This is a genomic window from Streptomyces sp. NPDC020958 (genome assembly GCF_055562175.1).
This window is the reverse complement of the sequence record NZ_JBVHFU010000003.1, coordinates 677,792-735,462: the sequence shown is the minus strand read 5'-3', so window position 1 is coordinate 735,462 and position 57,671 is coordinate 677,792. Positions and strand designations below refer to the sequence as shown.

The following is a 57,671-nucleotide window of genomic DNA, read 5'->3' as shown; positions in this document are numbered from 1 at the left end:
GGACCGCTGCGGCCCTGGGGGTCCTCGAACCGCGCCGTGCACAGGTCCTCGACGTCATCGGGATCGACCTCGATGACCAGGCGTCCCGCCGGGGCCATGAGTCCACCGCAACGGCGCAGCAGGCTGTGAGGGTCGCCTCCGATGCCGATGTTGCCGTCGATGAGCAGAACCGTCTGCCAGCCGGTCTCGGCCGGCAGACGGTCGAAGACCGACCGGCACAGTGCGAGCCCGCCCTGGACGGTGGTGAGTGCCACCGCGTGAGGTGCGATGTCGACCCCGAGAGCGAAGACTCCCCGGCTCAGCAGCTCTCTGCACATCCGACCCGGTCCGCAGCCGACATCCAGGACTGGGCCGACGCAGCGTTCCAGCACGGTCGTGTCGGCTGCTGTGGGCTGCTCGTGCCAGCGGTGCACGGGCATCCGGATCCGGCGCCCGTCGACCAGCCGCAGATATACAGGTCCGCGGCCGGGTCGCAGGGCCAGTGCGTAGGGGTCCTGTTCGGTGCCGTACGGCTTGTCCTCGTCGGCGGTCACGGTGCGGCGCCATGGCCGGTGGCGGGCAGGTCCTCGTCGCCGCGGTCGGCTCGCCGGGCGCGGCGAAGTCTGATCGCGAAGGCCACTGCGGAGGCGGCGAAGAGCACCCCGGTGATCGCCAGCCATCGGCCGAGGTAGACGCGGTCGGAGAGCCCGGTGTCACCGGGGTAGGGGACGGCGAGCCGCAAGACGAGAGGGAACCAGACCAGCAGGAGCAGGCCGGACAGGAAGGCGGGGACGCGCAGGTGGTTGATCCACGGCACTGCCGGTCCGTCGGCGGTGCGATGACGCAGTACCGAGAGGGCAGACAGATCGGCCAGCGAGTACAGGGGCAGCAGGATGAGGTCATGGAGGACTGCCGCGCCGACGAACCAGATCACCACCTCCAGCGGCCGGACCGCGAAGAGGCGCACCATCGCGTAGGCGGTGAGGGCGAACGAGGCGATGAGGACGAGCAGATGCAGGGGGCCTGAGCCGTACCATCGGACGAATCGTGTCATGGTCACGCCCTGAAGGTGAGCCGGTGGACCCACTTGGTGTTGTTCACGCCGGGGTTGGCCGGGACGATGACGCGGGCCGGGTAGCCGTGATCGAGCGAGAGGTCCGCGCCGTTGACGCGGAGCGCGAGCAGCGCTCTGGAATCGCGGATCTGGTTGCCCCGTAGCACCACCTTCGTGAACGGGCCGGGCGGTTGGACGGATTCGACCAGGACGCCTGCGGCGTCGGGCAGGCCGGCCAGGGCGGCGAGGTCGGCCAGCCGGAGGCCGCTCCAGTGCTGGTCGTCGGTGGACCAGCCCTCCACGCAGGCGATCGGCAGTGCGGCGGCGTGCTGGGGCATCGCCAGGAGCTGCTCGCGTGTGAAGACCTGCGGCGCTCCGCGTCCGTGGACCTCCAGCCGCCAGTTGGGGCCGACGAGGGCGGGGGTGACGCCGACTTTCGCCGCCGTCTTGTTGATCTGGAAGCTGCTCGGGCCGCTGCCCGGATCCCGGTTGTGCGGTGCGAGCAGTGCTGTGCCGCGCAGCCACCCGCCGATGCTCTGTCCGGCGGTCACGATGAGAAGGAGCAGCGACCCCGCGCCCACCATGCCGAGTGCGCCGCGGCGGGTCGTCGTCGGCGGGGCGGGGGCGACCGCCACCAGGCCGTCGGGGTCGGGGGGTTCGGGCACGGTGTGGGCCAGGCCGGTGCGCAGTTCGGTCCTCAGGCTGCGCGAGCGCAGAGCCCGGGTCATCCGCCCGAGTCTCAGACACACGTGGACGAGGAAGGCGGCGATGAACACCCAGGCGCCGTAGAAGTGCAGGCGGTAGAACGAGCCCGGGAAGACGTAGTAGAGCTGGATGTTCAGGATTCCGGTGACGAATTCGAAGATGACGCCGCCGACCAGCATCAGCAGGGACAGCCGCTCCAGGCCGTGGGCGACGGAGCGTACCGGCAGCCACTCGAACAGCTTCGGGATCACCGACCACAGCTTGGCCAGCAGCACCGGGACGAGGACCACTCCCAGCGTCACGTGCACGCCTTGGAGCAGCCGGTAGAGCCAGTAGGGATGGGTGGGCCAGCTGAAGAGGTAGAAGCCCAGGACGCCCTTGTCGGGGGTCTCGTCGTTGAGGGGGCTCAAGTCGGGGTTGTAGGCGGCGTAGGAGAGCAGCCCGGTAATGAACAGCAGCGGAATGCCGATCAGGAGGACCAGGCCGAATGCCGAGGTCAGCCAGGGCCCGCGGATCGGACTGCGCCAGAAGCCGGGGCGGAACGGCCCCGGGGGCGGCGGCATCTGGCTGACGCGCCGCGCCGCCGTACGGGCACGGGCGGCCGCCGACGCCACCGCTGCCGCCCCACCGGCCCGCGCACGCCTCAGCCGCTCCCGTGCGTGCCTCTCCTTTGGTCCCCGGCGCGCCGGCCCACCGCGAGGGGCCGGACCCGACGGCTGTCCGCCACTGTCCGTCGGCATCCCGCTACCGGTGCTCGGGGTTCTCGTAGTCGCGGCGGCAGCCGGCGTCCCAGGCGGTGCGCTGGTTGCCGTAGGCGGGGATGCCGCCGAGGTCCTTCAGCGCCCGGGCCAGGTGCAGCAGGTTCCAGGTCATGAAGGTGGTGTTGCGGTTGGTGAAGTCGTTCTCCGGACCGCCCGAGCCGGGGTCGAGGTACGACGGTCCGGGACCGGCCTCGCCGATCCAGCCGGCGTCCGCCTGGGGCGGGATGGTGTAGCCCAGGTGCTGGAGGCTGTAGAGGACGTTCATGGCGCAGTGCTTGACGCCGTCCTCGTTGCCGGTGATCAGGCAGCCGCCGACCCGGCCGTAGTAGGCGTACTGGCCTGCTTCGTTGAGCAGGCTGGAACAGGCGTAAAGGCGTTCGATCACCCGCTTCATCACCGAACTGTTGTCGCCCAGCCAGATGGGGCCCGCCAGCACGAGGATGTCGGCCGCCAGGACCTGCCGGTACAGATCGGGCCAGGCGTCCGTCTCCCAGCCGTGCTCGCGCATGTCGGGCCACACGCCGGTGGCGATGTCATGGTCCACCGCCCGTACGACGTCGACGTGCACGCCCTGCGCGTCCAGGATGGCGGTGCTCCGGTCGATCAGCCCCTCGGTGTTGCTCGTCTCCGGCGAGCGCTTCAAGGTGCAGTTGAACACCAGAGCACGCAGGTCGTCGTACCGGGCCGGCGGTGCGTCGGTAGCGGGCGACGAAACGGTCACGCAGTCCTCCCGGAGCCCTGCCGCCCCGCGGTGCGCGGCGACTCGTCCACTGCGCCCAGCCTGCGTGTCGACCGCGGCAGCCGCCACCGCAACGCCTCCGAACGGTTCCGGCGTTCCGCGCCCCTCGGCCGGCTGCCGGCGGGTGGCCGGGTCCGGTGGCCGTGCCTACGTTCGCGCGCGGAGATCCCGTCAGAACGGACCTTGGTACGCCATCCGCTTTCCGATCAACGGGGTTGTTGGTCGAACAAGGTCGAAGGCAGGGCCCCGGCTGCGGAGCCCCCGGGCTGCGGTGGCCCGGAGTCGCGGAGCGCGGAGTCGCAAAGTCCCGGTAGTCGGGCCGTCGACTGCCCGCTGAGGCCGACCCGGTTCTCCAGGACAGCGGGCAGTCAGTGCCGCAGCTTCTGGGCGGACCGGGACGCGTCCGGCACCTCCGGGTTGCTCCCCATCCACGACACGGTCGCCGACGCGCCGGCCGACGCGGTCACTCCACCGGGACGCTCAAGGCAGGTTCATCGTCGGGAGTGAGGGCTTCCCGGGTCTTCCGGGCCCTGCGTCAGCGTGATGGGCGCCCATGGCGGGCAACGGGATCACGCGGGATCGGAGGGCAATCTGATGCACGCCGTAGGCGGATCGCACGACGGCGAGGCCGCAGCGGACCGGCATGTCGCGGTGGAGTACTGCACCGACGAGGAATGGGCCTCTCACCGCGTGCCCTTCGTCCGCGGGGCTTCGACAGGGGCGAGCAGGTGCAGTACTTCGCGGATGCCACCGCCCCCCGCCTCGTGCTGCGCACACTCGCCGAGCCTGGTATCGATGCCGACTCCGCGGTCCGGCGCGGACAGCTCGTGGTGACCACCACCGACGAGACCTACCTGAGTGGGGACCGGTTCGACCCGGACGCCGTGATCGGTCTGTGGGGCCGCGCAGTCGAGGCCGCCCTCGGTCAGGGGTACGGCAACCTGCGGGTCATCGGCGAGATGTCCTGGGGTGCCCGGCGGATAACCGGCGCGGAGCGCCTGCTGGAATTCGAGCTGCGGATCCACCACGAGGTCTTCGAGCAGTTGCCGCTGACGGCCTGGTGTTTCTACGACCGTCGCCTGCTGGCACCTGATGCCCTGGACGTGCTGACGGGCTCTCACCTGACGCGGGCGGGCACCGTGTCTCGCTCCCACGGCCGGTCCGGGCTCTCGGTCGTGCCTCTGGCCGGTCGGCCCGGCTTCCGTCTGTCCGGATCGGCGGGCTACGAGAGCCGCCACGTGGCCGCCTCGGCGTCAGCCGCTCTCGCGGCCTCGCCGGCGCAGGACATCACCCTGGACCTGTCCTGTATCGACCACCTCGACGGCGCCGCACTGGCCGACATCGCCCACGCCGCGCGGCGACGCCTCTCCGGAGCACCGCTGCGGCTCGTCGGGGCGCCGCCCGCGCTTCGCCGCATGCTGGAGCTCTTCCCTGAGCTGGGGGACGGCCTGCAGGAGGTCGGCCGGTGACGACGTACACACCGCCGTCGGCGGCGACCGGCGGACGCCCCAGGGCCTCATCCGGCGGGCCGCCTCACTCGTCGGGCGGTCTCATGGCCTGCGCGCCGACTGACCGGAGCACGCCGCACGGTGGGCGGTTGGTCCCCTGGACAGGGCCCTATCGGCCCATAGGGGCGTAAGCGGCGAAGGGGGAAGGTGGGAGCGTGAGGCTACTGCCAGATGATCCGTGCACGCGCCCGTCCTCCCGTCCGCTCGGCATCGCCCGGCGTTCGTTCGGTTGTGTGCCGACGCGTTCCCCTCGGTCGGAAGCCGGCAGGCCGGGCGGTGGTCGCTGATGGTGACCGCTGTCGGTGCGAGGCCGGTGGCCGGGGGGCGTGCCGTCTCGGCGGCCGCCCTGCCCACTGCGCAGGTGCTCCGTGATCTCGAGGTGACCGCCGACGGTCTCTCGGCGGAGGACGCGGCACGACGGCTGAAGCGCTGGGGACCGAACGCCGTCCACTCCCACCGGGCCCGCGCGTGGCTGGTGCTCTGGCACCAGCTGCGGTCCCCGCTGCTCGGCCTGCTGCTGGCCGCGGCCGTGGTGTCGTACTTCGCCGGGGAGCGCAGCGACGCTGTGATCATCGGGGTGATCGTGGCGCTCTCCGTCGGTCTGGGCTTCGTCAACGAGTTCCGGGCGGAGAAGAGCGCCCAGTCGCTGCACGCGAAGATCCGGCACCGGGCGGTCGTACTGCGTGACGGGCGACCACAGGAGGTGGAGGTCACCGCCCTGGTCCCGGGGGATGTGGTCGAGTTGCGGCTCGGCGACATCGTGCCCGCAGATCTGCGGTTGCTCGCGACCGCGGGGCTGGAGTGCAGCGAGTCGGTGCTGACCGGTGAGTCGCTGCCGGTCGCGAAGGACACCGCTGCCGTGCCGGCAGGCACACCGCTGGCGGACCTGACCGGCTGCGCCCTGATGGGCACCGTGGTGCACGGTGGAAGCGGCCGCGGTGTCGTGGTGGCCACCGGTGCCGAGGCCGAGTTCGGGAAGATCGCTGCCGGTCTGAGCGGACACCAGCTGGAGACCGAGTTCCAGGTGGGGCTGCGCCGCTTCTCCATGCTCCTCGTCTACGTCGCCGGGGCACTGACCACGTCGATCTTCATCATCAACGTCGCCCTGCACAAGCCGTTGATCGACGCCCTGTTGTTCTCCCTGGCCATCGCGGTCGGCATCACCCCGCAACTGCTGCCCGCAGTCGTCTCCACCAGCCTCGCCGCGGGTTCCCGGCGCATGAGCCGACGCAAGGTGCTGGTCAAGCGACTGGTGTGTATCGAGGACCTCGGCGACGTCGACGTGCTGTTCACCGACAAGACCGGGACCCTCACCCAGGGACGCATCGACTTCATGCAGGCCATACCCGTCGCCGGCACCTCCGCGGAAGAAGTGCTGCGCCTCGGCCTGCTGTGCACCGAGGCGGACGTGGACGACCGGGGCCGGCCCGTGGGGGGAAACCCGCTCGACGACGCTCTGTGGGACTCCTCGGCCGCGGCCGCCCAGCGCTCGTCACTGAGCGGGTGGACGCGGACCGGCGTCCTGCCCTTCGACCACGAGCGGCGGATGGTGTCCGTCACCGTCACCGATACCGCCGGTGCCGCCGTGCTGATCACCAAAGGCGCCCCGGAAGCGGTGCTGGAACGCTGCGTGCAGGTGCCCGGGCCGACCCGTCACGCCCTGGAAGCCGAGTTCGCCGCCGGCAACCGCGTCGTCGCGGTGGCGAGCCGTCCCGCCGAGACCGGTGCCGGACCTGCTGCTGCCGATGAGCACAACCTGCGCCTGGCCGGACTGCTGGTCCTCCTCGATCCGCCCAAACCCGACGCGGCCGAGGCACTGAAGCGGCTGGACGCGCTCGGCATCACGGTGAAGATCGTCACGGGGGACAACCCCGCGGTCGCCGCCAAGGTCTGCCACGACCTGGGTCTGGCCGACGCCGCCGTGCTGACCGGGACCGACCTGGACGCCATGGACGACGAGCGGCTCGCCGCCGCCATCGGCCGCACGACCGTGTTCGCCCGGGTCAGCCCCGAGCACAAAGCCCGCATCGTGCGGATCCAGCGGAGGACCGGCGGCGACGTCGCCTTCCTCGGCGACGGAGTCAACGACGCCCTCGCGCTGCACGCCGCCGACGTGGGGATCTCGGTGGACTCGGCCACCGACGTGGCCAAGGACGCGGCCGACGTGATCCTGCTGGAGAAGGACCTCGGAGTCCTGGCCGACGGAGTCGCCGAGGGACGGCGCATCTTCGCCAACACCATCAAGTACGTCCTGATGGGCACCTCGAGCAACTTCGGCAACATGTTCAGCGCGGCCGGAGCCTCACTCTTCCTGCCCTTCCTGCCGATGCTGCCCTCTCAGATCCTGCTCAACAACCTGCTGTACGACACCAGCCAGCTCGCCATCCCCACCGACGAGGTCGACGAGGAGCAGGTGCGGCGGCCCGCGCACTGGGACATCGCCTTCATCCGGCGCTTCATGATCTGCTTCGGACCGATCAGCTCCCTGTTCGACTTCGTGACCTTCGCCGTGATGCTGGGCGTCTTCCATGCCGACGCCGCCCAGTTCCACACCGGCTGGTTCGTGGAGTCCCTCGCCACACAAACCCTGGTCATCTTCGCCATCCGCACCCGTCGCGTCCCCTTCTGGCGCAGCCGCCCGAGCCTGCCCCTCACACTCACGGCGCTGGGTGTCGTCGCCATCGGTGCCGCCCTGCCGGCCACCCCACTGGCCCGTGTCCTCGGCTTCCAACTGCTCCCGGCCGGCTTCTTCGCCGCCGTGGCCGCCATGGTCGTCGTCTACCTGGTCCTCGTCGAGTTCGCCAAGCGGATCTTCTACCGGACCGCGCGTGCACCGGCACGTCCGCAACCGGCCCCCGGTCACCGGCACCTACGCCGCCGCGCAGCACGGTTCAGCACCATCACCCGGCTGCCGCACCCGCGAGCCTCCGCCGCGGACGACGGCGGCCTCGGGGGACGCGGCCCCTCCTGGTCGACGTCCTCGCCGACGACTCGTGGGGCCGGGCCGGTATCGGCCAGGCCCCACGAAGGGGTGAGTACGAGTCAGCTCACCATCGGTACCAGCGACCGCGGCCGCCGCCGGCGCTGGTGAAGCGCATGACGAAGCCGAGCAGCCACAACACCAGGACGGCGACAGTCGCGCAGATCGAGCAGCCCGAACCGACGTGGCCGAACAGCCGAATCCATGCGCCGGCACCGCCGTCCGGCCCCCGCCGATCGCCGGTGACGGTCACGTTGTTCCTGCGAGTCCGATCCGCTCCCCTTTCCGCATGCGCGGTTCGCTGTCAGTTCCCGCTCGGCTCCCCGTGGCTGCGGACGACTTCCTTCATCTTGGCCACCGCGAACCCCCAGCCCTGTTCGACGGTCGGCTTGGCCGGGACGGCGATCTCGTCGGGGTTGGTGAGGACGTCGAGCAGTACCGGGCCGGGAGTGCGGAAGGCGCGTCGTACGGCGTCTTCCACAGCGGCCGGTTCCGTCACGCGGATGCCGGTGATGCCCATGGACTCGGCCACGGCGGCGAAGTCGGGATTGTCGAGCACGGTGCCGAACTCGGGCAGGCCTGCCTGTTCCTGTTCGAGTTTCACCATGCCCAGCCGCCGGTTGTCGAAGACGACGAGCTTGACGGGCAGGCGGTACGTCTTGAGAGTCATGAGGTCGCCGAGCAGCATGCTCAGTCCGCCGTCGCCGCAGAAGGCGACGACCTGCCGTTCGCGGTCCAGGCACTGGGCGCCCAGCGCCTGGGGCATGGCGTTGGCCATCGAGCCCAAGTTGTAGGAGCCGACGAGGCGGCGTTCGCCACGCATCTCGACGAAGCGCGACAGCCACACCGTGGCCATGCCCGTGTCGGAGGTGAAGACGGCGTCGTCAGCCGCGATCCGGTCGACAGCCGCGGCCAGGGCCTCCGGACGGATGTCGTGGCTGCGGTTGTCCAGCGCGGAGCGGACACGGCCCAGGAGGCCCTTGTCGTGTGCCGGGTCGGCGAGCCGCGCCTGACCGGTGCGCCACTGGTCGAAGCGTTCGCGTGCCTTCTCCAGGTGCGAACGGTCGCGCGCGCCCTCGGACCCGGCGGGCGCGCCGGTGACATGCTCGAGGAGGTCGCGCACGGTGACGGCGGTGTCCCCCACCAGCCCGAGCTCGACCGGTACTCGGCGTCCGATGTGGGTGGCCTCGGTGTCCACCTGGATCACGGTCCGGCCCTCGGGATACCAGTCCCGGTAGGGGAAGTCCGTACCGAGCATCAGCAGGGTGTCCGCGTCCTGGAGGGCCGCCGCCGCGGCCGGGTTGCCGATCAGGCCGGTCTGGCCGACCTGGAACGGGTTGGTCTCGCCCTCGAAACCGGCCTTGGCCTTCAGTGTGAGCACCATGGGCGCCGCCAAGCGGTCGGCGAGGGTGAGGACGTCCTCGCGGGCGGCTCGGGCTCCCTCTCCGACGAGGAGGGTGACGCGTTCGGAGCGGTCGAGGATGTCCGCGGCGCGGCGGACGGCCGCCTCGTCGGGCCGGCTCACGGGGGCGTTCAGGGAGAACCGGGCGGGGCGGTCGGTGGTCACCTCCCGCTCGCCCAGGTCGCCCGGGACGGTGAGCACGGCGACGCCCTTGCGGCCCCGTGCGTGGCGCACCGCCGTCTCCAGCATCTGCGGCAGCTGGTCCGGGGAGGTGACGGTGGCGCGGAAGACGGCCACGTCGGCGAAGAGGGCGTCGTTGTCGACCTCCTGGAAGTAGTCGCTGCCGATTTCGGCGAGCGGTACCTGGCCGGCGATCGCGAGGACCGGCGCGTGGCTCTTGGCCGCGTCGTACAGGCCGTTCAGGAGGTGGACGGAACCAGGACCGACGGTGCCCATGCACACCCCGAGCGTTCCGGTGAGCTGCGACTGGGCGCTGGCGGCGAACGCGGCCGCCTCCTCGTGCCGGCAGCCCACCCATTCAAGGTTCTCGGTGGTGCGGATGGCGTCGGTCAGGGGATTGAGCGCGTCTCCCACGACGCCGAACACCTGGCGCACGCCGAGTTCGCTCAGCGCGTCGACGATGACACGGGCAACAGTACGGGCCACGTGGGTCCTCCGGTTCAGACGGTGAAGTGGTCGGGGTCGGCGGCGTTCCAGTCGGCCGCCCAAGAGGCCGGCGGCTCGGCGAGCAACTGCCCGGGCTGGAGCCACTCGTACAGCTCCTCGTAGGAGCGCTCGGTGAAGGGGTCGACGCGCCGGCGGAGCATGTGCGGACGCAGCTGCGCGGGGTCGGTGACGCCCATGGACGCCATGATCTGCAATGCGCTGGCCACGGTCGCCTCCTGGAAGCGCTGGACGCGCGCCGTCTTGTCCGGGACGTGGAGTGCGCGGGCGCGGCGGGGGTCCTGGGTGGTGACGCCGGTGGGGCAGGTGTTCGTGTGGCACCGCTGTGCCTGGATACAGCCGACGGCGAACATCATCGCCCGCGCGGCGTTGCCGTAGTCGGCCCCCTGCACCATGCGCTTGACCAGGTCGGTCCCGGTGGCGATCTTGCCGCTCGCGCCGATCCTGATCCGGTCGCGCAGGCCGGTTCCCACGAGGGCGTTGTGCACGGTGAGAAGACCCTCGGTGAGCGGGGTGCCCACGTGGTCCGCGAACTCCAGCGGCGCCGCACCGGTCCCGCCCTCGGCGCCGTCCACGACGATGAAGTCGGGCGCCGTGCCCTCCTCCAGCATGGCCTTGCACACGGCCAGGAACTGCCGCCGCGAACCCACGCACAGCTTGAACCCGGCGGGCTTGCCCCCGGACAACTCACGCATGCGGGCGATGAAGCGAACGAGTTCCCGCGGGGTGGAGAAGACCCGGTGGTACGGCGGCGAGACGACGGTCTGCCCCTCGGGCACGTCGCGGACCCGGGCGATCTCGGCGTTCACCTTGGCACCTGGCAGGACACCTCCGATGCCGGGCTTGGCGCCCTGCGACAGCTTCAGGGACACGCACTTGACGTGGTCGTGTGCGGCCTTGTCGGAGAACTCGGCGGGGTCGAAGTCGCCTTCGGGCGTGCGGCAGCCGAAGTACCCGGTGCCGATCTCCCAGACGAGGTCACCACCCGGGCGGAGGTGATACTCGGACAGTCCGCCCTCGCCGGTGTCCTGGGCGAACCCTCCTGCCGCCGCGCCCCCGTTGAGGGCGAGGACGGCGTTGGCGGAGAGCGATCCGAAGCTCATCGCGGAGACGTTCAGCAGTGCCATGTCGTAGGGCCGGGCACAGTCGCGACCGCCGATCCGCACGCGCGGCTGTTCTTTCGGCACCGCTCGCGGCGCCATCGAGGGGACCAGGAACTCGTAGCCGGGCTGGTACACGTCCCGTTCGGTGCCGTAGGGCTCCTCCGCGTCCGTGCCCTTGGCGCGTTCGTAGACGATGCTGCGCACGTCCCGGTCGAAGGGACGTCCGTCGTAGTTCCGCTCGATGAAGTACTGCTGCAACTCCGGACGTATGCGCTCCATGAGGAAGCGGGCATGGCCGAGGACGGGATAGTTGCGCAGGACCGAATGCCGGTTCTGCAACAGGTCCCACGTGCCCAGCAGAGCCAGCAGCAGCGCCGGTACGGCGACGAGCAGCCACCATGGGGAGATCCAGGCCGCCGCCAGGGACGCCAGCACGCCTGCGACGAGAGTCAGGACGACGATTACGATGCGGGTCACGCCTTGCTCATTGCCGGGGAATCGCTCTCCAGTCCTGCGAGACGTCCTCGGGTCACCGGCACCGGCGCGGGAGTGTCCGCTGGTGAGAGAGGCTCACGCTGCGGGCGGGCGTCCCCCGGTCGCGCAGGCCGCGGCGCCGCGCGGGAGCCTCGCCCACCCCGCGGGCGGCTCCGGTGCGACGGCAGTCCGTCCCTGCCGGGGTGAGGCATCAGGGGCGGCGACGGTCAGGGCGGCCGCCTGTCCCACCGGCGGTTCGTGCTCAGGACGTCTTCCGCGTCGGTGAGGCGGTCCAGGCCCTGGACGGCACGGGAGGTGCGCTGATTGGCGGCGAGCCGCGTGCGGTGGCGGTGCACGAACGACCAGTACCCGGTGGTGTAGGGGCAGGCCCGCTGCCCGGTGCGGTCGCCGGGCCGGTAGGCGCAGCCGTCGCACAGGTCGCTCATGCGGTGAATGTACGCACCGCCCGAGGTGTACGGCTTGGTGGTCATCCGGCCGCCGTCTGCGTACTGGGACATGCCGGTGACGTTCGGCAGCATCACCCAGTCGTATCCGTCGACGAAGCAGCGGTGGAACCAGTCGGTGACCGCTCGCGGGTCCCAGCCGCGCTGCAGGGCGAAGCTCCCGAGGACCATCAGCCTGGGGATGTGGTGGGTCCAGCCGGTGTCGCGGACCTGGGCGAGCACGGTGGCCATGCAGCGCGCGGTGACGGCGTCGGCGTCCAGGTCGAGGAACCACGCGGGCGGACGGGTGTGGTGGTGCAGGGCGTTGTGGTGCCGGTACTCCTCGCCGAAGTACCAGTAGAGCTGCCAGACGTACTCGCGCCAGCCCGCGATCTGCCGGACGAATCCCTCGACGCTGTTGACGGGCGCCTGTCCGGCGTGCCAGGCCTCCTCGGCGGCGGTGACCACCTCGAGCGGGTCGAGCAGTCCGAGGTTCAGGGACGAGGACAGCAGGCTGTGGCTCAGCACCGGGTCGGCGGCGAGCATCGCGTCCTCATGCGCGCCGAAGCCGGCCAGCCGGTGCTCGATGAAGCGGCGCAGCGCGCTCAGGGCCTCGCGGCGGGTGGCGGGGAAGCGGCGGGGGCCGTCCCGGCCGACGAAGCGGATGCCGTCGTCCCGTTCCCAGCGGTCCAGGTCGGCGCGGACCTCGGCGTCGATGTCGTCCTCGTGGGGGCGGTAGGGCTTCGGCGCACCGAGCGTACGCGTCCCTCTGGGTGGGGGTTCGCGGTTGGCGTGGTCGTGGTTCCAGCGTCCGCCGACCGGAGTGTCGCCGTCCATGAGGAGGTCCAGTTCGCGGCGCACCCAGCGGTAGAAGTCCTCCTGGCGCAGCCGTCCGGTGTCGTGTCCCTCGGCCCAGGCGCGGAAGGTGTCGTGGGGCAGCAGGAATCCGCGTGCGGGCAGGACCCGCACCTGGTCCATCGAGCGCACCAGCCGCAGCGCGGCCCTGGACGTGGGGTGGTGGACGGTCACGGCCGCGTCACCGATCGCCTCGCCCAGACCCTCCCGGTACGTCTCGGCGCGCACGTAGCGGACGCGGCCGCCGAGCTCGGCGGCCCGGTGACGCATCGCGGAGAGCACCAGGTGGGCCTTGGCCCGGTGAAAGCGGCGCCGCCGGAACACCGAGCGGGCCTCGATCATCACCACGGACGGGTCGCGGGCGGGTCCGCCGTCCTCGCCCGGGGTGAGGAAGTGCGGGCCCAGCTGGTCGCCGAACAGCCAGTGCGGGTCGGTCATGGTCCCTCCCGACGGTATCGGGGCCGCCGGACCCGGCAGGGCGTGCGCACCAGGCAGCGCACCCGGTACCGGGCGTCCAGCGGCTCCGGCAGCTCCGGCACCAGCCGTGGCGATGTAACCGCCGGTGCCTCCCGGTACTCCTACGGTGCCGCACGCCTGTCCGGATGCGCCGGGTGCGCGCGGCAGACGAGTGAGGCCAGTTCGTTCGGCAGGTCCCAGGAGGCGACCTGAGTGGGCTGCTCGGCTGCTCGGTGACGGGCTTCACAGAAAATCCTCGTCCAGGCAGTCGTGGCCGCAAGCGAATCTGTGTGACGGTGGGGAAGACAACGAGACCGGCCGGCATCTCTCGGTGCCGGTCCTTGGGGAGTTCGGGCGTTGCCCCCATCCCGGGCACCCGCCCCCCGCCATCGTCGTACACCCCTCAAGGGGGGTGCTTCGTCCTTGGGCTCACCAACCCCCGGAAGGGGGGCACGCCCTTATGAACATCACCACCACGATCGACGACACCTCCGCGCGCCTCTCCCTCTGCGGAGAGATCGACTTCGACACCCTGCCCCCGCTACGCGCCGCCGTCGACGCGCTGCCGCCGCAGGTGACCGACGTGCAGTGGGACCTGACTGACACGCCCTTCATGGACGTCGCCGGTCTCCACCTCTTCTTCACCCCCACCACGAGCAGCGGCCCCACGCGCCGGGCGACCGTGACCGGACTGGGCACACAGCCGCTGTCGCTGCTGCTCATGGCGGCCGACCTGAATCCCACCCTCTTCGACCTCTCTCGTCTTCTGCCCGACGTACCCCCAGCCGACCTCACGCCCGTAGTCCGGTGAGCGTCCCGGCCCGGATCCGGCTGCGCCGCCCTGCACGGCTTCAACCGGAGGCATGCCGTCCTCGGCACCTCCCGCTCCTGCGTGGCCACGTGCCTCTCCGACGTCGCCGGTGCGCCCCACGCAGGAGTGAGTGCGGGATCACGGGGTAGGCGCAGCGTCGTCGAGCCGTTTCGGCAGGCGGTAGTGGTGAGATCGATCGTGGGAGGGGAATCAGCATGGCGACCAGCACGCTGGCAGCGGGGACCCGGACAGTCGAGTTGCCGGAGGTCGCCGATCCCTCCCGGATGGCACCCAAGGACGCTCGCGACTTGTCGAAGCTGTTCTTCCGGCAGCTGGCGGTTCTGGAGGAGGGCACGCCGGAGTACAGCTACGCTCGCAACACGCTGATCGAGATGAACATGTCCCTGGTCCGCTACGCCGCGGGCCGGTTCCGCAGCCGTGGGCCGGAGGAGATGGAGGACATCGTCCAGGTCGGCATGATCGGCCTGATCAAGGCGATCGACCGGTTCGAGCTGTCCCGGGAGGCGGAGTTCACCTCCTTCGCCATCCCCTACATCGTCGGTGAGATCAAGCGGTTCTTCCGTGACACCACCTGGGCCGTGCACGTGCCGCGCCGCCTCCAGGAGGCCCGTGTCCAGCTCGCCAAGGCGACGGACGAGCTGCGTACCCGGCTCGACCGCGATCCGACGGTCAAGGAACTGTCGGAGCTGATGAGCCTGTCCGAGGAAGAGGTCGTCGAGGCCCGATTGGCCTCCAACGGTTACAACTCCTCCTCTCTGGACGCCGCGATCAACGGCAGCGAGGACGGCGAGAGCGCCCTGCAGGATTTCATCGGCACCGAGGACGCGGCGCTGGAGCTGGTGGAGGACTTCCACGCCCTCGCCCCCATGATCGCCGAACTCGACGAGCGCGACCGGAAGCTCATCCACATGCGGTTCGTGGAGGAGCTGACCCAGGCTCAGATCGGCGAGCACCTGGGTGTGTCGCAGATGCACGTCTCGCGGCTGCTGTCCCGGTGCCTGGCCCGACTCCGTGAAGGCATGCTCACGACCAGCTGATTCTCTTCGAGGTGCCCTGCTGATGCCCGCCGCGGTGGTGGCGGGCATCAGCCACGTCCGGTTCCTCCGGCTGCCGGGTGCAGGCGGCGAGGGCTTCGCGAAGGGTGGGGTGGCAGGGAATGACCTCGGTGAGGCCCACGATCCCGAAGGTGTCGGAGAGGGCGGGGCTCGGGGCTGCGAGTCGCAGTCGGCCGCCGTGGTCCTGCGCGGCGTGATGAGCGGCGATGAGGGCGTTGATGCCGCTGGAGTCCATGAAGGTGACGCCGCTGAGATCCACCACCGTCACCTGAGCGGCGGCGCCTTCGGCGGTCAGGGCGTCCAGGAGCTGTGGAGCGCTGTCGAGATCGATCTCGCCGCACGCCGTGAGCACCCTGACGCCATCGCCATCGCCATCGCTATGGCCACAGGTGATCGAAAGGCGCCCCTTGTAGTCGTCCGTCACAGCCCCTCAGCATCTGTCGGTGCCGCCCAGAACCGCTTCCTCGATGAGGATCTGCTCACGCATGGTACTGGTAAGGCACCCGGATGGCCCTGCCGCAGACACACGGTGCGCGGGCGGGATACCCGCCGGGAAGGACAGCGTAAGCGACTGAGTCCGGAGTGGCAGGACGGATGGCCGAGGACCCGGAGCGCCAGTGTTGCCAGGGATCGGATGCGACGGCGGTCGAGGAGACCGTCCCACTGGCGGGAGACGCTTCCTGCATCGCCGAGGCCCGTCGCCGAACTGCTGTCTTCCTCACCCGGGTCGCAGCCGCCGACAGTGCCGCGACGGTGTCGGAGCGCATCCTGGGCCTGGCACAGCTCGTGGTGAGCGAGTTGGTCACCAACGCCTGCAAGTACGCACCCGGCCCCATTCTGTTGCGGCTGCGCCGGGCGGAAGCCGCGGTGGAGGTGGAGGTGTGGGACGGCCATCCGGACGTTCCGGCGGCCGAGCGGGCGGACCCGTACCGGGTGGGCCGGCACGGCCTGGAGATCGTGAAAGCCGTCGCGGCCGACCTCACGGTTGTGCCTGAGGCGGCAGGCAAGCGAATCACCGCCCGGATCGATCTTTGGTGACCGGTTCACTGACGACGAGCCGGGCGTCCTGGCCGGGCCGCTTGCCTGGCTGGGCCGCTCACGCGGAGGGTGCCCCTCCTGCGGAGGCTTACCGGACGGCTGGGGTGGCCGTCAGGACGAGGGCGGCCTGGTCGTCGTCCATGCCCGTGGTGCCGGTGAACGCGTGCACGGCCCGGGTGAGAGCGTCGATGATCGCTTCTGGGCGGGTGTCGCGCCGGCCGGCCAGCGTGAGCGTGAGGCGGTCTTCGCCGAACTGCTCCCCCTGCTGGTTGCGGGCCTCGGTGAGGCCGTCGGTGTAGAGCAGCAGACTCTCGGACTGCTCGAGGTGAAGACGGTGGGTCTCCAGATCCGGGTGTGGGGTGACCCCGAGGAGCGGCCCCTCGCACTGGACGGGGCGAGGGGCGCGGCTGCCACGGATGTGGAGGGGCAGGGTGTGGCCGGCGCGTACGAGGGTGATGTCGAGGCCCCCGTCGGCGGCGGGCGTGAGGTGGCCGTACACGAGGGTGACGAACCCGGTTCCGTGGCTGTCCGGGCGGTCGAGGAGGGCTTTGTTGATCGCCTGGACGACGGCGTCCGGCCCCGGCAGGAGGGGGGCGACGGCGCGTGCGGTGTGGCGGACCAGCGCGGTGGTGGTGGCGGCGGTGGCACCGCGTCCGCAGACGTCGCCGAGCATGAACGCCCAGGTCAGGTCGGTGAGGGGAAAGACGTCGTAGAAGTCGCCGCCGATGTCGAGTCCCTCACCGGCCGGGTGGTAGTACGTGGCCACCCGCGCTCCCGGCAGATCGGGGACCTCGGGCAGCAGCAGTCCCGCTTGCAGGTCACGGGAGAGGGCGGCGCGCTGCGTGTACTGGCGGGCGTTGAGGGCGGCCGAGGCGGCGCGGCGTGCGAGCTCTTCGGCCAGGGCGACGGTGTGGCCGCCGAACGCGCTCTCCTCGGTGGTCAGCAGGGTCAGGGTGCCGAAGGCGCGGCCGCGGTCGAGCAGGGGGACGCACAGGTAGCCGGTGACCTTGAGGTCCAGCCAGGGGCCGGGGCCGGTGGGGGCGCGACGGGCCACCTCGCTCAGTCCGGAGGCCAGGACGCGGGCGACGGCGTCGTCGGCGGCGTCGTAGACCGGGATGTGCGAGGACAGCAGCGCGTCCTCGTCCGGGGTGGGGGCGGCGGTGGCGATGCGGCGCACCCGGCCGGCATCGACGACGTCGATCGCGCACAGCGGTGCCAGCTTGGGGGTACACAGCAGGGCCAGGCGCTGGAGGGTCTGGGTCTGGTCGAGGCCGGCGGTCAGCCGGGTGCTGGCCTCCAGCAGGAAGGCGAGGTCGTCGCGGGCGGCCTTCTCCTTGGCCTCGGCGGCCCTGCGGGCCTCCTCGGCCTGGTGACGTTCGATGGCCAGGGCGGCGGTGTCGGCGAACACCCTGGCCAGAGCCAGGTCGGCGGCCTGCGGCGCGCGGGGGGTGCGGTGGTACATCGCGAAGGTGCCGAGCAGGGAGCCGTCCCGGGCCAGGATCGGAGTGGACCAGCAGGCCGCCAGCCGTGCTCGGTCGGCCAGGTCACGGAAGTCGTCCCAGAACGGGTCGGTGGCGATGTCCGAGACGATGACCGGTGCTCGGCGGTGGGCGGCGGTGCCGCAGGAGCCGACTCCCTCGCCGGTGGCGATGCCGTCGATGGCCTGGTTGTAGAAGTCGGGCAGGCTGGGCGCGGCGCCGTGGCGCAAGTGCCGGCCGTCGGCGTCCGCGAGGAGGACGGAGACGAGGACCTCCTGGGGTGTCAGCTCCTCGATGGCGCGGGCCATGCCGTCCAGCACCTGCTCCAGCGGTGCCTGGCGGGCGATCTGCTCCAGCAGGACGCGGTGCTCGGCCGTCAACCGCTGGGCCTGCATGAGCTGGGTCGTCTCCACACCGATGACGCGTACGCCGATGACGTTGCCCCCGACGTCGAGACGGGGCTCGTAGGTGAAGTCGAAGAACGCCTCACGCGCGTCCGGGCCGGTACCCAGCACGACACGGGCGTTGCGGCCGACATACCGCTCGCCGGTCCGGTACACCCGGTCAAGCAGGTCCAGAAACCCCTGGTCGGCGAGTTCCGGCAGCAGCTGCCCCAGCGGCACGCCGGTTCGCGCCCGCGCCTCGCCACCGATCGCGGTGAAGAACGCGACATTGGCCGCCTCCACCATGTGCGCCGGACCGGCCAGGGACGCGAACACGGCGGTGGACTGACCGAACAAGGCCCGTAGATCGCGTTCGGTGTCCCCCGTGCCGGTCTGGTCGTAGCCTGCGGAGGAGGAAGGTACGGGTTCCTGTTCCGAGACGTGGCTCATCGCCCGCTACCTTCCACTAGCCGAACGCAACGACGGACCGTCCTCGCTGCCGGACTCTCGAACCGCGCTGCTTGCGCTCACGGCCTGGTGCAGGGTGGCGTGTACCCCGATCACCCGGTCAAGCCCGGTCAGGGCGTCGCTCGCTCCGACGACCCGCGTCGATGACAGAGACCGCCCGACGACGGCTTGGACAGGGCCTCATCGACATGGGGTTCCGCGTACCGGAAAAGGGCCCCTCACAGGGGCCCTTTTCCGGTACGCGGAGGTCAGTGCTTGAAGGCGTCCTCGGCCTTTTCCCTGGCCTGCTCGGTCTTCGCCTGCGCTTTCTCGTCGGCAGTCACAGAACAACGCCTCCTCGTAGCTTGGGGACCGCAGTCGCGGTAACCCGCTCGTGCCCCTGCTTCCCCTTCATAAACAAGGTGCCGATTCATGCGCTCCACGAGCGCCGATGTCCCGCGAGGCGAAACGATCGCGACCGCGTAGGATGAGCCCCGCCGGGCGGGGAACCTGTGCGAGTGCTGCGGAATCCACCGCCCCGCACGCAGTCGGCCGATCGCACAGGAGACCTGGTGAACGACGCAGAGGGCGCTCTCGAAATCAGAACGCATCCCAGTCCGACGGGGCCCGTCGTCGTGCACCTGGCCGGGGAGCTGGACCACTACACAGGCCCCCGGCTCCGTGTGGCCGTGGAGGAGGTGCTGCGCGATCCAGGCGCGGGCATGATCGCCGACCTGTCGGACCTGCACTACTGCGACTCCACGGGAATGACCGTGATCATAACGGCCTATCGTCGCGCCCTGGCCGTGGGCTCCTCCTTCGCGGTCGCGGGTCTGAGCCCGGCCATGGACCAGCTCTTCCGGGTGGCGGGACTCGATCAGCTGTTCCCGTTGCACGCCAGCGTCCAAGCGGCCGCGGAAGCGCTGCGCGGCGATTGAGCGCTGGGCGGCGATGGAGCACGAGGGCGGCCCGGCGTCCTGAGGTGCCTCCCGTGCGGGTGCCGTGGTGGGCCCGCACTATTCTGGGGCCCGCGAACGGTGGGCCGTGGATCGGCGCGTTCCCGCGAAGGGCGCCGGGGCACCGCCTGGGGGAGCACAGACGTGGCCAGGAACCTTGGCCGGCTTGAGGGGAAGGGGATCGCGTGGAGCGTTCAGGCCGGCCGGTGGACAGGCCCCGGGCCGTGGTCGCCGACGATGTGTTCGCCGCCGACCGGGAGGTGGGCGGGCACCTTGCCGAGGTCGACTGGACGGCCACGCCGCTCGGTCCGCCACAGGAGTGGCCGCAGAGTCTCCAGACCGCTGTCAGCATCCTGCTGTCCTCCCGGTTCCCGATGTGGATGGCGTGGGGCGAGGAGCTGACCTTCTTCTGCAACGCCGCGTACCGGCGCGACACGCTCGGCCGCAAGTACCCGTGGGCGCTCGGCCGGCCCGCGAGTGAGGTGTGGGCGGAGATCTGGGGGGACATCGGCCCGCGCATCGAGGCCGTGCTCAGCACGGGCGAGGCCACCTGGGACGAGGGGCTGCTCCTCTTCCTGGAGCGCTCCGGCTACACCGAGGAGACGTACCACACGTTCTCCTACAGCCCGCTGAGGGACGACGCCGGTGAGGTCGTCGGCATGCTGTGCGTGGTCAGCGAGGACACCGAGCGGGTGATCGGCGAGCGGCGCATGGCCACCCTTCGGGACCTGGGCTCCGACCCGAGTGTGCTCCGTACCGAGCAGGAGGCGCTGGCCTTCACCGACCAGCAGCTGGACCGCAACCGCAAGGACCTGCCCTTCACCCTGACCTACCTGTTCGACGGCGACTCCGCCTGGTTGGCCGGGGCGACCGGGGCGACCCCCGGTCTGCCCGTCGCACCGCGGACCCTGTCCCTCGCGGATCCGGAGGGCGTCTGGCCCGCGGCGGCGCTGGCCGAGGGCGAGGCTCGGGTGGCACCGCTGACCGGCGACGCGTTCGCCGACCTGCCCGGCGGTGACTGGCCCGAGCCCCCGGTGGAGGCGCTCGTGGTGCCCTTGCTCCAGCAAGGCAGCGTGCCGTACGGCTTCTTCGTGGCCGCCCTGAACCGCTACCGCGACCTGGACGACGGCTACCGGGGGTTCATCGAGCTGACCGCCGGACACATCGCCTCCGGGATCGGCAGTGCCCGCAACTACGAGGCGCAGCAGCGGCGGGCGGAGGAACTGGCCGAACTGGACCGGGCCAAGACCACCTTCTTCTCGAACATCAGCCACGAGCTCCGCACTCCCCTGACCCTGATCATGGGACCGGTCGAGGAGCTGCGCACCCGGCTCACCGACGCGGACGAGGAGACACGTCAGGAACTCGACGTCATCCATCGCAACGGGCTGCGGCTGGGCAAGCTGGTCAACACGCTGCTGGACTTCTCCCGTATCGAGGCCGGACGCATGCAGGCCCGCTACGAGCCGGTCGACCTGGCCACGGTGACGGCGGAGCTGGCCAGTGTCTTCCGTTCGGCCATGGAGAGGGCCGGGCTCGCCTTCGACGTGGACTGTCCCTCCCTGGACGAACCGGTGTACGTGGACCGCGGCATGTGGGAGAAGGTGGTCCTGAACCTGCTGAGCAACGCGCTGAAGTTCACCTTCGACGGAGCGGTTCGCGTGGCCGTGCGCCGGTGCGGCCCGCACGCCGTGGTCACCGTGGCCGACACCGGGACCGGCGTGCCGGAGGCGGAGATGCCGCGGCTGTTCGAGCGCTTTCACCGCATCGAGAACGCCCGCTCCCGGTCCAACGAGGGAAGCGGTATCGGACTGGCCCTGGTGCGGGAGCTCGTCGGTCTGCACGGCGGCACGATCCGCGCGGAGAGCACCGAGGGGAAAGGCACCACCTTCACCATCCGGGTGCCCTTCGGCAGCGCGCATCTGTCCAGCGGCTCCGTGGTGCCGGAACCAGGCGGCAGCGCGGCCTCGGCCACCGCCGACCCCTATGTCGAGGAGGCCCTGCGCTGGCTTCCGGCGGCTGACGTCGGCGCCGCGGCCGAGGACCGCCCGGAAGGGGTGGGAGCTGTCGCGTTCGGGTCCGGCGCCGGTTCCTCCCGCAGCGCCCGGGTGCTGGTGGCCGACGACAACGCCGACATGCGTGAGTACCTCACCCGCATCCTGGCTGCCGCGGGGTACGAGGTCGAAGCGGTCACGGACGGCATCGAAGCACTCGACGGCGCCCGCCGTCGCACTCCCGACCTCGTGGTCAGCGACGTGATGATGCCCCGGCTGGACGGCCTGGAGCTGGTGGCGCGACTGCGCGGGGACCCGCGTACGGCCTCGGTGCCCGTACTGCTGCTGTCGGCCAAGGCGGGGCAGGAGGCATCGATCGAGGGATTGCAGGCAGGCGCCGACGACTACCTGGTGAAGCCCTTCGCCGCGGCCGAGCTGCTGGCCCGGGTGCGCGCGAACGTCGAGCTGGCCCGGCTGCGCGGCCATCACCTGCGCTGGCGGACGGCGCTCATCGACTCCCTCCAGGAGGCGTTCTTCGTCTGCGACGAGTCCGGGGCCGTCGTGGAGATCAACACGGCCTTCACCGACATCCTCGGCTACGGTCCCGAAGATCTCCCGTACACCCCGATCCACCCGTGGTGGCCGGACGAGACCACCGATCCGAGCGCATATCAGCAGTTCGGCGATGCCTTCGCCGAACTGCTGGAGAACTCCCAGGGCTCGTACACCGCCCCGGTCACGCATCGTGACGGTCGTCGCCTGTGGATCGCCGTGACCTTCAACAAGGCCGAGGATCCGGACACCGGGCGCCGGGTCACCGTCGGCACCTTCCGTGACGTCACGGCCGAACACTACGCCGTCCAGCGCGAGACGGCGCTGGCGGCGATGAGCACCTCGTTGTCCCGTGCCGTCAGCCTGCCCGAGGCGCTGTCCGGTGCCCTGGACGAGCTGCGGTCGTTGTGGCGGGCACGCGTCGTGGGGGCCGCCGTCTTCGCCGGCGGCGACGTACCTGCGCTCACGGCCACCGACGCGAACCTGCGGTGGGAAGACCTGCCGACCGAGCGTCAGGAGCTGCTTGCGGCGCTGCGCCGGCGGCCCATGCTCACCGCCGAGGCGGACGACAGCGGTGCCGGTGTCCTGCTGGGGCACCCCGAGGGCCCGATGGTCCTGTGGGTCGATCTGGGCGGACACCGGCCGTTCACCTCCGAGGACCAGCTGCTGCTGTCGCTCCTGGCCGGGCACCTCGCGCAGGGACTGGTCCGCGCGCACCAGATCGACCAGCAGCGGGAGACCGCCATCGCGCTCCAGCGCGCCATCCTGGGCCCGGCCCGGCTGCCCGAGGGCTTCGCCGTGCGGTACGAACCCGCCACGCGTCCGCTGGAGGTGGGCGGCGACTGGTACGACACCGTCACTCTGACCGACGGACGGATCGGCATCGTCGTCGGCGACTGCGTCGGCCGGGGCCTGGAGGCGGCCAGCGTCATGGGGCAGCTGCGCAGCGCCTGCCGCGCACTGCTGCTCCAGGATTCCAGTCCCTCCCGGGCGCTGATGGCCCTCGACCAGTTCGCGGCCAGTGTTCCCGGCGCCCTGTGCACGACCGTCTTCTGCGGTGCACTCGACCCCGGCACCGGAGAGCTCACCTATTCCAGCGCCGGGCATCCGCCGGGCATCCTCGTGCACGCCGACGGCACCACTCGGCTTCTGGAGGAGGGGCGTTCGCTGCCGCTGGCCGTACGGCCGGGCCGACCGCGACCGGAGGCCGCGTGCTCCCTTCCCGCGCGGGCCACGCTGCTGCTGTACACCGACGGTCTCGTCGAACGCCGGCGGCGTCCGCTCACCACGGGGATCGAGCAGGCGGGCGAGGCCGTGCAGGAGGGCCGCGCCCTGCCCGTCGAGGATCTCGCCAGCTCGGTGATGGCGAAGCTCGCGCCGGCCGGCGGGTACGACGACGACGTGGCACTCCTGCTCTACCGCCACCCGGCGCCGCTGGAGATGTCCTTCCCGGCCGAGTCCTCTCAGCTGGCGCCGGTCCGCAGGGCGTTGCGCTCCTGGCTCGACCGGTGCGACCTGCCGCCGAACGCGGTGCAGAACGTTCTCGTCGCCGCCGGGGAGGCCTGCGCGAACGCGATCGAGCACGGCCACCGGCACACCCCGGGGGAAGCCGTGCGGCTGCGCGCCGAAGCGCTGGTCGACACGCTGCGTGTGACGGTCGTCGACAGTGGCCGGTGGAAGGTTCCGCAGCCCGAGAAGAATACTCACCGTGGCCGGGGCATGTCCCTGATGCACGCCCTGATGCAGCAGGTCACCGTCGCCCCCGGCCCCACCGGTACCACCGTCGACATGCAGATGAGGATCGCCTGATGACCACCCCGCTCACGCTGACACCGGGCCGGAGCCCGGACGGCACCGTCCGTCTGGTCGTCAGCGGCGAGATCGACATGAGCAACGTCGGTCATCTGGCCGAAGCCCTGGACAGCGGCTCCGGTCCCCTGGTCGTGGACCTGACCGGGGTGGAGTACCTCGACAGCGCGGGGCTGAGCGTGCTGTTCGCCCACGCCGAGAGGCTGGAACTCGTCGTGCCCCCGTTGCTCGGACCCGTCCTGTCCGTCTCGGGCCTCGCCGATCTGGTCACCGTCCACGGTCTCGAGACCCACGACGGGCCGCAGTGCTGACCCGACCCGTCGGCCGAAGCCGCACCGTCCCGCCCGGCCAGGAGTGATGTCTCACGTGAACGACACCCTCGACACGACCGTCCGATACCCCGGTGACCGCACAGCCGTCGTCGTCGTCACCGGCGACGTCGATCTGCACACCGCGCCCGTGCTGCGCGCGCAGGCGCTGACCGTGGTGGAGCAGGGTTCCCCGCACGTCGTCCTGGACCTGGCCCAGGTGGACTACGTCGACTCGACCGGCCTCAGCACCCTCATCGTCCTGCTGCACGCCGCTCAGGAGGCAGGCGGCTCGCTCCGGGTCGCGAGCGTCCCCGACCGTCTCGTGCGCATGGTGACCCTGACCGGCATCTCCCAGATGCTCCCCATCCACGAGACGGTCGCCGACGCGCTGGCCGCCCTCGGCGCGGACGGTGCCGAGGGCAGCGCCGGCCCGTCGGCCTGACACCCACGGCGGGCCGAAAGAGCCGAAGACGGCCGCCGGGCGTGATCAGTGGGGGCGCGCGAGGGGCTGTTCGGACCAGATGGTCTTGTGGTTCTGGCCGTGGCGGCAGCCCCAGCGCTCGGCGAGTCGGGCAACGAGGAACAGTCCGCGGCCGCCCTCGTCGGTGGTGCGCGCGCGGCGCAGGCGGGGTTGGGCGGTGTTGGAGTCGGTGACCTCGCAGACCAGCACGTGGTGCCGGATCAGGCGCAGCTCCGCCGGCGGACGACCGTAGCGGATCGCGTTGGTGACCAGTTCACTGACGATGAGCTCGGTGGGGAACAGGAGGTCGTCCAACCCCCATGCGGTGAGCTGGCGGGTCGCCCATGCCCGAGCGTCCGAGACGGCAGCCGGATCAGCCGGTATCCACCAGCGGGCGGTGTCGTGGGCGGGTACGGCGCGGGTGCGTGCCAGCAGCAGGGTCGCGTCGTCACGTGGTGCTTCGTCCACCAGACGGTCGAGGAGTGTCCTGCCGGTCTCCTCCAGCGGGCGGTCCGGGCGGCAGGAGATGGCGAGAGCACGGGTCAGCCGCTGGAGCCCGGCGCAGACATCGTGTGTGGTTCGCTGGACCAGGCCGTCGGTGTACAGCGCGAGGACGCTGCCCGGCTCGACGTCGATCGTGGTCGTCTCGTACGGCATGCCGCAGACGGCGAGGGGCGGCCCCGGGACGATGTCGACGGCTTCGGCACTCCCGTCGGGCCGCACGAGCACCGGCGGCGGGTGCCCGGCACTGGCCATGGCGCAGCGTCGGGTGACCGGGTCGTACACCGCGTACAGGCAGGTGGCGCCCATGGCGTCATGGTCGCCGGAGGGTGCTTCCGCCGCGAGGCGCTGGACGAGGTCAGCGAGACGCGTGAGCAACTCGTCCGGCTCCAGTTCGAGGTCGGCGAGGGTCTGGATGGCAGCGCGCAGCCGGCCCATGGTGGCACTGGCGGGTATGCCGTGGCCGATCACGTCTCCGGCGACGAGGGCCAGCCGGAGCGCGGGCAGGGGTATGGCGTCGTACCAGTCGCCACTGGTGCCGCCCCCACGCTCGGTGGGCAGGTAGACGCCGGCGGTCTCGGCTGCCGGAGTGTCGGTCGTGGCCGGGGGAAGGAGCCTTTGCTGCAGGGCCATGGCCGCTCTGTGCTCGCGCGTGCAGCGGCGGGCGTTGTCGATGGCGAGTGCTCCCCGTGAGGCGATCTGCCTCATGAGATCCACCTCGTCCTCGGTGAACGGTTCGGAGGGGCCGGTGCGCCAGACCACGATCGCTCCGAGGGTGAGGCTGCGGGCGTGCAGTGGTGCCACCATCACCGCCTGGACGTCGTGCGGGAGGAACTGCTCGGCCGCATGGGGGCCGCCGATCAGGGCGATGTAGTCGTCCCGGTCGTAGACGACCGTCTCGCCGTGCTGGAAGCGGCGCAGGAGGGGGTGGTCGGACAGGGACGGGACGAGGTTGCCGCGCCGGATGCCGGGCGGCCAGTCCGCGGTGACCGGCGCCAGGGCGGCGTTGCGCAGATGCGGATCTCCGCCGCCCAGTCGCTCTGCGGGTTCGTCACCGTCGAAGACGGCGTCCGCCAGGTCGACTGCTGCGAGATCGCCGAAGGTGGGTACGAGGGCGTCCGCGAGATCCTGGGCGGTCCGCACGGCATCCAGGGAGCCCCCCACCCGCTCGGCGACCGCGTGGGCAAGATCCAGCTGCCGACGGGCACGCAGTTGGCCAGTGTCGTCTATGTACAGGGCTGCGACTCCGGTGGGGTGTCCTCGCGCGTCCTCCAGCCGGAAGGCGGACAGCGACAGCGCGTGTCGCCGCGCCGGATGGTGTCGCCACCTCACTCGCTGCTCCCTGTGGATCACCGGGACGCCCGTCTCGAGCACGTGCCGCAGTACCGCCTCGAGGGTCTCGGCGTCCTCGGCGCACAGCAGGTCGCTCAGTCGGGCGCCGGGCTCTACGGGACGGCCGTCGGGAGTGTCCGGCGTGGCGTTCGTCTGCACGGTGGTGAGATCCGTGTCGTGCAGGGCGATCGTGATCCGGTTCTGTGCGGACAGTGCGCGCAGGAGGGCCGCGCCGTGCCGATGGTCGGCGACGTGCGGAGTGGGGGCCGCGAGCACGAGGAAGTCCGCCGAGCCGCTCACCCGTGTGGTCCGGAATGTGACGTCGATCGTGGTGCCGCACCGGTGACGCAGTCGTACCCGGCCGGTCGCCGGTACGTGTACGGCCCTGGGCGGGTCGTGCGGGAGGCCGGCCACGAGCTCCCGCACGGGGCGGCCGTGGACCTCGTCGGCGCAGAACCCGGTCAGGTCCTGTGCTGTGCCGGTCCACCCCACCACCGTGCCCCGATCGTCGAGCACGGCCGCGGCCAGACCGTCGAAGGCGGGCGGCCGGTCGACGGGGCCGACGCCGAAGACGCCCGTCGTACCTCGAAAGGCGCCGGCCGGGTCGGCGTTCTCAACATCCGATGCGTCCATGTCTCAGGCTTTCCTCACGAGGTTCGTCGGGGACGGCAGGTCCTGTTCGGCCCAGACGACCTTGCCGTCTGTCAGGGAGCGGGCACCGCACCTGCGCGACAGCCGGCCGACGAGGTAGAGGCCGCGGCCGTGCTCGTCGAGATCGCCGGGATGGCGGGGGCGTGGCTGACCGGTGTTGGTGTCGGAGACTTCGCAGGTGAGCACCCGGTGCTGGATGAGTCGTAGGCGGATCGGGCCGTCGCCGTGGCGGACCGCGTTGGTGACCAGTTCACTGACGAGCCACTCCACGGACGTCGCCATCGACTCCAGACCCCATGCACGGAGTTGACGGACGACCAGACGCCGGGCCATCGGGACGGTGACGGGTTCGTTCGGCAGGTCCCAGAACGCGACCTGGGCGGGTGGCAGGGCGCGCGTCCGCGCAAGGAGCAGGGTGACGTCGTCGGCCGGTGCCTGCGCCGACAAGGTCTCCATCGCCCGCGAGCACAGGTCCTCCAGGGCGGCACCGGGCTGTGCCAGGGCGGCGCCCAGACGCCGCAGCCCGACGTCGATGTCCTCGCCGCGGGCCTCCACCAGGCCGTCGGAGTAGAGGGCGAGCACGCTGCCTTCGGGCAGTTCCAGTTCCACTGACTCGAAGGGCACCAGGCCGAGACCGAGACCCAGCGGGGCTCCGGCCGGCAGGTCGGGGACGGTGACCCCGCCCTGTGCGTCGACGATCAGGGGCGGCGGATGCCCGGCCCGTGCCAGCGTGCACCGTCGGGAGACCGGGTCGTAGACGGCGTACAGACAGGTGGCACCGACTACCGCGGGCACCCGGTCGGTGTCGTCGGCGTCCTCGTCGTTCAGTCGCCGGACCGTGTCGTCGAGGTGCGTCAGCAGTTCGTCCGGGGGCAGGTCGAGGTCCGCGAGCGTGCGTACGGCGGTGCGCAGCCTGCCCATGGTCGCCGCGGCGTTGATGCCGTGGCCCACCACATCACCGACGACCAGGGCCACCCGGGCACCGGACAGCTCGATCACGTCGAACCAGTCGCCCCCCACTCCGTGGTCCATGTCGGCGGGGACATAGCGCGAGGCGACCTCGACGGCAGCGCCGCCCCCCACACGGTGAGGGAGCAGATCGCGTTGCAGTGTGAAGGCGGCGGTGCGCTCGCGCGCGTACTGGAGCGCGTTGTCCAGACAGAGCGCGGCCCTGGTGACCAGCTCCTCGGCGAGGAGCAGGTCGTCCTCCTGGAACGGCGTCTGTTCCGTGGACCGGCCGAACAGGGCCAGTCCCAGCACGCAGTGCCGGGCACGGATGGGTACGACCATCAAGGAGTGGACGCCGCTGTCGCGTACTTTCCGCGCCCGCACCGCGTCATGGTCGACCCATGGGCCGGAACGGGTGTCCAGCACCGGCTCCAGGTACGACCGTCCCGTGCGCATGGCGGCGAAGAACGACGAGTCCGGGTGGGGGTGGACCACTTCTTCACGCACCCACGGCAACTCGAGGAGCCCCAGGTCGACGGAGGCCACACCGGCACGGCGCAGCAGCGGCGGTCGCCCATTCGTCGTGCCGGTCCGTGCCGGCGGCTGGACGCCGAACGGAACGGACTCCACGAGATCGACCAGGGCGTGGTCGGCCAGCAGGGGCACGGTGAGCTCTGCCAGTTCCTGGGCGGTCCGCATCACGTCGAGGGTGCTGCCGATGTGCGTGCTGGCCTCGCTGAGGATGGCGAGGCGCTCGCGCGCCCGCTTGTTTCCGGTGACGTCCACGGTCATGGAACACACGCCCAACGGGGTGCCGTCCGCGCCCTGGAGACAGAAGAAGGAGGCGGAGAACGCATGCTCACGGGGCCGGTCCGCGGGCGGCCACGCGCGGTACTCGTGCACCGTCGTCCTGCCGCTCTCCAGCACCTGTCGCATCACGACCTTGAGCGCTTCGGCCTCGACGGCGGGCAGTGAATCCTGCAGACCGCGCCCGAAGCGTCGGTGACGAGGCACGCCGTCGTGCCGCTCCATGGCGTCGTTCACCCAGACACAGCGCAGCTGCGCGTCATAGACGACGATGCCGATCGGGGCTCGGGCAAGGAGCGACTCCCGCACTGGTCCCCCGGTCGCCCCCGAGGACAGGGAGCCTATGTCCGTCACGGACGCCAGCCACCGAGTGTCGTCGTCCTGGCCCCGGAGCAGCGAGACCCGCAGCGTCATCCTGAGCGTGTGGCCGTCGCGGTGGCGTATCGCGACGGTGCCGGACCAGCCGCCCCGCGCACGGCACTGCTCGGCGAACGCCAACGCCCTCCGGGCGTCCTCGGGAGGCGGCAGCACCTGTGCGGCGGACCGGCCCACCACTTCGCCGGCCGCATGACCGACGAGCTGCTGAGCGGCGTGCGTCCACCCCACGACGATGCCCTCGGCATCGATCACCGCTATCGCGGCATCGGGCACCTCGGGAAGGCTCAGCGGCTCGGCGAGGAGGGTGTGGTCAGTGTCGGTCATTCGCGGTCCATCCCATCAGTGCGGAAGTAGGAGCGTCGGCCTGTGGCCCGGCGACCCTGTGTGCGGCGGTGGTGAACAGCGAGGTCCCGGTGAGCGGCACACCGCGTGACATGGGTCAGGTGAGAGCAATTCGCCCACTAGTGATGAAATAATCAGATCTAATGACTTATACGTCAAGACCCTCATGGGCGGACCCGCGCCGACCGATCAACGGTTGCCTTCGTCACTTCGACATTTCCATACGACGTATGGTAACAATGGAAGCGCGCTTCCATACAACGTATGGAACTGCCTGTCACCCCCCTCTGGAAGGAAAGATCATGAACAAGCTCGCGAAGCGCATCGCCCTCGCTGTCTCCTCCGTCGCGGTGGCCGGTTCCGCCGTTCTCGGTGCCGGTGGCACCGCTTCCGCCGCACCCCTTGCCACCGCGCACACCCAGCACCTGACCGACGGGGCGGTGGCCGCTGATTACAGCTGGGACCACGGTGTCGGCTACCTGCTCGAGCGGGGCTACTCCTGCGACGAGACCCGCGGCTGGCACCAGGACCGCCACGGCAGCGATTCGATTCGGCACGACTGCGACGGGCTCTACTACCGCGATGGGCACTTCTACCGCTGGGATGACGAGGGACACGGCTGGACGTCCGACAGCTCCTACCGCCACGACGGGAACCGCTTCGAGCGCGACGGCGCGGACAGGCGCCACGATGACCTGAGCCGCGACGACCGGTGAGACGCGCTCCTGCGGGCGGTCGGGGGGCCGCGTCCCCGACCGCCTCCGCCCGCGCTGCCCATGCTCAGACGTAAAGGAACCAGTGTCATGTCCCAGTACCAGCTTCGCGTCTACACTCTGCGCGACTCCGACGCGCTCACCGCCTACGAGAAGATCTGGGCCCAGCACATCGCCGGTATGGCGAAGCACCGGATCACCACCCACGGCGTCTGGACGGCGCCCGCAGCGGCCGGAAGCGAGACTCCCCGGCTGTACGCCCTCGTTTCCTACCAGGACGCCGACGACGTGCAGGAGCGGTTGGCGGCGTACCTGTCGAGTCCTGAATTCCGCGCGGACATGGAGGGCTTCGACATTGCCCAGATCGTCGGCCTCGACGAGACCCTGCTGACGCCCACCGTGGACTCTCCGCTGCGCTGAAGGTCGCCCTACGACGAGGGTGGTGGCCTCGCCTGCTCCCGTCGGCCATGAGTCGAAGCACCAGGAGTAAAACCTGATGAAGTCATCGAGAACTGTGATCCAGGGGCTGCCTGCGAAGCTTGTCGGCGTGCATGCGACGACCTTGCCCGTGATCATGAATTTGCGGTACGAACAGAGTGATCCCTATGTGGTCCATGCCACCTTCACCACCGATACCGACAACGACAAGCCGGTGGAATGGATCATCGGGCGCGATGTGCTGATCGACGGCCTGGAGGGCCCCGCCGGCGAGGGAGACGTTCGCATCTGGCCCACTGGCGAGAAGGGCTGTCGCGACTTGTACATCCTTCTCAACCCGCCCTCCGGTACGGCCCTGCTCAAGGCCCCGGCGCAGGAATTCAAGGCGTTCCTGAAGGAAACGGAGGCAGTGGTGCCCCGGGGGGCAGAGCTCGGCCACAGCGACTTCGACCGCTTGCTGGCGCACTTCCTCGCCGAAGGGTGAGTCCTGTCGGGGTGCGTCCTGAGGCAGGCATCCGGACGTCTGCCCCTCGCCGAGGTTCGCACGCACTTTCTCACGACCGTTCCTCCAGGCCGGACGGTCACCGTGCGCCGGTGTCGAACAAGCGGCGGGCATTGCCGGTGGTGAGGTCCCGCCAGGTGGCGGTGGCGGACGGCTGCACCGCGGAGTCGATGGAGGCGACCTGAGCGAGCACCGCGTCGATGGGCGTCCAGCAGTAGTCGCTGCCGTAGAGGAGGCGCTCGGTGCCGAAGGCCGCGTCGAGGGCCGGGACCTGGCGCGGGAATGGCGTGCCGGCCATGTCGTACCAGAGTCGGCCGAGCTGCTCGACGGCGCTCGGCCCGTCGACGGCGCCGCCGAGGTGGGTGCGGAAGAGTTCCATCCGGTCGGCGAGCAGCGGCAGCACACCTCCTCCGTGGGTCAGGATCCAGCGGATCCGCGGACGGCGGGCGAGGACACCGCGCAAGAGCAGGTCGCTCGCGGTGCGGGCGCTGTCGAAGAGGAACTCCAGCATCGGCCGCGGCCGGCCCAGAGCAAGCGCGTCGGCGTGGGGCGCTGACGTGGGGTGAACGAAGACGACGGCGCTGCGGCGGTCGAGCTCCTCCCAGAGCGGCTCGAACCGAGGGTCACCGAGGTAGCGGCCCTGGTGGTTGGTTTCAACCACCACCCCGTCCGCACCGAGGACGTCGAGCGCGTGGGCGGCCTCGACGATCGAGCCCTCGACGTCCGGCAGGGGCAGGGAGGCGAAGAGACCGAACCGCTGCGGGTCCTCGGTGCGGACCCGGGCGCCGAACTCGTTGACCTCACGTGCGAGAGCGCGGGCCTCGACGTCGTCCCCGAAGTGCACCCCGGGTGAGGAGATCGACAGGTAGGACTTGTCGATCCCTGAGCGCCTCATCATGTCGAGATGCTCTTCGACGCTCCACGCGGGCCAGCCGGGCATCCCGTCGGGATGTTCGACACCTGCGGCTCGAGCCGCCGCCACATACCTGTCGGTGACGAAGTGGGCGTGCACATCGACGAACCCGCTCGCGGCCATACAACTCTCCCTTTCTGTGTGGCCACCCGTCCCGCTACATGTGCACGACAGGTGTCGCGTTCTGGTCCTGCTGGGGCACATCCTTGCGGTAGAGCAGAGCAGTGACGACGAGGCCGAGGACGAAGACGGCCGCCGACCACCAGTAGGCCGTGGAGTAGCCCGCGAGGCCGGCCTGGGCCAGCACGCCGGGGTCCTTGGGGTTACGGCCGGAGAGGTAGCCGGTGGCTGCGTCGGACGCCATCGTGCTGAGCAGGGCGATGCCGATGGAACCGCCAACCTGCTGCAGGGTGTTGACAGCGGCCGAGGCGACGCCGGCATCGGCAGCCGCCACGCCGGTGGTCGCCAGGCTCATGGCGGGCGCGATGACCGTGCCCAGCCCGATGCCGACGAGTACCAGCTGGGGCAGTACCTGCGTCACGTATCCGCTGTTCAGGTCCAGCCTGGTCATCCATATCAGCCCAGCGGCCGCAAGGGTCATGCCCAACGGGACCACCGGCTTCGGTCCTATGCGTGCCATCAGGACATTGTTGGCCACGGCGGAGGCGGACGACGAGGCCACGATCAGGGGCAGGAAGGCGAAGCCGGTGTCCAGAGCGCTGTATCCGAGGCTCTGCTGCAGGTAGTAGGTCAGGAACAGGAACACGCCGAACATGCCCGCGCCGGTGACGAAGAGGGCGGCGAAGGAGGCGCCGCGGTTGCGGTCCAGCAGGACTCGCAGGGGCAGCAGCGGATACGCCGCCCTGCTCTGCCACCACACGAAGGCGGCCACCAGTACGGCACCGGCCGCCAGCACGCCCCACGTCGCCGACGAACCCCAGCCATGTGTCTCGGCGTTCGAGAATCCGTAGACCAGGCAGAACAGGCCGATGGAGGCCAGCAGGGTGCCGGGTACGTCGAGCCTGGCGGACGTGTCGCGCGGAGTGCGGTGCAGCAGGGCTGCCCCACCGACGAACGCCACCACCGCGAAGATCACGTTGACGTACATCGTCCAGCGCCAGTCCAGGTATTGGGTCAGCACGCCGCCGAGGATCAGGCCGATGGCGCCACCGGCGCCCGCGACCGAGCCCGCGACGGTGAAGGCCCTGGCCCGTTCCCGCGGATCGGTGAAGGTGGTCATCAGGACCGAGAGGGCGGACGGGGCCAGCAGCGCGGCGAACAGCCCCTGCACGGCACGCGCGATGACGAGCGCGGCGAAACCGTTGGCCGCGCCCGCGACCATGGAAGCGGCCGCGAAGCCGGCCAGACCCACCAGGAAGGTCACCTTCCGACCGACCAGGTCGGCGACGCGGCCGCCGAGCAGCAGCAGGCTGCCGAAGGCCAGCGCGTAGGCGGTGACCACCCATTGCCGGTCGGCGTCGGAGAAGCCGAGGTCGTGCTGGGCGGACGGCAGGGCGATGTTCACGATGGTGCCGTCGAGGACACCCATCAGCATGGACAGCGAAACGACCAGCAGAATCCCCCAGCGCCGCCGGTACGACAGCTCGGGCACGTTCTCGGGTGCGGTCTCGACGCCGCGAGCAGCGGCCGTGGCCTTCTGGGACATGGGAGTGGCCCTCCGGATGGGGGGTGGGGGTAGGCGGACGGCGGCAGAGAGAAAGGAACCGATCGGGATCAGGTACGGCTCGTCCCGCGCGGGGCGCCGCCTCGCGCCTGAGGGTGATCGGAAACAGGCCGACGACCGTGGTCATGGCACGGGTCGGCGTCATACGCCTGCCGCGCAGAGGCTGCGGGACCACCCCGCCGGGTGGTGTTCCCCGATGTGACGGGGTGGTCCGACTGCGGGCGCGGCGCAGGGGCCGGTGACTGGGCCGCGGAGCCTCAGCTGGTGCTGCTCAAAGGCCGGCGTCCCGGCCGTCACGAGCGCCGGTGAGCCGGCTTTCCAGACCCGTGATCAGCGTGTCCATCACGAGGCGGAACATGTGGTCCTGGTCAGGGCCTTCAGGAGCTACCTCCATGGAGTCACGGTCCGTGTTCCCGTCACCGTCTTCCCCGTCGTCGAAGCCGGGGGGCTTGAGGGTCGACCACTGGCGGAGCGAGCCGTTGAGTTCGGCGGCGAGGACACCGATGACGACGGCGACCATCAGCGCCGCGATCTCCGGGACCGCTGGCCGCGGAACCCCGGCGGCCTCCACGATCGCGGTGAGCGTGGTCCAGAACGGGTCGTCGGGCTGGATGAAGTCGGGCTGGTGGCTGAACGAGTAGGCCATCAGCTCGGGGTGACGGTGCGCCAGGGTCCGGAAATCCGTGGCGAGCAGGCGGATGCGCTCCTGCCAGGGAGCGTCCTCGAGCGTCACGGTGCGGAACTGGGCGCCGACCATTCTCGTCACGCCGCGCAGTACCGCTTCCTTGTTCGGCACGTGGTGGTACAGCGACATCGGGTTCGCGTCGAGCTCGGTGGCGAGTTTGCGCATGGTGAGCGCCTCGACACCGTCCGCGTCGATCAGCCGCAGGGCGGCTGCGTAGATCCCGGCCTCGGTCAGAGGCACGTCCCTCTTCCTCGTTCCCCGCGGGGGACGCCTCACCTTGTTTTCCATACCCCGTACGGTACCAGTTTCATACGTCGTACGGAAATGACCCGAATCACAGCACCCACCGGGACGACCGGACTTGCCTCGCGTTTCCATACGTCGTACGGTACTAATTCCATACGGCGTATGTTTCCGTACGGCGCCACGGCATCGACCTGTGCAGCGCGCCCTTGCCCACCCCTCCGCAGAGGAGCAAGACATGACCACGCACCCCGCGAACGACCTTCGCCCCATCCGGTCCCCGCGCGGGATCCCCCTGCTCGGCAACACGCCGCAGATCCCCGACACCAATCCGGTCGAGTACTTCGCCGAACTGTCCAAGCAGTTCCCCGAGGGCATCTACGGCTTGGACATCGCCGGTATCGAGCAGATCTTCGTCTACGACCCGGACCTGGTGGCCGAGGTCTCCGACGAGACGCGGTTCTTCAAGCAGATCGAGAAGACGCCGCTGCAGCATGTCCGGGACTTCGCGGGCGCGGGCCTGTTCACGGCCCACCAGCACGAGGAGGAATGGGGCATGGCCCACCGGATCCTCCTGCCGGCGTTCAGCCAGCGGGCCATGAGGTCCTACTTCGGGCAGATGCTGGAGATCGCCCAGAACCTGGCGGGCAAGTGGGAGCGCAAGGAGGGGCAGTCGGTCAACATCACCGACGACTACACCCGGCTGACGCTGGACACGATCGCCCTGTCGGGGTTCGGCTACCGTTTCGACTCCTTCGGGAAGGAGGAGCTGCACCCCTTCCTCAACGCCCTGCTGGGCGCGCTGGTGGAGTCGCTGCGGCGCTCGCAGGAGCTGCCGATGATGACCAAGCTCCGCAAGGCCGATGCCAGGAGGTACGCCGAGAACGTCCAGCTGATGCAGGAGCTGGTCGAGAGCGTGATCAAGGAGCGCCGCGAGGGGAAGGGCGGCGGTGAGGAGGACCTGCTCGGCCTGATGCTGGAGGCCACCGACCCGGAGACCGGCAAGCGGCTGTACGACGACAACGTCCGCGACCAGGTGCTGACGTTCCTGATCGCCGGGCACGAGACCACCAGTGGTCTGCTGTCGTTCGCCACGTACTCGCTGATGCGCAACCCGCACGTGCTGGCCCAGGCGTACGCCGAGGTGGACCGCCTGCTGCCCGGCGACACCGTCCCGGACTACGACACGATCATGCAGCTGGACGTCATCCCGCGGATCCTGGACGAGACCCTGCGCCTGTGGGCTCCCATCCCGTCGTTCGGCAAGACGGCGCGGGAGGACACCGTCATCGGCGGCCACTACGAGCTGAAGAAGGGTGCGAAGGTCCTCATCCTGGAAGGCCCGCTGCACACCCACCCCAAGGCGTGGGAGCGGCCGGACGAGTTCGACATCGACCGCTGGCTGCCGGAGAACCGGGTCAAGCAGCACCCGCACGCCTACAAGCCGTTCGGCAACGGCATACGCGCCTGCATCGGCCGCCAGTTCGCGCTCACCGAGGCCCGCCTGGCCCTCGCGCTGGTGCTGCAGAAGTTCAAGTTCTCCGACACCACCGACTACAAGATGGACCCCCGGGAGGCGCTGACCCGCAAGCCCGGCAACTTCGAACTCATCGTCCGCCGCCGCCAGGAACACGAGCGGACCGTCTTCGGCGCCGCCGACGTGCAGACGAGCGACACGCAGGCGCAGGCAGCGGTCAGCGGTGTCGGGGTGAACCTGACCGTCGCCTACGGCTCCAGCCTCGGCTCCTGCGAGGACCTGGCCCGCACCATCGCCGACCGCAGTGAGCGCTCCGGCTTCGGCACCACCCTCGTCAGCCTGGACGAACTGGGTGACAACCTGCCCTCCGAGGGCCTGCTCGCCGTCGTCGCCGCCAGCTACAACGGCAAGGCCCCCGACAACGCCCAGCGCTTCGACGACCTGCTCGCCGCCGGACTGCCCGAGGGCTCGCTGTCCAACGTGCGGTACGCGCTGCTGGGCGCCGGCAACACCCAGTGGGTGGCCACCTACCAGGCGTTCCCCAAGCGGATCGAGGAAGGTCTGCTGGCCGCCGGCGCCACCCCCGTCGTCGAACGCGGCATCGCGGACGCCGCCGGTGACTTCGACGGCATGGCCACACGGTGGATGGACAACCTCTGGGCCACCCTGGCCGAGGAGTACGCCGCCGACACCTCCCAGGCGAGCGGCCCCCGCTACCAGGTGCAGCTGCTCACCGAGTCCGACGTGCGTCCCGCGATCGTCTCCGAGCAGGCGTACCCGCTCACGGTGGTGGCCAACGAGGAGCTGGTGGCCGACGCGACCGGCCTGTGGGACTTCGCCATCGAGCCGCCGCGCCCGTCCGCGAAGTCCATCACCTTCGAGCTGCCCGACGGCGTCACCTACGACACCGGCAACCACCTGGCCGTCTTCGCCAAGAACGAACTCGCCCTGGTGGAGCGCGCGCTGAGGCGGCTCGGCGTCGACTACGACCAGGTGCTCCGGCTCGACCAGCCGGACGGCGGCCGCACCCACCTGCCGGTGGGCACCCCGGTCACCGCCGGCATCCTGCTCACCGAGTTCCTGGAGCTCCAGGACGTGGCCACCCGCTCCCAGATCCAGACGCTCGCCGAGCACACCGAGTGCCCGTGGACCCGGCCGCAGCTCCAGGCGTACACCGCCGACACCCAGGAGGCCGAGGAGCGCTACCAGAAGGAGATCCTCGGCAAGCGCATCTCGGTGCTGGGCCTGCTGGAGCGCTTCCCCGCCGTCGAGCTGCCGCTGGCGGTGTTCCTGGAGATGACGGGCCCCATCCGCCCGCGTTTCTACTCGATCTCCTCCGCCCCGTCCGCCAACCCGCGTCAGGTGCGCCTGACCGTCGGCCTCTTGGAGGGACCGGCCCTGTCCGGCGACGGCCAGTACCGCGGCACCTGCTCCGCCTACATCGCGGGCCTGGAGCCCGGGGACGTCGTCTACGGCTACGTCCGCGTGCCCTCCCCCACCTTCGCCCCGCCCGCCGACCCCGCCACGCCGCTGATCCTGATCGGCCCCGGCACCGGCATCGCGCCGCTGCGCGGGTTCCTGGAGGAGCGGGCGACACAGCACGCGAACGGCACCCAGGTGGGCCTGTCCCAGGTGTTCGTCGGCTGCCGCCACCCGGAGCACGACTACTTCTACCGCCAGGAGATGCAGTACTGGGAGCAGGCCGGCATCGCGCAGATCCACACCGCGTTCTCCGCGGTGACCGGCCACCCGGCCCGGTTCGTGCAGAACGCCATCGCCAACGCCGCCGACACGGTGTGGCAGGCCATCCAGGACGGCGCGTACATCTACGTCTGCGGTGACGGCCGCCGCATGGCCCCCGCCGTCCGCGAGGCACTCGCCGCCATCCACCGCCAGAAGACCGGCAGCGACGACGAGACCGCCCAGCGGTGGCTCGCCCAGCTCGAAGCGGACGAGCGCTACCAGCAGGACGTCTTCGCCTGACCGTCGCACGCCGCCAAGGCGCGCGCTGCCCCCAGCCGCCGGGAGGCGGGCGGCCCCCCTCCTGCCACTCCGCCCGCCTCCCGGCCACCACCAGCCACACAGACACCCCAGGGCACCCGTGGCCCGAACCACCGGGCCGTGCCGCTCACAGAAAGCAGACCACCATGGACACCATGCTCGCCGGACGCTTCCACCTGGACAGCAAGAAGTTCACCGTGGAGGAGGTCCCCATCCCCGTGCCGGGGCCGGGCGAGGTCCTCATCGAGGTCAAGGCCGCCGGCGTCTGTCTCTCCGACGTCCACCTCCTCGACGGCTCCCTCGTGCCGCTGTTCGCCACCTCCGACACCATCACCGTCGGCCACGAGGTCTCCGGAGTCATCCACACCCTCGGCCCCGACCTCAAGCGCGGCCTGCCCGTCGGCACCCGCGTCACCCTGGAAGCCGGCAAGACCTGCGGCACGTGCGCCGGATGCGTGCGCCACCGCCCCTGCACCCGGATGCTCACCGCCGGCATCGACTACGACGGAGGCTGGGCCGAGTACGTCATCGCCCGCGAGGACACCCTCATCCCCATCCCCGACAGCCTCCCCTTCGACCAGGCCGCGATCATCCCCGACGCGGTCTCCACCCCCTACGCCGCCGTCGTCGCCACCGCGGGCGTCCGTGCCGCCCAGTCCGTCGGCGTCTGGGGCGTGGGCGGAGTCGGCGCGCACAACGTACGCCTCGCCCGCCTGGTCGGCGCCGCCCCGATCATCGCCGTCGACCCGCTGCCCAGCGCCCGTGAGCGCGCCCTGGCCTTCGGCGCGGACCTCGCGCTCGACCCGGCAGCCCCCGACTTCGCCGACCAGGTCCGTGCGGCCACCGGCGGACGCGGCCTCGACTTCGCCTTCGACTGCGCCGGCGTCCCCGCCGTCCGCGACCAGGCCGCCTCCGTGCTCGGCCTGGGCGGCTCCCTGATCCTGGTGGGCATCACACCCCGGCCGCTGACCATCACCGAGGGCCTGACCTTCAACTACCTGCAGAAGCAGGTGCGCGGCCACTACGGCGGCTTCCCCGAGTCCGTGTCCGAGCTGGTGCAGCTGACCGCGGCCGGCCGGCTCGACCTGGCCCCCTCCATCACCGACCACATCCCGCTCATCGAGGCCGCCGACGCCGTCCACCGCCTGGAGAACAAGATCGGCGACCCGATCCGCCTCATCCTCGTCCCCTGACGCCCGTCAGCAGGACGACAAGCCACCCTGGGCAGGGGTGAGTGGGCGCCGGTGTCCGAGGGTGCACCGGCGCCCGCGGCTTTCCCGCGGCCAGAAGCCGTGGAGACGGAGCGATGCACACGGCCAGCGTCCCCTGTGTCGTCGCTCCACTTCTGTCCCGAGATTCACCCCCTGTAGGAGTTCCTTCATGCCTGCCATCCTGATCCACGGCGTACCCGACACCCACCATGTGTGGGACGGCGTGCGCGAGCACCTGACCCGCGGCGACGTGGAAGCCTGGGACCTGCCCGGTTTCGGTTCGCCGCGGCCCGAGGGCTTCACCTGCACCAAGGAGGAATACGTCTCCTGGCTCATCGAGCGGTTGGAAGGAATCGGTGAGCCGGTCGACCTGGTCGGCCACGACTGGGGCTGCCTCCTCACCGCGCGCGTGGCTTCCGTACGGCCGGATCTGATCCGCACATGGGCCGGCAGCAACGGTCCGGTCAGCGCCGAGTACGACTGGCATCCGCTGGCCAAGCTGTGGCAGGACCCCGTCGCGGGCGACCGCTGGGCCGAGGAGTACGACGCCGCCGCGTTCGCCAGGGACCTGACCGACAACCTCCAGGTCCCCGCTGAGCCGGCCGAACAGACAGCCGGCCGCGTGGACGAGACCATGCGTGACAGCATTCTCAAGCTGTACCGTTCCGCCTTGACGGTCGGTGCGGAGTGGGAACCGGATCTTGCGAACCTGGCCGGACCGTCCCTGGTGTTCTGGGGAGCGTTCGACCCGGTCTGCCCCGTCGAGTTCGGCGAGAAGATGGCCGCTTCCGTGCGCGCCGACCGTTTCCTGAGGCTCGACAGCAGCCACTGGACGCCGATCCAGAAACCGGCCGAGGTCGCCGCGGCCCTCGAGGAGCAGTGGACCGGCTCACGGGGGTGACTCACGCCCCGACAAGCACACCCCACCGGATCCTCAGTCGAGGCCAGGCAGCGGGCGCCGGGTGACCTCGTGGGCGTCGTCCGCAGCGAGGCCGAACATGCGCAGGACCATCTCGGCGAGGTCGGAGGCGGCCTCGTCGCCGTCGAGGTCCGGGCGGTCCAGCCGCAGAGCCACCAGGGACAGCAGGGTGCCGCCCAGGGCGGACAGGGCGGTGGTGGCGTTGCCGCAGGTGAAGCGGCCCGAGGCGATGCCGATCTCCAGGTCGCGCAGGGCGCGTGGGGAGAGGCCGCGGTCGGAGTGGATGTGGGACAGGCCGCGGTCGCGCAGGATGCGCACGAGTTCCGGGTGCGAGTCGGCCATCCGGGCGGTGAGCCGGAAGCCGGCCGCGACCAGCTCGGCCGGGTCGTCGACGCCTTCCACACGGGCGTCGATGACCTGCCCGAACTCCTCCAGGGCATCGGTCACCGCCGCGTCGAACAGCTCCGTCTTCGACTCGAAGTGGTTGTAGAAGGACCCGAAGCCGACATCGGCGCGCTCGGCGATGGCCTGGATGCTCGCGCTCGTGTCGCCGGTCTCCGCGAGGATCTGCCGGGCCGCGCGGACGAGCGCCTGGCGGGTCTCGGCGCGGCGTCGCTCGAAGCGGTTCTTGGGCGGGGCTGACGTCGGCATGCGGCCCAGTCTAACCGCTGCGACGATGACACCGGCATTACTGATGAGATCGTCAAATATTTCAGCTGCCCCTATTGACGACGAGAAACACCAGAGTTGATGATTTCCTCATTACGGCAGTGTTGCTTGGAGGACACCATGTCCCACATCCCCGTTGACAAGGGCGGTCCTCTGACGCCCCACCAAGACCTCCACAGTGAGCAGGGCGCCCTACGCGGCGAACACCCCGGACGAGCCCGGAATCCCGTGATCAAAGTGGCGGACCTGGCCTGGCTGGAGTTCGAGAAGCCGGACCTGGACCGGGCCGAGGTGTTCGCCCGTGACTTCGGCTTCGCGATCGCCGCCCGCACCGATCACGAGCTGTGGCTGCGCGGCACGTTCGCGGGCTCGCCCTGCATGGTCATCCGGCGCGGCCGCGCCTCCCGCTTCCTCGGGCCCGCGTTCCGCGCGGCCGAACGAACCGATGTGGACCGGCTGGCCGCCGCCGTCGGAAACACCGTCCGGGACATCGACGTCCCCGGCGGCGGCCGGTCGGTCGCCCTGTTCGATCCCTCGGGACTCCCGGTCCGGGTGGTGCACTGCGCCGAACCGCTTCCCGCGCTGCCCGGGCAGCAGCCGCGGATCCTCAACACCGGCGTCGAAGCCCGTCGTACGAACACCCCCCAGCGCCCGCCCCGTGAGCCGTCCCGCATCCAGCGCCTCGGCCATGTGGTGCTGGAGACGCGGACGTTCACCCGCACGCTGGACTGGTACCTGGACACACTCGGCATGATCGTGTCCGACTTCCTGTTCCTCGACGGGCAGCGCGGGCGCGGGCCGACCATGGCGTTCATCCGCTGCGACCAGGGCAGCCTGCCCGTGGACCACCACACCCTCGCCCTGCACCTCGGGCCGGGCACCGGATACGTCCACTCCGCCTACCAGGTCACCGACCTCGACTCGATCGCCGCCGGCGGGGAGTACCTGGCCGAGCGCGGCTACCAGCGCAGCTGGGGCATCGGCCGGCACATCCAGGGCAGCCAGCTCTTCGACTACTGGCGCGACCCCGACCGCTTCATGCTGGAACACTTCGCCGACGGCGACCTGTTCTCCTGCGACCTCGAACCCGGCTGGGCGCCGATGTCGGCGAGCGGACTGGCCCAGTGGGGGCCACCCGTCACCCGCGACTTCCTGGGCACCAGCCCCTCCCCCGCCAAGCTCCGCGAGGTCATGACGGCCCTGCGTGACGACAACGAACTCGACCCCGCACGCCTGCTGGGCCTGATGAAAGCGATGAGCTCATGAGCACCAACGTCCTGCGCACCCCCGACGGCTGGTGGGCCGTCCGGGACGAACGCGCCGTCCGCATCGAGACCAAAGCCGTCACCACCGCCGAACTGCTCGCCGACCGGACCGCCGTGCGAGAGGCCGCCGCCTCCGGCGAGAGCGGCACGCCCGTCGCCGACCTGGTGGCGCTGCCCCCGGTCACCACCCCCTGCCGAGTGGTCGCCCAGATGGTCAACTACCGCAGCCACGCCAAGGACTCGGGCTTCACCGGTGACATCCCGCCCACCTTCTTCCGCAAGGCGTCCGGCTCGGTCAGCGGCCCGCACGACACGATCGTCCGCCCGGCGCACGTGAAGTTCCTCGACTACGAAGTCGAACTCGGCCTCGTCATGGGTGCGCCGCTCCCGGTGGGCACCGTCGTGGCGGAGCAGGACCTTCCGTCGTACGTCGCCGGGCTCGTCCTCACCGACGACGTCAGCGCCCGCGACGTCCAGCTGACCAAGACCCAGTTCTACGAGAGCAAGTCCTACCCCACTTTCACGCCGACGGGTCCCTACCTGGCCCTGCTGGAGCCGGCGGACTTCGACCATCTGATCGACCTGCGACTGCGGCTGTCGGTGAACGGCGTGACGCGTCAGGACCGCACCCTGGCCGACATGATCGTGCGGCCCGCGCAGGCGCTCACCCTGCTCGCCCGTTTCCAGACCCTCGACCCGGGCGACCTGCTGCTGACCGGTACGCCCGGCGGCACCGCCCTGAAGGCCCCGCCCAAGCCGGTCGAGAAGATCGCCGCGCTGCTGCCGCCCGCGCTGAAGTGGAAGGCGTTCTTCAACGGCCAGGCCAAGAACCCCCTGTACCTGCGCGACGGTGACCTCGTCACCGCCACGATCGCCACCCCCGACGGGCGGATCGACCTGGGCGAGCAGCGGACCGCCGTGGGAGCCGCGACGTGAGCGCCACCACCCGGAGACCGGTGGTGATCATCGGGGCGGGGCCCGTGGGAGTCACGGCCGCGCTCCTGCTGGCCCGCCACGGAGTGCCCAGCCTGCTCCTCGAACGCCACCCCGATGTCTACCCCCTGCCGCGCGCCGTCGTCGTGGACGACGAGATCCGCAGGATCCTGCAGAGCGTCGGCGTCCACGAGGAGTTCGCCGCCATCGCCCGGCCGGCGCCCGGGCTACGGCTGCTGGACGCGCGACGCCGCGTGATCAGCGAGTTCCCGCGGTCCATGCACGGACTCCACGGCTTCCCGCAGCTGAGCATGTTCAACCAGCCCGAGCTGGAACGTCTGCTGCGGGGCGCCCTGGCGCGCCGCCCGGAGTGCGAGCTGTGGAGCGGGGTGGAGGTCGTGTCCGTCACCGGGTCCGGCACGCCGGACACCGGCACACCCGACGATCCGACGGGCCCCGTCCGGGTCACCTTCCGGCGCGGCGGCAGTGACGAGGAGGAACACCTGTGGGCCGATGCCGTCCTCGGCTGCGACGGGGCGGGCAGCCTCACCCGTGACGCCATCGGAGGCGCCTGGGAGGACCTGCACTTCCAGGAGAGCTGGCGGGTCATCGACGTGCGCACCAGCCGCCCGGTGCGGACCTGGGAAGGCGCCGAGCAGATCTGCTGCCCCACCCGGCCGGCCACCTTCATGCGCATCAGCGAGGACCGCTACCGCTGGGAGTTCCGGCTGGCCGACGACCAGAACCTGGAGGGCCCGGACGGATGGCAGCGCCTGCGCGAGCTGGTCGCCCCCTGGGTCGACCTGCCGGCCTCGCAGTGCGACGACTTCGAGGTGGTACGGCAGGCGCAGTACACCTTCCGGGCCCGCCTCGCCGACCGGTGGCGCAGGGGGCGTGTGTTCCTGCTGGGCGACGCCGCCCACCTGACCCCGCCCTTCGTCGGGCAGGGCCTGTGCTCCGGCCTGCGCGACGCCAACAACCTCACCTGGAAACTCGCCCGGGTCCTGCGACAGGGCGCGCCCGAGGAACTGCTGGACACCTACGAACGCGAACGCAAGCCGCACGCCCGCCATGTGATCCGCGTGGCGGTGGCCGTCGGCTGGGCGATGACCGGGGGACAGGACCGCGGTGCGGCCTTTCGCCGGGCCGTCGTGGGCACGGCCTGCCGCATCCCCGGCGTGGCCGGAGCGGTGAGCCGTGACCTCAGCCCCGCCCTGACCGCCGGCCCGCTGGTACGGCGCCGCCCCCGGCTGACCGGCCGCGCGCTGGCCGGTACCTTCTGCCCGCAGCCCTGGATACGGCACGACGGCAGGCGCGTGCGCCTCGACGACGTCCTCGGGAACTCCTTCGCCGTACTGACCGCCGTGCCGCCCACCGCGCAGATGACGGCCGTGTCCACGGCACTGGGCGCACCCACGGTCCACGTCGACGACCTCGGCCCCGACGGCACGCTCGCCGCCTGGCTGGCACGCGGCCGGGCGGACGCCGTCCTGCTGCGTCCCGACCGCGTCGTGATGGACACCGTCCCCGCCGGATCGGGCCGTTTCCCGGACCCCACGGCCTGGGCCTCCCTGCTCCACACGGCCCGCCGTACCACCGATGCCCGATCCGTCTCCCCGCCGAGGAGCACCGCACCGTGACCGTCCCGCACCCCACGCCGCATCCGGAACCGTTCCTGCCGCCCGACCCGAGGACGGCCGCCGGCAGCCGCATCGCCGACTTCGCCCGCTGGGCCGCCCGGCAGCAGGGCGCCGAAGGGATCCCGGACCCGACCGACTACCAGGCCCTGCACCACTGGTCCGTCACCGACCTGGAAAGGTTCTGGGCCGCGGTGTGGCAGTACTTCGACGTCGACGCGACGACCGGGTACGAGCGCGTGCTGGACGAGGAGACCATGCCCGGCGCCCGCTGGTTCCCCGGCGCCACCCTCAACTACGCCCACCACGCACTGCGCAACCTGCACCCGGACGCCCCCGCGATCACCGCACTGGACGAGACCGGAGCCGCCTACGAGATCTCGGGCCGGCAGCTCCGCGCCCAGGTCGCCTCCGTCGCGGCCACCCTGCGCGACCTCGGCGTCGGAGCGGGCGACCGGGTGGTCGGCTACCTGCCCAACACCCCCCACGCCGTCATCGCCTTCCTCGCGACCGCCGGCCTGGGCGCGGTGTGGTCGGTGTGCGGCCAGGACTACGCACCCAAGGCCGCAGCCGACCGCTTCGCCCAGCTCGAACCCACGGTGCTCATCACCGCGGACGGCTACCTCTTCAACGGCACCCGCCACGACCGCCGCGCCGCCTCCCTCGACCTCGCCGCCGCCCTTCCCACGCTCAGGGCCACGGTCCTCGTGGATCACCTGGGCCTTGCGTGGCCCCCGGCCGGGGCCGCGAGGCCGGCGGTTCCCTGGGAGGACGCGGCCGGCCGCACCGAGTACCTCACCATCACTCCGGTGCCGTTCGACCACCCGCTGTGGATCGTCTTCTCCTCCGGCACCACCGGGCTGCCCAAGGGCATCGTCCACGGTCACGGAGGCGTCCTGCTGGAGCACCTCAAGACCCTCGGCCTGCACTGCGACCTGGGCGCCGGGGACCGCTTGCTGTGGTACACCACCACCCACTGGATGATGTGGAACCTGGTCGTCTCCACCCTGCTGACCGGCGCCGCCACCTGCACCTACGACGGCAGCCCCGCGCCGGTGGCACGTCCGGACGTCCTGTGGGAGCTGGCGGCCCGCCACAAGGTCACCGTGTTCGGCACCAGTCCCCAGTACCTGCTGGCCATGGCCAAGCTCGGCGTCGACCCCGCCGTGCACGACCTGTCGGCGATCCGCGTCATCGGCTGCACCGGCTCCGCCCTGCCCGCCTCCGCCTACCCCTGGGTCCGCGACCACGTCGGCGCAGGCGTCCAGCTGGCCTCCACCAGCGGCGGCACGGACGTCGTCTCCGGCTTCGCCGGCAGCGCCCCCACCACCCCGGTGTGGGCGGGTGAACTGTCCGCCCCCAACCTCGGCGTGGCACTCGCGGCGTACGACGACGCGGGACGACCGGTCGTCGACCAGGTCGGCGAACTGGTCGTCACCCGGCCCATGCCGTCGATGCCGCTGTACTTCTGGAACGACCCGGACGGCAGCCGCTACCGCGACGCCTACTTCAGCGCCTACCCGGGCGTGTGGCGGCACGGCGACTGGATCACCCTCACCTCCCACGGCTCGGTGATCGTGCACGGCCGCTCCGACGCCACCCTCAACCGCAAGGGCGTACGGCTGGGCAGCGCCGACATCCACGACATCGTCGAACGCCTCCCTGAGATCGCCGAGGCCCTCGTCATCGGTGCGGAGGAACCCGACGGCGGTTACTGGATGCCGCTCTTCGTGGTCCTCGCCGACGGGACCGAGCTGGACGATTCCCTGCGCGACCGGATCCGCGACGCGATCCGCACCGGCGCCTCGCCCCGCCATGTCCCCGACGAGATCCTCGCCGTACCGGCCATCCCGCACACCAAGACCGGCAAGAAACTCGAGGTCCCGGTCAAGCGCCTCCTCCAGGGCGCGCCCGCCGAGCAGGTCCTCAGTCCCTCGGCGGTCGACAACCCCGACCTGATCGCCCACTTCGCCGGCCTGGGAGCCGAACGCCGCCGGGCCCGGCGCCCGCACACCCCCGAGGGCCTCTCGTGATCCTCTCCGCCTCGCTGACCTGTCTCATCGCGTCGATCTTCACCCTGCTGGGCGCGGCCAAGATCCTGGCCCTGGGTCCGATGCCCGAGCTGGCCGCCCACGCCGGCTTCACCACCGCGGCCTACCGGGTCGTCGGCGGCCTGGAGCTGGCGGGCGCCCTCGGCGTGGCCGTCGGCCCGGTCGTACCGCTGTGCGGCGACCTGGCCGGCGTCGGACTGCTGATGCTGCTCGCCGGTGCCGTGACCACGCACGTACGCAAGGGCGACGGGCTGCCCAAGCTCCTCCCCGCGGTGGCGTGCGCGGCCCTGGTCGCCTGGTATCTCGTACTCCTCGCCGGCCCCTGACCCGTTCCGGGGGACTGTCGGCGGCCACTCGTCCTGTGAGCGAGCCCGCGGCGGGGCTGGCAGACTGACTCTGTGGTTCCGCTGACGGTCGCGGCGAACCAGCTCGCGTCCTCATCGCTCACCGGCGCCGGTGTGGTGTCGGTCTGCGCACTGCTCTTCACCGTCGCGTCGTTCTGGTGGCTCAACGCCCGGCAGGGTCGCCTGCAGGCGTGGGAACCTCATTCCTTCGCGGCCATCGTCCACGGGTCCACGGCACGCCTACGACTGCCGCTCATCCTGCACAACACCGGTCCCAAACCGATCGTCGTGCAGGACATCATCCTGACGTTCCCCGATGAGCCCGCCTCCCATCTGCCCCTCCTGTGGGTGTCCTCCCCGTCCCGGCTCCAACCGGGGCCGGACGAGGAGGCGAAGCTGCCCGCCGGATTCGTCGTCCCCGGCAGAGCAGCGCAACAGCTCTTCATCGAGTTCGAGGCACCGTTTTCCGGCTTCCTCCCGGAGGCCCGTGACTACAAGGCCCAGATACAGGTGCGGGTCGGCCACCGCAAGGGGTGGCGCCCCCTGCTGACGTTCAGCTTGAGGGCCGCCAACATCATCGACCCGGACCGCTACACCGTTTACAACAACGCACCGCTCGAGCTGACGAAGGAAGACCAGAGAAGAGCGGACGCCGCGCTCCTCGAACTACTGGAAGAGCACGGGGAGGGCTCCCCTCCGCGCGACAGGAGCCAGGGAGACCCTCCGCACGACGAAGGTGACGCCGACACCAGCCGCTGACATCGCCGTCCGGCTGCGTACGCGAGGAGTGGCTCTGGCCCAACTGGCCGCCGTACCGACCGGCGCGTGGCCCTCATCAGGGTGTCGTCTCCGTCCGGGTCGCGCGGGCCGCGGGCGCGTCGGGCTCGGCCCGTTCCTCGGGTGCCCCGGCGATGCGGCCTGTGGCAGGGGACTGGAGGGCAGCGCGCACCGAAGAGAAGACGGGGAACACCTCACGGAGCCCGAGCAGGTCCCACACCTGCTCGTAGTGGTCGCTGAGAGCGGCCACACGCAGGGTGCCGGCGCGCCGGCCGACGGTGCGCGACAGTGTGATGAGCATACTGATGCCGGAGGAGTCCATGTATTGCACCTGCGACGCGTCCAGCACCAGGGTGGTGCAGCCGCGGTTGACCAAGTCCTCGCACTGGGCGCCGACAACGGGCGCGTTGTCGTAGTCGACCGTCTCCGGGAGCTGTGCGATCGCCGCGTCCTCGTGCAGCGTCCGGACGGTGAGCATGGAGAAGGGACTCCCTTCCAGGTAGTTCTCGTCGGGCCGGGTCACAGGCGTGCAGCGAGCCCTGCCTCTGTTCCACCGTCTGCCCCGGTTGTCCTGCGGCAGACTCACACATTTGCGGGTGTGATGCCTGCCGCGCTCGGTGTGGGACGCCGTGGGTCTATTCCGGCAGCTCGGTGTGGAGCCTGACCCTGGTCCCCTCGTCCGGTGCGGAGCGGATCTCCACGAGGTCGCAGAGCTGGTGAACCAGCCACAGGCCGCGACCGCCGACCTGCCTGGCCTCCGGTCTTCTCCGTCCGGCCAGGGGGTCCTCGATGTAGCCCGCGTCGCGGAACTCGCACACGAGTCGGCGCTCTTCGCTCCAGGTGCGCAGCACACCCTGACCGCCGCCGTGCCGGATGCTGTTGGTGGCCACCTCCGTCGCGGCCAGATGCAGTTCGTTCAGGCGGCGGCCGGTCAGGCCGTGCCGTTCGGCGCACGCGGCGATCTTCTCGCGCAGGGCGGGCAGGTCACCCCTGCTGTAGGCGAACTCCTCGTACGGGTCGCACGGATCGGTGAGCGGTGCGAAGCGGTACGGTGCCTGCGCGTCGTAGTCCTCACACGGCATGGTGCGACCGTCCTGGCGCAGCTCGGGGTGGCACCGGGCCATTTCCGCCAGTGACGCCTTGTCGTGGGCGATGTCGTAGGGGCACAGCAGCCACCAGGCCGGGCCCCGGGCGAAGGCTTTGTTCAGGAGCCATTCGTGGTAGCGCAGCTCCTCGGCTTCGGCCGGGCTGCGGACCTTGTCCCAGGGTGATTCGCCGATCCCGCGGACCGGCCGTCCTTGGGAGGCGTACTCCTGGAGCCATTCCTGCCAGGCGCCGATGAGCCGACCGGGATGGTGCGCGACCCCCTCGGTGTCGACGTAGCGGACGGCGTCCTCGTCGCGGATCTCGGCGCGCAGCAGGGACGCCTTGTCCTGCGGGACGGCCACGACGACGGCCTCGCCCCCGGCGAGGGCGTCATGGATGAAACTGAGGGCCCCCTCGACGAACGCGTCCCTGCCGGAGTACGGGTACAGCTCGTGCCGGTATCCGGTGCCCGGAGCGGTCGAGGCGGGAGGAGACGGGGTCACGGCGTCATCACCACCGGAATCTCGGGCATCGCGAAGCCGGACAGCTGCCAGGTGAGGCGAACGGTGTCGTTGGTTCCCTCCAGGACGACCTTGCGGTCCGGAAGGTGCCTGGCCGCGTCGACCAGGGCGCTCATCCCGGCAGCGTCGAAGAACTCCAGGGCCTGGCAGCTCAGCCGCACCGTGGCTGTCTGGGCGAGGAGGGCGCACAGGATGGAGCCGAAGGCCACCGCGCCCTCGCTGTCGACGATCCCGTTCACCGTCCACCCTTCCTTCCCCGTGCGGTACACCTGGAACGAGGGCACCCTCGGACGGCTGCCCAGACTGTGGGGGTGCACGCAACCGATCTGCTCCAGGAGCGGGGAGTTCCAGTCGGTGACGCTGTAGGCGCAGACCACCAGGGCCCCGGTGTCGGCGGCGAACTCCTCGAGATCGAGTTCACTGCGCAGCAGTTCCTTCGTCCGCTCCGGACGGTGGTCGTTCCCGACGTGGTGCAGCACCCGGAGCGAGCGGAACCCCTCGCGGTCGGCGTTGGCCGCCTCCCGGCGCACCGCGGCCAGCAGAGAGCCGTCCAGCCGGGCCGGGTCCAGTACGAGCTGCGCGAACTCGCTCCCCGCTTCGAGAGGCGGCCCGACGATCACCACCTTGTCGCCGTACAGGGCCCCGTCCGCGACGAAGGACAGACTGCGTTCGATGACGTGGTCGGCTCGGTCCAACACCTGGCAGACGTGATCACCGGTGTCGATCTCGTCCAGACTGACCAGAGTGCGGGGCGCTCTCACTGCTCCTCGATCCTCACGCCTCTCACTCTACTGACAAGCGAAGGGAAGCGGCCGAGGACGGGTACGGCCTCATCCGGCGCAGGGCGCCCCCCCGCGCGCAACGTGCCGGACGCCGCTTGACTCCCCCTTCAGGAGCGCTCTGGTGACGCGGTGCCATCGCGCCCACCCCGCTCGGCAGACCCCGCCCGCTATTCGTCAACCCGCCAGACGAAATCCTGTGCGGGCCATTGACGATTGCTACGGGATTCCTATCATTCCAGAGTGTCCGAAACTCCGGGTAATGTTCGGAATTTCGGACACACATGTGTTCCGCACAGCGCACCCCCCGTATACGCCCCGTATGCACCCGCCCCGTCCACACCGGCACGGCCCGAGCCCCACGCCGACCAGCCCGACCAGCAGCCCGGCGCGAAGGCAAGGTCGCTGAATCCTCCGGAGTTCACCATGTCCCTAGCCCTGTCATGCCCATGTCCAAGGCGGCGAAGGCTCGTCTGCGGACACGCCCGAAGGGGCCTCTTACGTGCGGCGACCAGAGCGGCGGCCTGTGTGGCAGCGCTGTCCGCCGCCCTACTGGCCACATTGATCTCACCGGTCCCGGCCGCCGCAGCCGGCGCGGGCCCCTGTGACCTCTACGCCTCGGGCGGCACCCCGTGCATCGCGGCGCACAGCACCGTGCGCGCCCTGTACGGCGCGTACAGCGGCCCCCTGTACCAGGTCAGGCGCGCGTCCGACAGCGCCACCAGGAACATCGGCGTCACCGTCGCCGGCGGACCGGCCGACGCCGCGGCCCAGGACTCGTTCTGCGCGGGCACGACCTGCGTCGTCACCTGGGTCTACGACCAGTCGGGGCACGGCAACAACCTGGGCTATCAGGGACCGGGCGGCGTCGGCGGGTCCGACACGGCGGCGAAGGCCACCAGCGAGTCACTCACCGTGGGCGGCAACAAGGCCTACTCGCTGTACATCAACGCCGGCAACAGCTACTGGCGCGACGGCCACCTGACGGGCGTTCCCACCGGCAGCGCTCCGGAAGGGATGTACATGGTCACCAGCGGCACGCACGTCAACAGCGGCTGCTGCTTCGACTACGGCAACAGCGAGACCACCCGCAAGGCGGACGGCCCGGGTGCGATGGATGCCATCAACTTCAGCAAGTCGTGCTGGTTCGGCGGGTGTTCCGGATCCGGCCCGTGGGTGCAGGCGGATCTCGAGTGGGGCCTGTTCCCGGGTGGCAGCACCTCCTGGAACGCCAACCAGCGTGCCTTCACCAGCAAGTTCGTCACCGCGATGCTGAAGAACAACGGCACCTCCCGGTTCGCGATCAAGGGCGGCAACGCGCAGTCCGGCGGTCTGAACACGCTGTACGCGGGCTCGCTGCCCAGTGGTTACAGCCCCATGAAGAAGCAGGGCGCCATCATCCTCGGCAGCGGCGGGGACTGCTGCAACGGCAACACCAACCTCAGCGTCGGCACCTTCTACGAGGGCGCCATCACCGCCGGCTACCCCTCCGACGCGACGGACGACGCCGTACAGGCCGACATCACCGCGGCCGGGTACCGCTGAGCGCCCGGCAGTCGCCCGCCTTCCCTCCAGTCGATCGAGCGATAGCGATGTGAAGGAGTGATGTGATGCAGAAAGCCACGTTATGGCCCACCGTGATCGCGACCCTTCTCGCCCTGGTCGCCACCACCGCGGCCACGGCCCCGGGCAACGGCGGCGGGCAGCGTCCCACCCCGACGGCCGCCCGCACCGCCGCGACGACAGCCGGGTGCGGCAAGGCCCCCGGACTGGCGAGCGGCACCCACACCCTGCAGGTCAACGGCAAGAGCCGCAGCTACATCCTCAAGGTGCCGGACGCCTACGACCGCAACCACGCCTACCGGCTGGTCCTCGGCTTCCACTGGCTCGGCGGCAGCGCCACCGACGTGGCGACGGGCCGCACCGTGGAGAACGGCACCTGGGCGTACTACGGGCTGCAACGGCTGGCGAACGACAGCGCCGTCTTCGTCGCGCCCCAGGGCCTCAACAACGGCTGGGCCAACTCCGGCGGTGAGGACGTCGCCCTCACCGACGCCGTGCTCTCCCAGATCGAGAACGCCCTGTGCGTCGACACCACCCGGCGCTTCTCCGTCGGCTTCAGCTACGGCGCCGCCATGACCTACGCGCTGGCCTGTGCGCGGCCCACGGTCTTCCGCGCGGTCGCGGTCCAGTCCGGTGGACAGCTCAGCGGCTGCGCCGGCGGCACCCAGCCCGTCGCCTACCTGGGCGTGCACGGCGTCCGCGACTCGGTCCTCGGCATCGCGGGCGGACGCGCCCTGCGCGACCGGTTCGTCAGGAACAACGGGTGCGCGGCGCAGAACCCGCCCGAGCCCGCCCAGGGCAGCCTCACGCACCGCGTCACCGCCTACACCGGCTGCTCGGCCGGACACCCCGTCGAATGGGCCGCGTTCGACGAGGGCCACATCGCGGCGCCCCAGGACGGCGCGGGCGGCGACAGCGGCTCCAGGACCTGGGTGCCGAGCGAGATCTGGAAGTTCTTCACCCAGTTCTGATCCCCCCGCCCGGCGCCCGCCGGGCAGCACCCCCCACCATCGAAGGAGTCCACGATGTCCCTACGGCCACGGCCCCGCACCCTGCGGCACGCGCTGCTCGCCACCGGAGCAGCCGCAGCGCTCAGCGTCGGCCTGCTCACCGGAACGGCCCCGGCCGCGCCGGCCGCTCCCGCCGCCACCTCCCTGCCGTGCGACCTGTACGCCGCCGGCGGCACCCCCTGCGTGGCGGCCCACAGCACCACGCGCGCGTTGTACGCCTCCTACAACGGGCCGCTCTACCAGGTACGGCGGGCATCCGACAACGCGACCCGCGACATCGGCGTCCTCAGCGCCGGAGGCGTCGCCAACGCCGCCGCCCAGGACTCCTTCTGCGCCGGCACCACCTGTCTCATCACCGTGATCTACGACCAGTCCGGCCGCAACAACCGCCTCACCCAGGCACCCCCCGGCGGCTTCTCCGGCCCGGCCGCGGGCGGCTACGACAACCTCGCCAACGCCACCGCGGCACCCACCACCCTCGCCGGTCACAAGGCCTACGGCGTCTACGTCGCACCCGGCACCGGATACCGCAACAACAGCACCAACGGAGTCGCCAAGGGCGACCAGCCGGAGGGCATGTACGCCGTCCTGGACGGCACGCACTACAACGGCGGCTGCTGCTTCGACTACGGCAACGCCGAGACCAACAGCCGCGACAACGGCAACGGCACCATGGAGGCCATCTACTTCGGGAACATCAAGGTCTGGGGCTACGGCAGCGGCAACGGCCCCTGGATCATGGCCGACCTGGAGAACGGCCTGTTCTCCGGCGTCAACCAGCACTACAACGCGAACGACCCCTCCATCGGCAACCGCTACCTCACCGCCGTCATCAAGGGCGGACCCAACAAGTGGGCCATCCGCGGCGGCAACGCCCAGTCCGGCTCCCTGTCCACCTTCTACAACGGGGTCCGCCCCAATGTCTCCGGCTACAACCCCATGAAGAAGGAGGGCGCCATCATCCTCGGCATCGGCGGCGACAACAGCCACGGCGCCGCAGGCACCTTCTACGAAGGCGTCATGACCTCCGGCTACCCGTCGGACGCCACCGAGAACGCCGTACAGTCCAACATCAACGCCGCGGGATACGGCAGGTAGCCCCCGGGCCGCCGCGCGACGCCCCTGCGACCAGGGCGAGAAGGGGCTCGTGCCGCGCCGCGGTACGAGCCCCTTCAGCCTGTGTCTCCCTGCGGGGCCGGCTTCCTCTGGCGAGGAGGTCAGCCGAACAGGCGGCGCTGGATCTCCCGCCGGTAGTCCTCCAGCGTCCGGTCGAGGTGCACCGCCGTGGCCTCGGCGGCCTCGTCGGGCCGGCCGTCGCGAATGGCACGGTAGATCGCCTCGTGCTCCTCGACCGCGGCCAAGGTGCCCTCACCGAGGGAGTCATGGATGCCGATCGCGCTGGACTGGCGCTGCAGCCGACGGGCGTCCCGCACCGCGCTGCCGAGGAACGTGTTGTGCGAGGCCGCGGCCACCGCCGCGTGGAAGTCGTCGTCGGCCTGGTTGAAGACGTCGACCTCGCCATGGACGTAGCCGTGCCGGCACTGCTGCATGGCGACCTCGAGGTTGCGCAGTTCGGCCGGTGTGGCACGGGTGGCCGCGAGCCTGGCGGCGGCCATCTCCTGAACCCTGCGGAACTCGAACAGCATGAACACGTGATCGAGGTCCACGGGCCGGAAGAAGCCGCCCCAGCGACTGCTGATCAGCATGCCGTCGTCGTCCGCGACGAACAGTCCGCGCCCCTTGTGCGCCCGGACCCGGCCGAGCGCCGAAAGGATCTTCACCGCTTCCCGGACCACGGCTCGGCTGGTGTCCAACCGCTGGGCCAGGTCGTTCTCGGTGGGCATCCGGTCGCCCGGGACCAGGCGCGCCTCGGCGATGAACTCGAGGATCCGCTCCGCCACGATCTCGTATCCCGGCCGGTAGTCGCGCCGCTCGTCCGCGCCGTTCGCCACTGCCGCCACGGCGGGCGTGTCCTTCATGTGTGCTGCCTCCGGGTGACTGCGACGACGACGGCCGATCGACCTTCGAGCTGCGCCCATCGTACCTCAGGCAATGATAAGTCGTACTCATTTTCCACGAGCAGGTATCGAACAGAGCGCGAGTGATGGGCGATACACACCAAATACACTGTTCTTTACTCCAAGGCGATGCCGTCATTACGCAAGTCGAGCCACGAAAAAGCCGTACGCACCCCTTGACTCCCCATTCCATGTGGCGGCTAATTTCTTCCGCGGCGGTACGACAGAGCCGCCTGCAGCCGCACGCGAACCCCATGGAGTCGCTCATGTCCGTCTACAAGCCTTCGTTGCTGGCCGGCTGCGTCGCCGCCGTGCTGTTCACCGTGGCCGGCTGTGGCAGCGGCGGCGGTACCTCCGGTACGACCACCAAGGACGGGTTCGCCCAGGCCGCCCAGGACAAGGGGGCGCTGACGGTATGGGTGGACGCGACGCGCATGGCCGCGGCGAAGCAGTACCAGGCGTCGCACCCGGGCGTGAAGCTGCACATCGTCAGCTACGACGGTGACGCCAACGGGTCCAACTACCTTCAGACGAAGGTCCAGTTGTTCAACCGTACGGGCAAGGGCTGGCCGGACGTCGTCTTCAGTTCGCAGAACAACGAGGCGAGCTGGGCGGTCGACGCGGGCTTCGCGGCGCCGCTGAACAAGGGGCTGATCCCGCAGGCGACCCTGGGCGGGTTCGCCAAGGGCGCCAACGACGTCTGTGCGGTGGACGGGACCCTGTACTGCCTGCGCAACGACCTCTCCCAGGCGGTGCTCTGGTACAACGCGCCGCTGCTGAAGCAGTTCGGCTACACGGTGCCGACGACCTGGGAGGAGTACCAGGCGCTGGGTGAGAAGGTCGCCAAGGAGCACCCCGGCTACCTCGTGGGCGACGCGGGTGACACCTTCACCCCCGAGATCTACCTGTGGGCCGGCAAGTGCGGCGCCAACCACATCACCGGCCCCAAGGCCGTGTCGGTCGACACCACCAGCGAGGCCTGCATCAAGATGGCCAAGCTGCTCGACGTGCTCATCAAGAACAAGTCGATGTCGATCAGCGGCGTCTTCAGCACCGACTTCGCCAAGAACAAGGCCAAGAAGGTCCTGCTCATGCCCGGCCCGGCATGGTACGGCGGCGCGGTCTTCAACAGCGGGCTGAAGACCCCGGCCAAGCAGATCGCGGTGGCACCCATACCGCAGTGGCAGGGCGACACCGCACCCTCGACCGGCAACGTCGGCGGCGGCACCTGGCTGCTGTCCAAGCACTCCACCCACATCAAGGCGGCCACCGACTTCCTGAAGTGGGTCACCACCGACAACGCCTACCAGGGCGAGAAGGCCCCCGGCTTCCCGGCCTACGCCCCCGCCGCCGACAACTGGCTCAAGGCGCAGGCCGCTTCCGGGTACTACGCCAGTGACCTCACCGCCCTCAAGGACGCCTCCTCGCAGGTGTGGTCCGACTGGGGCTCGGGCCAGTTCAGCCAGGAGGCGATCTGGGCCGCCACCGTCAAGCCCGGCCTGACCCAGGGCAAGACCGTCGAATCGATGCTGCCCGCCTGGCAGGACGCGATCGTCAAGTACGCCCAGGCCGACGGATACAAGGTCTCCAAGTGACTCTCACCCAGTCCTCGGCCGGCCCTGCCCGGGGGCGCCCTCGCGGCACCTCCCGGCAGAGCCGGGCCGGCGTGGCATTCGTCGCCGGCTACGTACTGCTGCTGATCGCCTTCGGCGTCCTCCCGACCTGTTACGCGATCTACTTCGCCTTCACCAACACCGGGGGTGCCTTCACCGGCCTCTCCAACTTCGTCACCACGGCACAGGACTTCCGCTTCGTCGGCTCCCTGGGGCATGTGGCCCTGTACCTGGTGTTCTGGCTGCTGTCGCTCGTGGTGTTCGTGGTGGTCCTGGCGCTGCTCCTGCACCGGCTGTCCTCCGGAGCGCTCAGTCAGGCACTGCGCTTCCTCTACTACATCCCCGGGGCCCTGGCCGGTGCCGCGAGCGTCCTGGTGTGGCTGTTCATGCTCGACCCGACGGTCAGCCCCATCAGCTCCCTGCTGGGGACGCTGGGCTTCCACACCTTCGGCGACGTCATCGCCCCCGGCAACCTGGCCCTGCTGTTCACGATCATCGCGTTCTGGACCGGCGCGGGCGGCTGGATCGTCGTCCTGTACGGCGCCCTGAACAACATCCCCAAGGACGTCATGGAGGCCGCCCGCATCGACGGCGCGAACGGCTGGCAGACCGCCTGGCACGTGCAGATCCCCATGCTCCGCAAGTGGATCGTCTACATGGTGATCCTGGCCTTCGCGGGCGGCGCCCAGCTCTTCGTCGAGCCACAGCTGCTCTCCCTGGCCAGCACGGGCGTGGCCGGCCGCGACTACTCCCTCAACCAGCTGACGTACGACTTCGCCTTCCAGATGAACAACATCAACGGCGCCGCCGCGGTCTCGGTGGAACTGCTGGTGGTCAGCGTGTCGGTGGCCGGTGTCTTCGTCGCACGATCGGGGTTCTTCGATGCCGACTGACACACGACCCACCCCACGTGCCGCCGCTCCTCGCGCGAAACGGGATCGGAACGCCACAACCCGGCACGGCGAACCACGGCCGCGCCACCGTCCACCGCAGCACGTGGCCTCCCGGCTGCTGGCGGGCTCGGTCCTCACCGTCTTCGTGGTGTTCTTCGTGCTCCCGGTGATCTGGCTGCTGCTCGCGGCGACCAAGACCGACCAGCAACTCGTCCACGACAACCCGCTGTCCTTCGGGTCCTGGCACGCGCTCAAGGCCAACTGGCACGCGCTCACCGCCTTCCAGGACGACGCCGTCCTGCTGTGGCT

Annotated in this window: 45 protein-coding genes and 3 pseudogenes (2 of these 48 running past the window's edge); 28 read left to right on the top strand and 20 right to left on the bottom strand. The window is 70.5% G+C overall.

What is annotated here, in order from left to right; genetic code table 11:
• From ACZ3KP_RS13495 to ACZ3KP_RS13480, 4 genes are all read right to left on the bottom strand, one after another.
• Positions 1 to 533 carry the 5' portion of a class I SAM-dependent methyltransferase gene (locus ACZ3KP_RS13495; protein ID WP_467499111.1) on the bottom strand. 169 nt of this gene lie to the left of the window's left edge, so the window shows 533 of its 702 coding nt (coding positions 1-533); it begins with the start codon at positions 531 to 533; its stop codon lies off the left edge, out of view.
• A complete protein-coding gene (locus tag ACZ3KP_RS13490) occupies positions 530 to 1,033 on the bottom strand; it encodes a hypothetical protein (protein WP_467499269.1) in 504 nt (167 codons plus the stop codon). The genes ACZ3KP_RS13495 and ACZ3KP_RS13490 overlap by 4 nt, the downstream gene beginning before the upstream one ends.
• A gap of 2 nt (positions 1,034 to 1,035) precedes the next feature.
• Positions 1,036 to 2,301, bottom strand: coding sequence for a molybdopterin-dependent oxidoreductase (locus tag ACZ3KP_RS13485; protein WP_467499267.1), 1,266 nt, complete (start codon positions 2,299 to 2,301; stop codon positions 1,036 to 1,038).
• 181 nt (positions 2,302 to 2,482) lie between these two features.
• Positions 2,483 to 3,220, bottom strand: coding sequence for a flavodoxin family protein (locus ACZ3KP_RS13480; protein ID WP_467499109.1), 738 nt, complete (start codon positions 3,218 to 3,220; stop codon positions 2,483 to 2,485).
• Positions 3,221 to 3,966: 746 nt separating this feature from the next.
• On the opposite strand from ACZ3KP_RS13480, the gene ACZ3KP_RS13475 reads away from it, so the two are divergent.
• Together ACZ3KP_RS13475 and mgtA are read left to right on the top strand one after the other, a co-directional pair.
• Entirely contained in the window at positions 3,967 to 4,707 is a 741-nt protein-coding gene (locus ACZ3KP_RS13475; RefSeq protein WP_467499107.1) for an MEDS domain-containing protein, read from the top strand.
• Between the two features lie 325 nt (positions 4,708 to 5,032).
• Positions 5,033 to 7,837, top strand: a complete 2,805-nt coding sequence (mgtA, locus tag ACZ3KP_RS13470; protein WP_467499105.1) for a magnesium-translocating P-type ATPase — start codon at positions 5,033 to 5,035, stop codon at positions 7,835 to 7,837.
• On the opposite strand, the gene ACZ3KP_RS13465 is transcribed toward mgtA, so the two are convergent.
• From ACZ3KP_RS13465 to ACZ3KP_RS13450, 4 genes are all read right to left on the bottom strand, one after another.
• Entirely contained in the window at positions 7,794 to 7,979 is a 186-nt protein-coding gene (locus ACZ3KP_RS13465) for a hypothetical protein (RefSeq protein WP_467499283.1), read from the bottom strand. The two genes, mgtA and ACZ3KP_RS13465, sit on opposite strands and share 44 nt — an antisense overlap.
• 51 nt (positions 7,980 to 8,030) lie before the next feature.
• Complete coding sequence (locus ACZ3KP_RS13460) at positions 8,031 to 9,794, bottom strand: thiamine pyrophosphate-dependent enzyme (protein WP_467499103.1); 1,764 nt, start codon at positions 9,792 to 9,794, stop codon at positions 8,031 to 8,033.
• 14 nt (positions 9,795 to 9,808) lie between these two features.
• Positions 9,809 to 11,392, bottom strand: coding sequence for an FMN-binding glutamate synthase family protein (locus ACZ3KP_RS13455; protein WP_467499101.1), 1,584 nt, complete (start codon positions 11,390 to 11,392; stop codon positions 9,809 to 9,811).
• Between the two features lie 224 nt (positions 11,393 to 11,616).
• Positions 11,617 to 13,125: a cryptochrome/photolyase family protein gene (locus tag ACZ3KP_RS13450; RefSeq protein WP_467499099.1), complete on the bottom strand. Its 1,509-nt coding sequence runs from the start codon at positions 13,123 to 13,125 to the stop codon at positions 11,617 to 11,619.
• A 478-nt stretch (positions 13,126 to 13,603) separates the two neighbouring features.
• Between ACZ3KP_RS13450 and ACZ3KP_RS13445 the strand changes: the two genes are divergently transcribed.
• The 3 genes and pseudogenes from ACZ3KP_RS13445 to ACZ3KP_RS13435 all read left to right on the top strand — a co-directional run bounded on the left by ACZ3KP_RS13445 (position 13,604) and on the right by ACZ3KP_RS13435 (position 15,012).
• Positions 13,604 to 13,954 (top strand): STAS domain-containing protein, encoded by a 351-nt coding sequence (locus ACZ3KP_RS13445; RefSeq protein ID WP_467499097.1) that lies wholly within the window; start codon positions 13,604 to 13,606, stop codon positions 13,952 to 13,954.
• Positions 13,955 to 13,963: 9 nt separating this feature from the next.
• A pseudogene (locus ACZ3KP_RS13440) lies at positions 13,964 to 14,068 on the top strand (FAD binding domain-containing protein); the annotation flags it as partial.
• A gap of 101 nt (positions 14,069 to 14,169) precedes the next feature.
• Positions 14,170 to 15,012, top strand: a complete 843-nt coding sequence (locus ACZ3KP_RS13435; RefSeq protein ID WP_467499095.1) for an RNA polymerase sigma factor SigF — start codon at positions 14,170 to 14,172, stop codon at positions 15,010 to 15,012.
• On the opposite strand, the gene ACZ3KP_RS13430 is transcribed toward ACZ3KP_RS13435, so the two are convergent.
• Positions 14,999 to 15,454 (bottom strand): STAS domain-containing protein, encoded by a 456-nt coding sequence (locus ACZ3KP_RS13430; RefSeq protein ID WP_467499093.1) that lies wholly within the window; start codon positions 15,452 to 15,454, stop codon positions 14,999 to 15,001. The two genes, ACZ3KP_RS13435 and ACZ3KP_RS13430, sit on opposite strands and share 14 nt — an antisense overlap.
• 170 nt (positions 15,455 to 15,624) lie before the next feature.
• Here ACZ3KP_RS13430 and ACZ3KP_RS13425 point away from each other — a divergent pair, with 170 nt between their 5' ends.
• The gene (locus ACZ3KP_RS13425; protein ID WP_467499091.1) at positions 15,625 to 16,068 is read left to right on the top strand and encodes an ATP-binding protein; all 444 of its coding nucleotides are present in this window, start codon (positions 15,625 to 15,627) and stop codon (positions 16,066 to 16,068) included.
• An 88-nt stretch (positions 16,069 to 16,156) separates the two neighbouring features.
• Here the strand turns inward: ACZ3KP_RS13425 and ACZ3KP_RS13420 are convergent, their stop codons facing one another.
• Complete coding sequence (locus ACZ3KP_RS13420) at positions 16,157 to 18,379, bottom strand: GAF domain-containing SpoIIE family protein phosphatase (protein ID WP_467499089.1); 2,223 nt, start codon at positions 18,377 to 18,379, stop codon at positions 16,157 to 16,159.
• A gap of 569 nt (positions 18,380 to 18,948) precedes the next feature.
• Here ACZ3KP_RS13420 and ACZ3KP_RS13415 point away from each other — a divergent pair.
• From ACZ3KP_RS13415 to ACZ3KP_RS13400, 4 genes are all read left to right on the top strand, one after another.
• Complete coding sequence (locus ACZ3KP_RS13415) at positions 18,949 to 19,314, top strand: STAS domain-containing protein (protein WP_467499087.1); 366 nt, start codon at positions 18,949 to 18,951, stop codon at positions 19,312 to 19,314.
• Positions 19,315 to 19,517: 203 nt separating this feature from the next.
• Positions 19,518 to 23,687, top strand: a complete 4,170-nt coding sequence (locus ACZ3KP_RS13410) for a SpoIIE family protein phosphatase (protein ID WP_467499085.1) — start codon at positions 19,518 to 19,520, stop codon at positions 23,685 to 23,687.
• Complete coding sequence (locus ACZ3KP_RS13405) at positions 23,687 to 23,998, top strand: STAS domain-containing protein (protein WP_467499083.1); 312 nt, start codon at positions 23,687 to 23,689, stop codon at positions 23,996 to 23,998. Before ACZ3KP_RS13410 ends, ACZ3KP_RS13405 begins: the two co-directional genes overlap by 1 nt.
• Before the next feature lie 46 nt (positions 23,999 to 24,044).
• The gene (locus tag ACZ3KP_RS13400) at positions 24,045 to 24,440 is read left to right on the top strand and encodes an STAS domain-containing protein (protein WP_467499081.1); all 396 of its coding nucleotides are present in this window, start codon (positions 24,045 to 24,047) and stop codon (positions 24,438 to 24,440) included.
• A 45-nt stretch (positions 24,441 to 24,485) separates the two neighbouring features.
• Here the strand turns inward: ACZ3KP_RS13400 and ACZ3KP_RS13395 are convergent, their stop codons facing one another.
• Both ACZ3KP_RS13395 and ACZ3KP_RS13390 read right to left on the bottom strand, forming a co-directional pair.
• Positions 24,486 to 26,924, bottom strand: coding sequence for an ATP-binding SpoIIE family protein phosphatase (locus tag ACZ3KP_RS13395; RefSeq protein ID WP_467499079.1), 2,439 nt, complete (start codon positions 26,922 to 26,924; stop codon positions 24,486 to 24,488).
• A 3-nt stretch (positions 26,925 to 26,927) separates the two neighbouring features.
• Positions 26,928 to 29,399, bottom strand: coding sequence for a SpoIIE family protein phosphatase (locus ACZ3KP_RS13390; RefSeq protein ID WP_467499077.1), 2,472 nt, complete (start codon positions 29,397 to 29,399; stop codon positions 26,928 to 26,930).
• 320 nt (positions 29,400 to 29,719) lie between these two features.
• Between ACZ3KP_RS13390 and ACZ3KP_RS13385 the strand changes: the two genes are divergently transcribed.
• From ACZ3KP_RS13385 to ACZ3KP_RS13375, 3 genes are all read left to right on the top strand, one after another.
• A complete protein-coding gene (locus ACZ3KP_RS13385) occupies positions 29,720 to 30,133 on the top strand; it encodes a hypothetical protein (protein ID WP_467499075.1) in 414 nt (137 codons plus the stop codon).
• Positions 30,134 to 30,220: 87 nt separating this feature from the next.
• A complete protein-coding gene (locus ACZ3KP_RS13380; RefSeq protein ID WP_467499073.1) occupies positions 30,221 to 30,550 on the top strand; it encodes an NIPSNAP family protein in 330 nt (109 codons plus the stop codon).
• Between the two features lie 76 nt (positions 30,551 to 30,626).
• Complete coding sequence (locus ACZ3KP_RS13375; protein ID WP_467499071.1) at positions 30,627 to 31,052, top strand: SsgA family sporulation/cell division regulator; 426 nt, start codon at positions 30,627 to 30,629, stop codon at positions 31,050 to 31,052.
• A gap of 97 nt (positions 31,053 to 31,149) precedes the next feature.
• Here the strand turns inward: ACZ3KP_RS13375 and ACZ3KP_RS13370 are convergent, their stop codons facing one another.
• From ACZ3KP_RS13370 to ACZ3KP_RS13360, 3 genes are all read right to left on the bottom strand, one after another.
• Entirely contained in the window at positions 31,150 to 32,106 is a 957-nt protein-coding gene (locus ACZ3KP_RS13370; RefSeq protein WP_467499069.1) for an amidohydrolase family protein, read from the bottom strand.
• 34 nt (positions 32,107 to 32,140) lie between these two features.
• Positions 32,141 to 33,649 carry an MFS transporter gene (locus ACZ3KP_RS13365; protein WP_467499067.1) on the bottom strand — a complete coding sequence of 503 codons (1,509 nt, stop codon included), beginning with the start codon at positions 33,647 to 33,649 and terminating at the stop codon, positions 32,141 to 32,143.
• Between the two features lie 289 nt (positions 33,650 to 33,938).
• Positions 33,939 to 34,592, bottom strand: coding sequence for a TetR/AcrR family transcriptional regulator (locus ACZ3KP_RS13360; protein ID WP_467499065.1), 654 nt, complete (start codon positions 34,590 to 34,592; stop codon positions 33,939 to 33,941).
• A gap of 241 nt (positions 34,593 to 34,833) precedes the next feature.
• On the opposite strand from ACZ3KP_RS13360, the gene ACZ3KP_RS13355 reads away from it, so the two are divergent.
• The 3 genes from ACZ3KP_RS13355 (at position 34,834) to ACZ3KP_RS13345 (ending at position 40,185) form a co-directional block, all read left to right on the top strand.
• Positions 34,834 to 38,055, top strand: coding sequence for a bifunctional cytochrome P450/NADPH--P450 reductase (locus tag ACZ3KP_RS13355; protein WP_467499063.1), 3,222 nt, complete (start codon positions 34,834 to 34,836; stop codon positions 38,053 to 38,055).
• A 164-nt stretch (positions 38,056 to 38,219) separates the two neighbouring features.
• A complete protein-coding gene (locus ACZ3KP_RS13350; RefSeq protein ID WP_467499061.1) occupies positions 38,220 to 39,266 on the top strand; it encodes a zinc-binding dehydrogenase in 1,047 nt (348 codons plus the stop codon).
• A 187-nt stretch (positions 39,267 to 39,453) separates the two neighbouring features.
• On the top strand, positions 39,454 to 40,185 hold the full coding sequence (locus ACZ3KP_RS13345) for an alpha/beta fold hydrolase (protein ID WP_467499059.1): 732 nt from the start codon (positions 39,454 to 39,456) through the stop codon (positions 40,183 to 40,185).
• 33 nt (positions 40,186 to 40,218) lie between these two features.
• Here the strand turns inward: ACZ3KP_RS13345 and ACZ3KP_RS13340 are convergent, their stop codons facing one another.
• Positions 40,219 to 40,854, bottom strand: coding sequence for a TetR/AcrR family transcriptional regulator (locus tag ACZ3KP_RS13340; RefSeq protein WP_467499057.1), 636 nt, complete (start codon positions 40,852 to 40,854; stop codon positions 40,219 to 40,221).
• A gap of 138 nt (positions 40,855 to 40,992) precedes the next feature.
• Here ACZ3KP_RS13340 and ACZ3KP_RS13335 point away from each other — a divergent pair, with 138 nt between their 5' ends.
• From ACZ3KP_RS13335 to ACZ3KP_RS13310, 6 genes are all read left to right on the top strand, one after another.
• Positions 40,993 to 42,138 (top strand): VOC family protein, encoded by a 1,146-nt coding sequence (locus tag ACZ3KP_RS13335; protein ID WP_467499055.1) that lies wholly within the window; start codon positions 40,993 to 40,995, stop codon positions 42,136 to 42,138.
• Positions 42,135 to 43,073: a fumarylacetoacetate hydrolase family protein gene (locus tag ACZ3KP_RS13330; protein WP_467499053.1), complete on the top strand. Its 939-nt coding sequence runs from the start codon at positions 42,135 to 42,137 to the stop codon at positions 43,071 to 43,073. The genes ACZ3KP_RS13335 and ACZ3KP_RS13330 overlap by 4 nt, the downstream gene beginning before the upstream one ends.
• Positions 43,070 to 44,710: a bifunctional 3-(3-hydroxy-phenyl)propionate/3-hydroxycinnamic acid hydroxylase MhpA gene (gene mhpA, locus ACZ3KP_RS13325; protein ID WP_467499051.1), complete on the top strand. Its 1,641-nt coding sequence runs from the start codon at positions 43,070 to 43,072 to the stop codon at positions 44,708 to 44,710. Before ACZ3KP_RS13330 ends, mhpA begins: the two co-directional genes overlap by 4 nt.
• On the top strand, positions 44,707 to 46,740 hold the full coding sequence (locus ACZ3KP_RS13320) for an acetoacetate--CoA ligase (protein ID WP_467499049.1): 2,034 nt from the start codon (positions 44,707 to 44,709) through the stop codon (positions 46,738 to 46,740). Before mhpA ends, ACZ3KP_RS13320 begins: the two co-directional genes overlap by 4 nt.
• Positions 46,737 to 47,084, top strand: a complete 348-nt coding sequence (locus ACZ3KP_RS13315) for a DoxX family protein (RefSeq protein ID WP_467499047.1) — start codon at positions 46,737 to 46,739, stop codon at positions 47,082 to 47,084. The genes ACZ3KP_RS13320 and ACZ3KP_RS13315 overlap by 4 nt, the downstream gene beginning before the upstream one ends.
• Before the next feature lie 72 nt (positions 47,085 to 47,156).
• The gene (locus tag ACZ3KP_RS13310; protein WP_467499045.1) at positions 47,157 to 47,861 is read left to right on the top strand and encodes a hypothetical protein; all 705 of its coding nucleotides are present in this window, start codon (positions 47,157 to 47,159) and stop codon (positions 47,859 to 47,861) included.
• Positions 47,862 to 47,937: 76 nt separating this feature from the next.
• Here ACZ3KP_RS13310 and ACZ3KP_RS13305 read toward each other — a convergent pair whose 3' ends face one another.
• The 3 genes from ACZ3KP_RS13305 to ACZ3KP_RS13295 all read right to left on the bottom strand — a co-directional run bounded on the left by ACZ3KP_RS13305 (position 47,938) and on the right by ACZ3KP_RS13295 (position 50,247).
• Entirely contained in the window at positions 47,938 to 48,357 is a 420-nt protein-coding gene (locus ACZ3KP_RS13305) for an STAS domain-containing protein (RefSeq protein ID WP_467499043.1), read from the bottom strand.
• A 157-nt stretch (positions 48,358 to 48,514) separates the two neighbouring features.
• Positions 48,515 to 49,468, bottom strand: a complete 954-nt coding sequence (locus ACZ3KP_RS13300; RefSeq protein ID WP_467499041.1) for an anti-sigma factor RsbA family regulatory protein — start codon at positions 49,466 to 49,468, stop codon at positions 48,515 to 48,517.
• Positions 49,465 to 50,247, bottom strand: coding sequence for an MEDS domain-containing protein (locus ACZ3KP_RS13295; RefSeq protein WP_467499039.1), 783 nt, complete (start codon positions 50,245 to 50,247; stop codon positions 49,465 to 49,467). The genes ACZ3KP_RS13300 and ACZ3KP_RS13295 overlap by 4 nt, the downstream gene beginning before the upstream one ends.
• A 234-nt stretch (positions 50,248 to 50,481) precedes the next feature.
• On the opposite strand from ACZ3KP_RS13295, the gene ACZ3KP_RS13290 reads away from it, so the two are divergent.
• The 3 genes and pseudogenes from ACZ3KP_RS13290 to ACZ3KP_RS13280 all read left to right on the top strand — a co-directional run.
• A complete protein-coding gene (locus tag ACZ3KP_RS13290; protein ID WP_467499037.1) occupies positions 50,482 to 51,810 on the top strand; it encodes an arabinofuranosidase catalytic domain-containing protein in 1,329 nt (442 codons plus the stop codon).
• Positions 51,811 to 51,875: 65 nt separating this feature from the next.
• A pseudogene (locus ACZ3KP_RS13285) lies at positions 51,876 to 52,796 on the top strand (CE1 family esterase); the annotation flags it as partial.
• A gap of 57 nt (positions 52,797 to 52,853) precedes the next feature.
• Positions 52,854 to 53,927, top strand: a pseudogene (locus ACZ3KP_RS13280) (arabinofuranosidase catalytic domain-containing protein); the annotation flags it as partial.
• Positions 53,928 to 54,055: 128 nt separating this feature from the next.
• On the opposite strand, the gene ACZ3KP_RS13275 reads toward ACZ3KP_RS13280, so the two are convergent.
• On the bottom strand, positions 54,056 to 54,817 hold the full coding sequence (locus ACZ3KP_RS13275) for a FadR/GntR family transcriptional regulator (protein WP_467499035.1): 762 nt from the start codon (positions 54,815 to 54,817) through the stop codon (positions 54,056 to 54,058).
• Positions 54,818 to 55,122: 305 nt separating this feature from the next.
• Between ACZ3KP_RS13275 and ACZ3KP_RS13270 the strand changes: the two genes are divergently transcribed.
• From ACZ3KP_RS13270 to ACZ3KP_RS13260, 3 genes are all read left to right on the top strand, one after another.
• Positions 55,123 to 56,451, top strand: coding sequence for an ABC transporter substrate-binding protein (locus ACZ3KP_RS13270; protein ID WP_467499033.1), 1,329 nt, complete (start codon positions 55,123 to 55,125; stop codon positions 56,449 to 56,451).
• Complete coding sequence (locus ACZ3KP_RS13265; protein ID WP_467499031.1) at positions 56,448 to 57,362, top strand: carbohydrate ABC transporter permease; 915 nt, start codon at positions 56,448 to 56,450, stop codon at positions 57,360 to 57,362. Before ACZ3KP_RS13270 ends, ACZ3KP_RS13265 begins: the two co-directional genes overlap by 4 nt.
• 103 nt (positions 57,363 to 57,465) lie before the next feature.
• Positions 57,466 to 57,671, top strand: partial view of a carbohydrate ABC transporter permease gene (locus ACZ3KP_RS13260; RefSeq protein ID WP_467499029.1) — the beginning only. It continues 649 nt past the right edge of the window; only the first 206 of its 855 coding nucleotides appear in the window; the start codon lies at positions 57,466 to 57,468; its stop codon lies beyond the right edge, outside the window.

Bases quoted from the DNA above. Each gene is read 5' to 3' on its own strand.
- ACZ3KP_RS13390 (WP_467499077.1), bottom strand. From the start codon at position 29,399: ATGACCGACACTGACCACACCCTCCTCGCCGAGCCGCTGAGCCTTCCC.
- ACZ3KP_RS13305 (WP_467499043.1), bottom strand. From the start codon at position 48,357: ATGCTCACCGTCCGGACGCTGCACGAGGACGCGGCGATCGCACAGCTC.
- ACZ3KP_RS13395 (WP_467499079.1), bottom strand. From the start codon at position 26,924: ATGGACGCATCGGATGTTGAGAACGCCGACCCGGCCGGCGCCTTTCGA.
- ACZ3KP_RS13380 (WP_467499073.1), top strand. From the start codon at position 30,221: ATGTCCCAGTACCAGCTTCGCGTCTACACTCTGCGCGACTCCGACGCG.
- ACZ3KP_RS13425 (WP_467499091.1), top strand. From the start codon at position 15,625: ATGGCCGAGGACCCGGAGCGCCAGTGTTGCCAGGGATCGGATGCGACG.
- ACZ3KP_RS13365 (WP_467499067.1), bottom strand. From the start codon at position 33,649: ATGTCCCAGAAGGCCACGGCCGCTGCTCGCGGCGTCGAGACCGCACCC.
- ACZ3KP_RS13375 (WP_467499071.1), top strand. From the start codon at position 30,627: ATGAAGTCATCGAGAACTGTGATCCAGGGGCTGCCTGCGAAGCTTGTC.
- ACZ3KP_RS13445 (WP_467499097.1), top strand. From the start codon at position 13,604: ATGAACATCACCACCACGATCGACGACACCTCCGCGCGCCTCTCCCTC.
- ACZ3KP_RS13335 (WP_467499055.1), top strand. From the start codon at position 40,993: ATGTCCCACATCCCCGTTGACAAGGGCGGTCCTCTGACGCCCCACCAA.
- ACZ3KP_RS13485 (WP_467499267.1), bottom strand. From the start codon at position 2,301: ATGCCGCCGCCCCCGGGGCCGTTCCGCCCCGGCTTCTGGCGCAGTCCG.
- ACZ3KP_RS13400 (WP_467499081.1), top strand. From the start codon at position 24,045: ATGTCTCACGTGAACGACACCCTCGACACGACCGTCCGATACCCCGGT.
- ACZ3KP_RS13370 (WP_467499069.1), bottom strand. From the start codon at position 32,106: ATGGCCGCGAGCGGGTTCGTCGATGTGCACGCCCACTTCGTCACCGAC.
- mgtA (WP_467499105.1), top strand. From the start codon at position 5,033: ATGGTGACCGCTGTCGGTGCGAGGCCGGTGGCCGGGGGGCGTGCCGTC.
- ACZ3KP_RS13435 (WP_467499095.1), top strand. From the start codon at position 14,170: ATGGCGACCAGCACGCTGGCAGCGGGGACCCGGACAGTCGAGTTGCCG.
- ACZ3KP_RS13420 (WP_467499089.1), bottom strand. From the start codon at position 18,379: ATGAGCCACGTCTCGGAACAGGAACCCGTACCTTCCTCCTCCGCAGGC.
- ACZ3KP_RS13345 (WP_467499059.1), top strand. From the start codon at position 39,454: ATGCCTGCCATCCTGATCCACGGCGTACCCGACACCCACCATGTGTGG.
- ACZ3KP_RS13330 (WP_467499053.1), top strand. From the start codon at position 42,135: ATGAGCACCAACGTCCTGCGCACCCCCGACGGCTGGTGGGCCGTCCGG.
- ACZ3KP_RS13275 (WP_467499035.1), bottom strand. From the start codon at position 54,817: ATGAAGGACACGCCCGCCGTGGCGGCAGTGGCGAACGGCGCGGACGAG.
- ACZ3KP_RS13405 (WP_467499083.1), top strand. From the start codon at position 23,687: ATGACCACCCCGCTCACGCTGACACCGGGCCGGAGCCCGGACGGCACC.
- ACZ3KP_RS13450 (WP_467499099.1), bottom strand. From the start codon at position 13,125: ATGACCGACCCGCACTGGCTGTTCGGCGACCAGCTGGGCCCGCACTTC.
- ACZ3KP_RS13340 (WP_467499057.1), bottom strand. From the start codon at position 40,854: ATGCCGACGTCAGCCCCGCCCAAGAACCGCTTCGAGCGACGCCGCGCC.
- ACZ3KP_RS13355 (WP_467499063.1), top strand. From the start codon at position 34,834: ATGACCACGCACCCCGCGAACGACCTTCGCCCCATCCGGTCCCCGCGC.
- ACZ3KP_RS13490 (WP_467499269.1), bottom strand. From the start codon at position 1,033: ATGACACGATTCGTCCGATGGTACGGCTCAGGCCCCCTGCATCTGCTC.
- ACZ3KP_RS13385 (WP_467499075.1), top strand. From the start codon at position 29,720: ATGAACAAGCTCGCGAAGCGCATCGCCCTCGCTGTCTCCTCCGTCGCG.
- ACZ3KP_RS13270 (WP_467499033.1), top strand. From the start codon at position 55,123: ATGTCCGTCTACAAGCCTTCGTTGCTGGCCGGCTGCGTCGCCGCCGTG.
- ACZ3KP_RS13350 (WP_467499061.1), top strand. From the start codon at position 38,220: ATGGACACCATGCTCGCCGGACGCTTCCACCTGGACAGCAAGAAGTTC.